This window comes from Caballeronia sp. LZ029, assembly GCF_031451275.1.
Taxonomy (GTDB): domain Bacteria; phylum Pseudomonadota; class Gammaproteobacteria; order Burkholderiales; family Burkholderiaceae; genus Caballeronia; species Caballeronia jiangsuensis.
Genome location: NZ_JARUXO010000003.1, coordinates 673,451 through 731,121 on the forward strand (window position 1 = coordinate 673,451; position 57,671 = coordinate 731,121).

Below are 57,671 nucleotides of genomic sequence, written 5' to 3' on the forward strand. Positions count from 1 at the left end.
AGAGACTCACGCCCGCGCTGTCGGTCAGCGCATCGGTGATCTGCGTTCCCGCGATGCTGATCAGCACCACCGTGAGCCAGTAGAGCCACGGCACCATGCGGCGCGTGCGCATCTGCATGAATAGGACCGTGGCGAGCAGCGCGGCCGTGATCGCATCGGTCACGATGACGCCGAGTCCCGCGTTCACCGCGAGATAGTCGGCACCCGTTTCGCCGACGGTCGTCGACATGATCTTGATGATCCAGAATGCGAGCGTGACTTCGGGTACCTTGTTGAGCATCGCGGGCATGTGTCGCCTCCTCGTGTCGGTGCGAGCGCGCGAACACCGCGCGTCGTCATCGCGAACTGTGTGCGCCGATACTTAGTGCGCGCTTAGGTAACCGCGAAGCAACCGCCGCCCGAAAACCGTCCTAAACTTCATGCGGGCTCACGAGGGGAATCGCCGAGCATGTCCGCCGACGCACCGCATCTTCGTCTCGCCGACGAAATCAAGGTCTGGCCGCTCCTGCGCGCGACCATCGCGCTGTTGCCGTTCGTCGTGCTCGCGCTCGCAACCGGCAACGACTTGTGGATGAAGGCCTCGCTGCTCGCGATCGGCACCGTGATCGGCGAGGACAGGCTCGCGCTGAGGCCGCTCGGTGTCCTCGCGCATGGGCTCGCGATCATCGCCGGAACGTATCTTCTGCTGCTTGCCGAACGGGTTCCGGTGTTCTTCGTCGTCGCGTGCATGTTGCTCGCGGCGGGCGTGATCCTGCTCGTGTCGCGCGGCAAGGAATTGCGCGCGCTCGGCAACTGGACCTTCGTTCCCGTGCTCATCCTCGCGAACGAACTTCAGGGCGGCCGCACCATCGATGCGCTGTTGCGCGAAGTGCCCGCCTCATTGCCTTATCTGCTCGTCGCGCTCGTTCCTGCGCTCGTGTCGGCGCATATCCGCTCGCGCGGCAAGCCCGCCGCGCGCTGGTCCAATCTCGACGATTTCGGCGAGCGCGCGCCTTTCGGCGAAGATCTCGCGGCGATGCTCGCGAGCGTGGGCATTGCGGCGGTGATGGTCGTGCTCTGGCACATGGACCGTGCGCAATGGGTGATCTGGGGCGCGGCCAGCATCGTGACGGGTTCGGTCGATACGGCGCGCACGAAGCTCGCGAACCGCGCGTTCGGCGTGATCGTGGGCGTGCCGATCGGCATCGTGCTCGGGCGGTTCGTCGTACCGCATTCGGACATCGCCGTCACGCTCGCGACGCTCGCGGCCTTCCTCACGCTCGTCGCGTTTCAGCGCTACGTCGTCGGATATTTCTTTCGATGCGTGTTCGTGGCGCTCGCGATCATGCTGGCGAACCAGTCCGCCGCCGATGCGTTCGAGCGGCTCACGCACGTGCTCGCGGGCGGCGTGATCGGCATTGTGTGCGTGTTCGGCGCGCATGCCGTGGCGCGGCGCTTGTCGCGTCGATAGTCCCTTGTCGCGAACGACGGCAGCATCGTCGCGATCCACATGCCGACGAACGCCGCCGCCGTGCGCAGCCACGTGCGCCCGCACATCGGCGTGAACGCAGGCAGGAGCATCGAGCCGCCGGGCATCGGCAGCCCGCTCATCGATGATATCGGCGTGTGCATCGCGCAAGTCACGATCACGACCGCCAGCAAGACCAGCGCGGCCATGAGGACAAACCGGCGGCGCGAAACGCACATGCTCTCTCGTTCGATGATCGCGGTCAGCACGTTCATGATGTCATCCCCTTGCGTTCGTCCGGTGCGCGTCGAGTACGGTGTTAGATTAGTCGCGGGCATGCACGGCAAAGGAGTGACAAGTGTGTCGGGATTCGCATGGATTCACTGATCACGGCGGCGGCGCGCGCGCTCGCGGCGGGTGATCCGCTCGGCGCGCTGAACCGGATCGCGCTGCGCGAGGACGCGAGTGCGCTCGCGTTGCGCGGCATCGCGATGGCGCAGCTCGGCGACTTCGTGCGCGCGCGTGCGCTCGTGAAAAGCGCGGCGCGAGCGTTCGGTACGAAAGAGGCGCTGGCGCGTTCGCGATGCATCGTCGCGGAAGCGGAAATCGCGTTGGCATCGCGCGATCTCACGTGGCCCGCGAAGGCGCTCGATCACGCCCGCGCGATTCTAGAAGCGCATGGCGATCACGTGAACGCAGCACATGCGCGCTATCTGGAAGTGCGCCGCGCGCTGCTCATCGGACGGACCGACGATGCGGAGCGCATGCTCGCCGAACTGAATCCCGCATCGTTTCCGGCCGCGTCGCGGGCCGCGCATGAGCTCATCGCGGCAGGCATCGCGATGCGGCGTCTGCACACGCAAGCGGCGCACGCCGCGCTCGAACGCGCGACAAAAGCCACGCGGCAGGCGGGCATTCCGGCGCTCGCCGCCGAAGTCGAGAGCGCCTGGCGCATCCTCAGCACGCCCGTCGCGCGTCTCGTCGCACACGGCAACGAGCGGCTGCTCCGGCTCGAAGAAGTCGAGGCGCTGTTTGCATCGAATACGTTCGTCGTCGATGCATGCCGTCTGTGTGTGCGCGAGAACGGCACGTCGATATCGCTCGCGACGCGGCCCGTGCTCTTCACGCTCGCGCGGATGCTCGCGCAGGCATGGCCCCACGACGCGCCGCGCGATGCGCTGATTCTGCGCGCGTTTCGCATCAGGGAAGCGGACGAGACGCATCGAGCGCGGCTGCGCGTCGAGATGGGCCGGCTGCGGACGATGCTGCGCGCGCACGCGGGCATCGATGCGACTTCGCGCGGCTTCGTGCTGAAGCCGCGTCATGCGCGCGAGGTGGCCGTGCTCGCGCTGCCCGTCGAGGACGAGTACGCGCCGCTGCTCGCGTTTCTCGCCGATGGCGAATCGTGGTCGAGCTCGGCGCTCGCGATCGCGCTCGGCGCGAGTCAGCGCACGGTGCAGCGCTCGCTCGATGCGCTCGCCGCGAGCGGCAAGGTGCAATCGTTCGGGCGCGGTCGCGCGCGCCGCTGGACCACGCCGCCGATGCCCGGATTCACGACGACCTTGTTACTCCCCGTCGGGCTCGCGAGTGATTAGCATGAACGCACGATCAATCATCAGGAGGACGTCGAAATGAAGCGCGCAAAGGCTGAAATCATCCGCGAATACGGGCCTTTTCCGGATGTCGAAGGTGTGCACGGCGTCACCTGGGACGGCGAGCGTGTGTGGTTCGCGGCGGGCGACACGCTCAACGCGTTCGATCCCGACAGCGGCGAGAAAGAGCGCTCGCTGAACATCGCGGCGCATGCGGGCACGGCCTTCGATGGCGAGCATCTGTTTCAGATCGCCGAGGACCGCATCCAGAAGATCGATCCGAAGACAGGGCGCGTACTCTCGACGATTCCCGCTCCGGGCGGCGGCGCGGACTCCGGCCTCGCGTGGGCCGAGGGCACGCTCTGGGTCGGGCAATACAACGAACGCAAGATCCATCAGATCGATCCGGACAACGGCGCGATCCTGCGCACCATCGAGTCGAATCGCTTCGTCACGGGCGTCACGTGGATCGACGGCGAACTCTGGCACGCCACCTGGGAAGGCGACGAGAGCGAGCTGCGCCATATCGACCCGCAATCGGGCGAGGTCATCGAGCGGCTGGAGATGCCCGAAGGAATGGGCGTGTCCGGGCTGGAATCGGACGGACATGAGCGCTTTTTCTGCGGCGGCGGGCGCACCGGCAAGGTGCGGGCCGTGCGCAAACCGAAGCGCGGCTGAGCCCCGCTTTCGTCCGATGTTGCGACACGGCGCGGCGATCTCCGCCGCCGCGTTCCTTACTAAAGACTTCCTCCCTCACGCCGATAAACACCGATCAAAGCCATCATCAGAACAGGGCCAGAAGGTGCAGAGAGGCGCCAACGATTTCCTCGGGACCATCGGCGAGAACGTCGCCAGGAACCTGCCGTACATCGAACATGCACGTCGTTTCGATGGGCTCGGTCTCGCTCCGCTCGGCGTGCTCATCGCGGCATGCGGCACCTTCTTCGTGCCGCTGCCGTGGAACGTGCTGCTCGCCGCGCTCGTCTTCGGCGCGACGATCGTCGTGCATCGGATGCAGGTGACGAATCGTCAGATCTTCGTCGCGCGGCAAGTCGCGCATGGGCTGCTTTCCATCGCCGAGGACTGTCTCAAGCTGCTCTCGCTCGAAGGCCGCATCATGTGCATTTCCGATGTCGGCAGGCGTCTCATCGAAGCGGACTGCGCCGAAGATCTCGTCGGCATCGACTGGCTCGCGCTCTGGGACGGTCCCGATGCGCGGCAGGCCTTCGAGCGCGCGAAAGCGGGTGAATCGACGTCGTTTTCCGGCACCTGCCGCACGATGACCGGCAAGCTGAAATGGTGGACATCGACGTTTGCGCCGGTCTACGGCGAGCATGGCAAGGTCACGGCCGTGCTGTGCAAATCGCGCGACATCACCGCGGAAGTGGATCTTATCGACGAACTGCGCGGCAACGCGCGCGTGCAGAAGGACATGGAAGATCACGTCGATGCCGTCTTCTGGACCGCGACGCGCGATTTCCGCGAACTGCTGCACGTGAGTTCCGCGTTCGAACGCATGTGGGAAATGCCGATGTCCGCGCTCGAAGCCGATCAGACCGCCTGGTCGCAGCGCGTGCATCCCGACGATCTGCCCGCGCTGCGCGAGGAAATGCGCACGGCGCTGAACACGGGCGCCGCGACGCAGAGCTATTTCCGTCTGTGTCTGCCGCACGATCGCACGCGCTGGGTTCGCGCGGATATCTATCCGGTGACCGAGGACGGCGTGGTGTCGCGCGTCGTGAGCGTGTGCGTCGATGCCACCGACGAGCGCCAGCGTCTGCAGGAACTGCATCGGCTCGCGAACACCGACAGCCTCACCGGCCTCGCCAACCGCAACGCGATGATGGACGCGCTCCTGAAACGCTGCGAAGCGGGCGCGGCGTTCGCGTACCTCTTCATCGATATCGATCGCTTCAAGTCCATCAACGACACGGCGGGCCATATCGCCGGCGATGCCGTGTTGCGCACGATCGCGCGACGCATTCAGGAGACGCTGCCCGAAGGCGCCGTGGCCGCGCGTCCGGGCGGCGACGAGTTCACGGTGATCCTGCCGGGCGTCTTCGAACAGGAAAGCATCGCGCGCGCGTGCCGCAAGCTCTCGCTCGCCTGCCATCGTCCGATCAAGATCGAATGCAAGAGTCTGACGATGACCTGCTCGATCGGCGTCGCGCTCTATCCGGAGCACGGGCGTACACCCGAAGCGCTCTTCATCAGCGCCGACATGGCGATGTACGCCGCGAAGCGCGCAGGCCGCAACACCTTCCGCGTGTTCGGCGATCGCGAGAAGGACGATCTCGCACGCGCGCATCTCGAAGCCGAACTGCACGGCGCGATCCGCGAGAATCAGTTCGTGCTGCATTATCAGCCGCAATATCGCGTGGAATCGGGCGAGCTCGTCGGCGTCGAGGCGCTCTTGCGCTGGGATCATCCGCAGCTCGGGCTGCTCGCGCCTGGCGCGTTCGTGCCGGTGCTGGAAGAGAGCGCGCTCATCGTCGAGGCCGGGCACTGGGTCATCCGCGAGGCCGTGCAGGCCGCGTCGCAACTCGCGCTCGCGCTGCCGCAGGCGTGTTCGGTGGCGCTCAACGTGTCGCCGAAACAGTTCCGCGATCCGCGCCTCGTGTCCGTGCTCAGGCACGCGATCCGGCGCGGCTGCATCGATTCGAACCGCATCACGCTGGAGATCACCGAATCCGCGCTGATCGACAACGTGGACGACGCGCAGGAAGTGCTCTCGAACGTGCGCGCGATGGGCGTGCGCATCGCCATCGACGATTTCGGCACGGGCTATTCGAGCCTCAGCTACTTCGCGCGCTTCCGGCCGGACGTGCTGAAGCTCGACAAATCCTTCGTCGATAACATCGCGACGGACGCGATGGTGCGCACGGTCGTCGAAGGCGTGATCGATCTCGCGCACAAGCTCGGCGTGACGGTGGTCGCGGAAGGCGTCGAGACGCAGGAGCAACTCGATACGCTGCGCGAAATGAACTGCGACAAGGTGCAGGGCTTCCTGCTCAGCCGTCCCGTGCCGCTCGCGAACCTGATGGCGCAGGCAGGCGCGGAAGAAGCCGCGGCGCTGCGCTGACACCGGCGTTATCATCGCGACACTCGCGCATGCGAGCCGGAGACAACCGATGAACACTTCATCCTTACGCGTTTCGCTGGCCGTGCTCGGCTTTTCGATCAGCACGCTCGCGCTCGCCGATGCCGCGCCGCCGTGTCCCGGCGCGAACGACGCGAACGCAGGCAAGCTGGTTCAGGTTCGCGATTTCACGCCGGTCAGCAAGGAAGGCGGCTCGTCGCGTTTTCTCGGCTCGCGGCTGCGTTCCGCGCGCAACACGATGAAGGTGGATCAGAACGCATCGGCGCTGGCCGAAGGCATCGTCAGCAGGCTCGGCGCGAAGGGCATCGGCGCGTGTCATATGACAGCGGATTCGCCGCCGCCGACTTCGGGCTGGCTCGTGACCGGCGAATTCGACGAGACGCTGACATCGGGATTCGGCTCCGCGTTGCCGTCGATGGGTTCGTCGGACAAGAAACCCAACACGCACGTCACCGTGCAGCTCGCCAATCTCGCCGCGAGCCCGGACGCGCCGCTTACGCAGATCGATACGAGCAGCGAGCTGAAGGGGCAGAAATCGGCGGCGGCGCCCAAGCCCTACGGCGCGGCGGCGCGCTTCGTGATCAACACGGCCGAATCCATCTCCTCGCTCGACGATCTCGCGGCAAAGATCGCGGATCAGATCGCGACGGAGAAGGCGAAGCTCGACGCCACGCCGCAGTAACGCGAATCACAGCGCAAGAACTGGAGTGCCGGCGCGCGCCGCATCCGTGACGATGAGCTATCTCATCCCGTCACGGAGCCACGTCGATGCGCTTCCCCGCTTCCTTCCAACGCCTCGCCTGGTCGAACCTGCTCGCGCAATCGGCGGAGCAGATCGGCCTTGCCGCCGCGCCGCTCGCCGCCGTGTTCGCGCTCGGCGCGTCGGCGGTCGATATCGGCTTATTGCAGAGCGCGCAGACGCTGCCGTTCCTGCTTCTCTCCATTCCACTCGGCGTGATCGCGGACCGCCGCTCGCGCCGCACGTTGATGGCCACCGCCGAATGCGCCCGCGCAATCGCGATGGCCTGCGTGCTGCTGCTCGTGTTCGCGCACGCATTGACGCTGCCGCTGCTTGCGCTGCTGGGCTTTCTCGGCGCGACGGGCACGGTCGCCTACAACGTCGCCGCGCCCGCGCTCGTGCCGGCGCTGGTCGAGCGCGCCGCGCTGCCCGCCGCGAACGGGCGCATCGAGCTCGCGCGCAGCGTCGCGTATTCGGCGGGGCCGGCGCTGGGCGGGCTGATCGTCGGATGGATCGGCGCGGGCTGGGCCTATGGCTGCGCGGCGGGCTTGTCGGCGGCGGCGGCGATGCTGCTCGCGGGATTGCGCGAACCGCCGCGCAAGAACGCCGCCGCGCGTCATTTCCTGATCGAATTGCGCGAGGGCGCGCGTTTCGTCGGCCACGATGCGCTGCTGCGCCCGATGCTCGCCACCGCCGTGTTCTTCAACATCGGCTTCTTCATCTTGCAGTCGGTCTATGTGCCGTATGCGGTGCAGCGGCTCGGCCTGAGCGCGTCGGCGGTCGGCGTGACGCTCGGCGCGTACGGCGTCGGCATGGTGTGCGGCGCGCTCGCGGCGCCGGCCGTGGCGCGGCGCATCGCGTTCGGGCGCATGCTGCTCGTCGGGCCGTTTTGCGGGCTGGCCGCATCGCTCGTGATGGTCGGAACGCTCGCCGTGCCTTCGTTCTGGCTCGCGGCGTCGAGCTTCTTCCTGCTGGGCGCGGGGCCGATTTTATGGACCGTCGGCTCGACGACGCTGCGCCAGGCCATCACGCCCGCGAACATGATGGGCCGCGTCTCGGCGCTCAACAGCACGGCGACTTACGGCGCGCGGCCGCTCGGCGCGCTGCTCGGCGCGGCGATCAGCGCGCGCTTCGGCATGGGGCCGTGCCTCGTCGCGGCGGCGGCGGGCTTCGTCGTGCAGGCGTGGATCATCGCGGTTTCTCCGGCGGCGCGTCTTTCCGGCGTGCCCGAGGGCGCGCTCGTTTGACGCTCGCCGTGGGCGGATGAGCGAACATCGGCATCCGCCTGAGAATCCAGTCGAGCAATTCCTGCGGCCCCGCCGCGAGCGGACGCCCGGTCTTCACGAGCAGCTTCGCCTGCGCGCTTTCGAAGAGCGGATGCGCGATCGGAATCGTCGTCAGTTCGCCGCTCGCCAGTTCCCGATACGCGGCGAACTCGCCAATCAGCGTCATGAAATTCTCCGCGGCGACGAAGCGCTTCAGCGCGCCGAGCGAGTTCGTCGTGAGCGTCGGGCGGATCGCGAGGTTGTCGGTCGTCTCCAGCATCTTCACGACATGGCCGATGCCGAAACTGGGCGGCATCAGCGCGAGCGGATAGTCGAGCAGATCGCGAATGCGCGCGACGCCGCCGCGCAGCGCCAGCGGATGATCGCGCCGCGCGAGCAGCACGACCGGCTGCGGCGAGCTCGCGCGACTCTCGATGCGCTCGTGCGGCGGCGGATTGTACGCCAGGCCGATATGCGCGCGGCTTTGCGCGACTTCCTCCAGCAGATCATCGACGGCGAGCATCTGCATGTCGATTTCGAGGCGCGGATAACGCGCGCAGAACGGCGCGAGCACGTCGTCGACGAGCGTATCGACATAGCCCTCGCTCACCGCGAGCCGGATCTGGCCTTGCTGCAATCCCTTCAACGCGTGCAACTGGTCTTCGAGCTTCTCCTGCTGCGAACGATAGCCGCGCCAGAATTCGAGCAGATGAAACGCCGCCTCGGTCGGCCGCACGCCGCGCGGCTCGCGCTCGAAGAGCCTCGTGTCGAGTTCGTCTTCGAGCAATTTGATCTGCCGCGCGATCACCGACGGCGACGTATTCAGATGATCCGCCGCACCGCGAATCGTGCCGTGCGACAGCACTTCTTGAAAGTAACGCAGGCGCTGCTGATTGATCTCGCGCATCGTTATCGGCTCCGTGTTGCTCACAGAGCAACGATACGTGAACTTAGTTGCTCTTGCCAGCACAGTCGCACGCGCTCAACATCGCCTTACCCGATGGGGGAGACAAACCAGGAGACGCGGATGTCGACGATACAGACCCTGCGAGGCGGCGATGCCGTTTCGGCGCTCTACAGCAGAATCAACTGGCGGCTCCTGCCGCTGCTCATCGCGTGCTATATGTTCGCGTATCTGGACCGCGTGAACGTGGGCTTCGCGAAACTTCAGATGCAAAGCGATCTCGGCTTCTCCGATGCAGCGTATGGCGTCGGCGCCGGGATCTTCTTCATCGGCTATGTGCTGTTCGAAATTCCGAGCAACCTGATGCTGCCGAAGATCGGCGCGCGCCTCACGTTCAGCCGCATTCTCGTGCTGTGGGGCATCACGTCGGCGTGCATGCTCTTCGTGCGCAACGTGCCCGCGTTTTACGCGATGCGCTTCCTGCTCGGCGTCTTCGAAGCGGGCTTCGCGCCGGGCATGATCTATTACCTCTCGTGCTGGTACGGGCCGAAGCGCATGGCGCGCGCGATCGCGCTCGTGTTCGTCGCGGGGCCGCTTGGCGGGCTCGTCGGCGGGCCGCTCTCGGCGTGGCTGATCTCGTCGCTGGCGGGCGTCGGCGGACTGGCCGGCTGGCAGTGGATGTTTCTCGTCGAAGGTCTGCCGTGCATTGCGCTGGGTGCGCTCGTGTGGCGCGTGCTCGCCAATCGTCCCGCCGATGCGCGCTGGCTCACGCAAGACGAGCGGCGTCTCGTCGAGGCGGAAGTCGGCGGTCATGGCGGCGCGTCGCATCGTATCGATTCGTTCAGGGAAATCGCGAAGAATCCGCGCATCTATCTGCTGGCGATCGCGTACTTCTGCATCATCTTTCCGATCTACGCGATCAGCTTCTGGCTGCCGACGCTCATCAAGGAGCAAGGCGTGAGCGACACGATGCATCTCGGCTGGTACGCCGCGATTCCCTATGTCGCCGCCGCGATCGCGATGTACGCGGCCGCACGACGCTCCGACAAGGTCGGCGAGCGCCGCTATCACAGCGCGCTGCCCGCGCTCGCCGCCGCCGCGCTGCTGGTGATGACGCCGTATGCATCGGGCAATCTCGTCGCCACGCTCACGCTGCTCACGCTTGCCACGGCCTCGATGTGGATGGCCTACACGGTCTTCTGGGCGATTCCGTCCGAAACGATTTCCGGCCCGGCCGCGGCGGGCGGCATCGCGCTCATCAACACGATCGGCCTGTCGGGCGGCTTCTGGGGCCCGGCGGTGATCGGCTGGGTGAAGTCCGCGACCGGCAGCACGAACGGCGGCCTCGTCGTGATGGCGTGCATGGCGGCGCTCTCATGCGTGCTGATTCTTTCGAACAGGCGCACGGTCGCGGCGGCCGAGGCGCGCACTGCCTGAACATCAACCGACACTATCGAGGACAACGATCATGAAGATTTTGATCGCAGGATTCCAGCACGAAACGAACACCTTTGCGCCGACGAAGGCGAGCTATCAGAGCTTCATCCAGGGCGAGGGATTTCCGCCGATGGCCCGCGGCGACGATGTATTGAAGCTGCGCGACGTGAACGTGCCGATCGGCGGTTTCATTCAGTGGGCCGAGGCGAACGGGCACGAACTGATGCCGGTGATCTGGGCGGGCGCGAGCGCATCGGCGCATGTGACGGAAGACGCGTACGAGCGCATCGCGGGCGCGATCGTCGAGCGTATTCGGGCGGGCGGCTTCGACGCGATCTATCTCGATCTGCACGGCGCGATGGTCACCGAGCATCTCGACGACGGCGAAGGCGAGTTGCTGGCGCGCGTGCGCGGCATCGTCGGCGATGACATGCCGCTCGTCGTGTCGCTCGATCTGCATGCGAACGTCACCGCGCGCATGGTCGAACTCGCCGATGCGCTCGTCGCGTATCGCACGTATCCGCACGTCGATATGGCGGCAACCGGTCTGCGCGCGGCGCATCTTCTGGCAAAGCGAATCGAACATGCGAGGCCGTTCAGGCGCGCGATGCGCCGCGTCCCGTTCCTGATTCCGGTGAACGGCATGTGCACGCTCGTCGAGCCGGCGCGCGGCATGTACGGCACGCTCGAATCGCTCGAAAAGGACGATGTCGTGTCGCTCTCGTTCGCGCCGGGTTTCCCCGCGTCGGACTTCGACGAATGCGGCCCGGTGTTCTGGGGCTACGCGCTCGATCAGCAAGCCGCGGACGCCGCCGTCGATACGCTCTACACGACGCTCGTGAACGACGAAGCGCGCTGGGACGTGCCGTTTCTTTCGCCCGACGAAGCCGCGCGCGAAGCGATCGATGCGAGCCGCGACGCGACGAAGCCCGTGATCATCGCGGATACGCAGGACAACCCCGGCGTCGGCGGCGACTCGAACACGATGGGTATGGTCCGCGCGCTGTTGCGCAACGACGCCCGCGACGCGGCCGTGGGCGTGATCTGGGACGAGCACGCGGCGCGGGCTGCGCATCGCGCGGGCGTCGGCGCGCGTATCGCGCTCGCGCTCGGCGGCGGCTCGAACGTGCCGGGCGACGCGCCGCTTGAAGGCGAGTTCGAAGTCGAGTATCTGTCGGATGGGCGCTTTCGCTTCGATGGCCCGATGCTCAACGGCATGTCGGGCGAACTCGGGCCGACCGCGTGCCTGCGCATCGGCGGCGTGCGCATCGCGGTGAGCAGCATCAAGATGCAGGTGTTCGACCGCAATCTCTTTCGCGTCGCGGGCATCGAACCGGAACGCATGAAGATTCTGGTGAACAAGAGCTCGGTGCATTTCCGCGCCGATTTCGAACCGATCGCGGCGCGCATACTCGTCGCGAAGTCGCCCGGTCCGATGGCCGCCGATCCCGCCGATCTGCCGTGGCGCAATCTCGATGCGCGCATGCGCGTGCGCCCGCTCGGACCGACGCTTGCCGCGTTGCGCGCATCGGCCGCATGATCGATCGCGCTCATTTCCGCTCATTGAATACGTCGAAGAAAGGAGAATTCCACTATGCCGGATGATCAGATCAACACATGGCGCCGCCGTTTTCTCGGCACGACGATCGCGAGCGTCGGCGTCATGCAGCTCGGGCTGAGCGACCTCGTTCGGGCCCAGAGCGCCGCGCCCGCGAAGCCGTCTGCCGGCTTCGCCCCGATACGCCAGATCGATGCGGGCGCGCTCAACGTCGGTTATGCGGAAGCGGGCCCGGCGAACGGTCCCGCGGTGATCCTCGTGCACGGGTGGCCGTACGACATCTACAGCTTCGCCGACGTCACGCAGTTGCTCGCCGCGCAGGGTTATCGCGTGATCGTGCCGTATCTGCGCGGCTACGGATCGACGCGCTTTCTCTCCGCCGACACACCGCGCAACGGCCAGCAAGCGGTGATCGCGGTGGACATCATCGCGCTGATGGACGCGCTCAAGATTCAGCAAGCGACATTCGGCGCGTTCGACTGGGGCGCGCGCACCGCGAATATCATCGCGGCGCTGTGGCCCGAGCGCGTCAAGGCGATGGTCTCCGTGAGCGGCTATCTGATCGGCAGCCAGCAGGCGAATCGCGCGCCGCTGCCGCCGAAGGCCGAGTTCGCGTGGTGGTATCAGTTCTACTTCGCCACCGATCGCGGCCAGGCGGGTTACGAGGCGAACCGTCACGATTTCAACAAGCTCATCTGGCAACTCGCATCGCCGAAATGGAAATTCGATGACGCCACGTATGACCGCTCGGCGCAGTCGTTCGAGAATCCGGATCACGTCGCGGTGGTGATTCACAACTATCGCTGGCGGCTCGGGCTCGTGCAGGGCGAGGCGCAATACGACGCGCTGGAGCAACGTCTCGCGACCGCGCCGACCATCGGCGTGCCGACGATCACGATGGAAGGCGACGCCAACGGCGCACCGCATCCCGATCCGTCGGCGTATGCGAAGAAGTTCACAGGCAAGTACAAGCATCGGAATGTCGCGGGCGGCATCGGCCACAATCTGCCGCAGGAAGCGCCCAAGGCTTTCGCGGATGCGGTGATCGAAGCCGACCGGATGTGAACGCGGCGCCGCGTTTGTGACTGTGCGAGCGGGCGCGGCGCGCCCGCCGCGACCTCGAATCGAGCCATCCCACGCTTTCAGGCAATAAACCAAACAATTACATCAGCCTGTCAAACGCATTTCACATTCATTTCCTAAAGTAGCGCGTCAACCGGCGCATCGGGCCGCAATGGTCTGAAGCAGGGACGTTCATCGCCGGTACACAACCCACAATCAAGGACTTGAAACCACACATGGCGCAGCGACTCGACCTTTCCCGCCGCAAAGCTCTCAAGATTCTCGCCGGCGCGCCGATGCTGCCGCTCGGCGGCGCGGCCACCGCTTCGCTGCTCGCCACCGCGTGCGGCGGCAGCGACAGCAACGCAGCCGCGCCCGCGACCGCACCCGTGCAGACGGCCGCCTTCACCACGGCGACCTTCACCGGCATGGCCGCGCCGACGCTCGCCGATCCGAACGCGATGGCAAAGACCACGGTCGCCTCGACGATGACCGTGAACTTCAGCGACGGCAGCAACCGCGCCTACAAGCTCGCGTATCAGCCGTTCTTCATGACGGGCGATGTCGTGCCGAACACGACCGGCGGGACCATCGTCGCGGGCGGCTACTTCGATATCGCGAATCAGCCGATCATCGACCGCTCCACGCCGGGCAAGGAACGCCAGTTCTTCTCGGATTGCCCGGACGGCACGTCGCTCATCAAAATCGACAATCCGACGGTGAAGGGCGTGAAGGGCAACGCCGTGTTCGCGGTCGTGCAGTTCGAATACACGACGCGCGATCAGAGCGCGGCCAGCATGTACGGCCGCCTGCCGTCGCCGATCGCCGTGCTCACGCTCGATCAGGACCCGGCAACCGGCAAGCTCTCGCTCGTGAGCTACGCGAACGTCGATACGTCGAAGGCGAACGGCCTGTGGATCACGTGCGGCGCGAGCCTGTCGCCGTGGAACACGCATCTGTCGAGCGAAGAGTACGAGCCGGACGCGGCGATTGCATCGAAGGACGCGCAGCTCAAGGCCTACAGCAAGAACCTCTACGGCGACGAAACGAAGGCGCGTCCGTACCACTACGGCCATGTGCCGGAAGTGACCGTGCATCCCGACGGCACCGGCACGATCAAGAAGCACTATTGCCTCGGCCGCATCTCGCACGAGCTGATTCAGGTGCTCCCGGACAAGCGCACCGTGATGATGGGCGACGACGCCACCAACGGCGGCGTCTTCATGTTCGTCGCCGACAAGGAGGCCGATCTCTCCGCCGGCACACTGTACGTCGCGAAGTGCGCGCAGACGTCGTCGGCGGGCGCGGGCTCGGCCACGCTCACGTGGCTCAACCTCGGTCACGCAACCAGCGATGAAATCGAGAACCTCGCCAACACGCTGACCATCACCGACATCATGGACGTCGTCAACGACGAAAAAGTCGGCCCGACGCTGGATGCGAGCTACACGCGCATCCACTTCGGCGGCAAGTTCAACTGGATTCGCATCAAGCCCGGCATGGAAAAGGCGGCCGCGTTTCTGGAAACGCACCGCTACGCCGCGCTGCGCGGCGCGAGCATGTGCTTCACGAAGCTCGAAGGCACGACGGTCAACGCGAAGGACAAGATCGTCTATTCGGCGATGTCGCAGATCGTCAAGTCGATGGTGAAGGGCGACGCGCATTCGACGGACATCGCCGTCGATCGCGCCATCACCGCCGGCGCCGTCTACGCGTTCAACCTGAAGGGCGGACAGCGCGATCTCGGCGGCGCGGCCATCGACAGCGAATGGGTGCCGGTCGATATGGCCGCGCCCGCTGCGCTCGTCGGCGAGGATATTTCGTCCGATGCGCTCGGCAATCTCGCGAACCCGGAGCGCGTCGCGAATCCGGACAACGTCAAGTTCTCGGAGAAGCTGCGCACGCTATTCATCGGCGAGGACAGCGGCGCGCACGTCAACAATTTCCTGTGGGCGTACAACGTCGATACGAAAACGCTGTCGCGGATTCTGTCCGCGCCTTCGGGAGCGGAATCGACGGGCTTGCACGCGGTCGACGAGATCAACGGCTGGACCTACATCATGAGCAACTTCCAGCACGCGGGCGACTGGGAAGCGGCGCTGCACGGCAAGGTGCAGGCAACGCTCGATCCGCTCATCCGCGCGAACTACAAGGATCGTTTCGGCGCGGCGGTCGGGTATCTGACCGCCGATCCGGCGTCGATCAAGCTGAGCTGATGAAAAGCAAACGCCGCGACCAGTGGTCGCGGCGTTGTCGTTCTGGCCGAGCGAAAGCGCGCGGGCGCGCGCTTCGCGTGAAATCAGCAGCGCTGATCGCAGTCGATATATTCGAAGCCCGCCGCGATCGCGAAGCGGATCGCTTCTTCCACGTTGGGAAACTCGCCCGGCAGGCGCACGGAACGCTCCATTCCGTTCAAATCCTGGATACGCGCCGTCGCGGCAAACACATTGCCCTGCCGAACCGCTGCCGGCGTGACCATCATGTCCCTGTAGCTGAAGACCATTTCTCTCTCTGCCCGATGTTGTCGGCCCGCGCGGTGCGGCTGCGGGACACTCGTCTTGGATGTCGAAAGGCCCGAACGATCGATTGTCCGGCGCCTTCTGATTCAGGTTATCGGCACGAGTGAACGTTTCTTTACGCGGAGCGCTTAAAACCCGCTGGAGGAAGGCCTCGAACCGCTGACCTATTGGCCGGGGAACGGCACGAACGCCTTGCCGCAATCGACCGGCGCGGCGCTCGCCGGGCCGGCGGCGGCGCGCGTGACGCTCACGCCGCTGCCCGCCGCGAAGGGCAGCGACGTGCCGCCATCGCCGATGCTGACGAGCGCATCCGCGACCGTGAAGCTCGACGGCGCGACATCGGCGATGACGTTATTCAGCGAGATCGTCAACGGATTGACGACGGGCGGATTCGGCCCGCCGGCCGCACCCTGCAAAACCGGGCTCGCGGAATTGAAGCCCTGGAACGTAAAACTCGACGCATTGACGATGCGCACGCCATCGAGCGCGATATTCTGGAAGCTCGGATAGAGCGCGCCGTTCTTCGTCGCGCTGTAGTACGGCGAGAAGATCAGCGCTTGCGGCGCACCGTCCGACGACGACTGCGGCATGCGGATGCACACGTTCGAATAACGGATGTTCGACACCAGCCCGCCGCGGCTCCAGTCCGACTTGATGCGCAGGCCGTTGTCGGCGCCATCGATCACGAGATCGTAGACGTTGACATTGCTCAGGCTCGGCAGGATGCCGTTCACCGGCGCGACGTCCGGATTCGCCGCGCCGTTGTCCGTGCCCGCCGTCTCGCTGCCAATCGACATGCCGTGCCCGGAATAGAAGCGGCTATGCGCGACGGTGATGCCGTACGTGCGGCCGTTTGTCGTGCCGGTGCCGCCCTTGATCGCCATGTTGTCGTCGCCGGTGCGGATCGACGTGTACGCGATCAGCATGTTGCTCGCATCGCCCGTCAGCTTGCCCGGATTGCCGGGATTGCTCGTGATCGGGCCGGAGCTGCCGGGATCGATGCCGTCGGTGTTCTTCGCCGTATCCGGGCTGTAGGGCATGCCGAGATAGTTTGTCATCGCTTCATAGGCGGCGCTCGGCGTGTAGATCTTGACGCCCCACGCCGTGAAACCTTCGACGCCGCTCGGCACGACGTGAAACTTGGGTGCGTTCTGCAGCGTCACGCGATACAGCGTGAAGTTGCGGCCATTGCTGATCTGGATGAGGCGCGGATTGTTCTGCGCCTGGTTCAGCACCTTGTTCGCCATCCAGCCGATATCCCACCAGCTCATCGTGCCGTTGCCGTCGGGGCGCTTCATCAGATTCGGATCGTTCGCGACGCTGCTGATCAGCGGACTGCCGCCGCGTCCATCGATGACGCCATCGCCGACCACCGCGCCGTTCGCGATCTTGCTCGCGTTGATGAGCGCGAGACAGCCGTTGTCGCTCGGCGTGATGATGCCGCAACTCGCCGTGCCCTTGACCTTGTCGTACTGGCGCGGATCGCGCGAGGCGAACAGCGTGACGCCCGTGTCGATCCAGAGCGTCACGCCGCCCGGCAGATTCAGCGCCCCGGCGATGAACGCGTTCGCGCCGTTCGGGCCTGTCACGAGCCGCACGGCCTTGTTGGTCGCGAGACCGGTGCTCGATGGGTTCTTGCACGCGTCGAGCGCCGTCTGGATGCGCGCGGTGTCCGGGGCGGTATCGGCGGCGTCGGCGCTATCGGGCAGAAGGCCGTTCGCTTGCGCCGTCAGCGTGGCGGGCAAGGTCGCGCAGATCTGCGGCGCGAGTGGCAGCGCGGGTTCGGGCGGCAACGCGGGATCGTAGGTCGTCGTACCGACCGGAAATCCCGAGGGCGCATCGGACTTCTGTACCGACGCGGGTGACGCATCGGCGCCGTCGCCGCAAGCGTTGAGCGTCAATGCGATCGAAGCGGCGGTGAGCCAGGCGATGCCGGTTCGGGCCAGCGCGGAAAGAGCGGGGTTCTTGTTCAATTAGTCAGCCTCTTGAAAGCGATCGAATCGTCGATGTCGTATGACATCGTTCGAATATTAGGCATCCGAATGAAAATGCCGATACTTGGTGTTCGCCCTTAAGCCATTTCGACAACCGATGCGGCACCGATTTGTGCCGACTTCATCGGATGGTGCTAAGGTGCAGCCAATCGTTTTCTCTCAACCGGGCAGGGCCAACATGGAGTTCAGTCGGCCATGAAAGTTCGTCTCTGGAAAGCGGCAGGCCTTCTTCTCGTCACTTCGGGCGCATGGGCGCAAACGACCGTCACGATGTACGGGCGTATCGATGGCGGCATCGAATATCTGAATCACATCGCGGACGGCAAGGGCGGCAGCGCCTCGCGATGGAGCGCCGAAGGCGGCGACTGGGGCACCAGCATGTGGGGCCTCAAGGGCAACGAAAATCTCGGCGCGGGCCTGAGCGCGGTCTTCGACCTCGAAACAGCCATTCAGATCATGAACGGCACCACCGGCGGCGGACGCCTGTGGTCGCGCCGCGCCTATGTCGGACTGAACTCGAAGACGTGGGGCCAGTTGCAGGCGGGCCGCAATCTCTTCATCGACAGCGACGGCGTGTGGGAATTCGATCCCTTCGTGCAGCAGGCGGTATCGTCGGCGTCGCTGGTGCGCGGGCGCAACTGGCAGCAGACGAGCAATAACGTCGAGTACCACAGCCCCGTGTTTCATGGCTTCGACGTGCAAGGTCAATATGCGTTCGGCAATCAGCCGGGCGCGTTCAATTCGGGCGCGCAGGGCGAGTTCGGCCGCTCCGAAGGCATCATGCTGACGTATCACTCTCCGGTGCTCGACGTGCGCGGCATCTACGACGAACTGCGCAGCCAGGACGGCAAGCTCGACAATATTTTTCAGGCGTCGCGCGAGTACTTCGTCGGCGCGAACCTGAAGGTGGACAAGTGGAAGGTGCAGGCCGCCTACACGCACTACGCCGCGCCGGATTCTCCCGCGGGCGTGGCCGATAGCGCCGATCACTACTGGCTCGGCGCGACGTATCAGGCCACGCCCGCGTGGGCCGTCACCGCGGCGGGCTTCTATATTCACGTGGGCCAGGGCGCGGGCGATGCAGCGCACGATCCCGCGAGCCACGCGATGCTCTACGCGCTCGGCACGACCTACAACTTCACCAAGCGCACCTTCCTGTACGGCACGGTCGCATACGTGCGCAACAGCGCGAACGGCACGTTCTCGGTCTTCGCGACACCGCGCGACGCCGAACCCAGCACGAGTCCGATGGCGGGCGAGTCGCAGACCGGCGCGTACATCGGGATGATGCACGTGTTTTGAAACGCGTTGCGCCGATTACGCTCGCGCCTGCTTCAGCCAGTCCGCGAGCGCGATGCTTCCACGGCGCGCAACGCCGGTCGGCACGAGCGAGTCCTCGACGATCGTGCCGCCGAAGTACGTCGCTTTCGGATCGACGACGATCTCGCGCGCATCGCCCTGAGCCTTCAGATACTGACCCACGATCCGGTGCAGCGGCGCACGCTCCGGCCCAGCGATATCGACAATGCCGTTCGACGGCGCCGCGAGCGCGACATCGGCGACGATGGCCGCGACGTCATCCGCCGCGATCGGCTGGAACTGTCCTGTCGAGAGATGCACGCGGCCATCCTGCGTGCCCGCATCGGCGATGCCGCCGAGGAACTCCATGAACTGCGTCGCGCGAATGATGGAATACGGCACGCCCGATTCCGCGATCGACTGCTCCTGTGCGACCTTCGCGCGGAAATAGCCGTTGTCCGGCATGCGGTCCGTGCCGACGACCGACAGCGCGACATGATGCTGCACGCCCGCCGCGGCTTCGGCCTTCACGAGATTCGTGGTGGACGTGCGGAAGAACGCCATCACGTCGTCGGGCGCCCATGAAGGCGCGTTCGATACATCGATCACGACTTGCGCGCCGCGAAGCGCTTCATTCAATCCTGCGCCGGTCACCGAATCCACGCCGTTGCGCGGCGACGCGGCGATCGCCTCGTGACCCTTCGCACGCAGAATCGCGACGGTTTTCGCGCCGATCAAACCCGAACCGCCAATGACGACGATCTTCATGATGCACCTCTCGGTCAAGTGAAAGTGAAGTCATTGTGTGAGAATGATGGCTTAGCAGAAAGGGACAAGAATCATCGATTGGACTAGGCCATGCCGCAAACCAGAAATGCACTGACGATCGAAATCGACCGGCACGAAGCATCGCCGATTTATCTGCAGATTTGCGAGCGCTTCAAGGCCGCGATCGCGGCGGGTCATCTGAAGCCGGGAGATCGGGTGCCCGCGTTGCGCGGCCTCGCGACGCAACTGAATACGGCGCGCGGCACCGTCGAGATGGCCTATAACATCCTTGTCGATGAAGGTTACTTGCAGATGCGCGGCGCGGCGGGCACGTTCGTGTCGTCGTCACTGCCGGGCGCGGTAACGCGATCCGCCACGCGCAAGAGCCGCGAGCGCGCGGACGCGCCGCGTATTAGACGCGTCGAGCCCGCCGCCGATATCGGCAACGATGCGAAGCCCTTGCGTCCCGGCCTGCCCGCGCTCGATGCGTTTCCGCGCAAGGTATGGAGCAGGCTCGTCGCGTACCGGGCGCGCAGCGGGGATCTCGCCGCACTCACGTATCCCGATCCTTCCGGTTATCGGCCGTTGCGCGAGCGCATCGCGACATATCTCGGCCTCTCGCGCGGTGTGGAGTGCGTGCCGGAGCAGGTGTTCGTGACGAACGGCTATCGCTCGACGCTCGAACTCATCCTGCGCAGTCTCGCGAAGCCCGAAGACCGCGCGTGGTTCGAAGAGCCGGGCTATCTGGCCGCGCGTAACTTTCTCGTCGAAGCAGGCGTGCGGCTCGTGCCGGTGCCGATCGATCACGAAGGGCTCGACGTCGATGCAGGTATCGCGCTCGATGCCGATGCACGCTTCGCGTTCGTCACGCCGTCGCATCACAGTCCGCTCGGGGTCGCGCTGACGCTTTCGCGACGCATGAAGCTGCTCGACTGGGCGAGCCGTGCGGGGAGCTGGATCGTCGAGGACGATTACGACAGCGAGTTTCGCTATGTCGGCCGTCCGCTGCCCGCGCTGAAAAGCCTCGACCGCGACGATCGCGTGATCTATTGCGGCACGTTCAGCAAGGTGCTGTTTCCAGGCTTGCGCCTATCTTATGTGGTGGCGCCCGAGCGGGCCGTCGCGCGCTTCGGGCAGCTCACGAAGAGCATGAATGCGGGATCGCCCTATTTGTTGCAGGCGGCGGTGGCTGACTTCATCGCGCAAGGGCATTTCGCGCGGCATCTGAAGCGTATGCGCGCGCTGTACGCCGAGCGGCGCGCGCTGCTCGCGAACGCGATTCTGAAGGCGTTCGGCGATGACGTGACCATCGACCTGCCGACCGGCGGCATGCATCTCGTCGCGCTCTTCCGCAAGGGACGCGCTGGTCCCATCGACGACTTGGCGATGGCCGCACGCGCGCGCGAAGCCGGGCTCGCGGTGCTGGCGCTGTCGGCGTGGTATCTGAACGGGCGCACGAAGCATACGTTGCGCGGGATCGTCGTCGGCTTCGCGAATGTCGCCGATGCCGCCGAAGCAACGCGGCTCGCGCGCATGCTTCGACGTGCCTACGACGGTTAGAGCGTGATGGCGTCGTCCGAAGCGAAGAACGCGTGCCGCGCGATCTCATCGCGCGCGCTTTGCAGCGCTTCGGCCACGGCTTCATCGCCGCGCACGAGTCCTTGCAGCAGGAGAAAGTGCAGGCTTCGCAAGCCGATCGAACCGAGCGCGTAACGTAGATACGGCGTGAGGAAATCCGGCTGACGCGCGTGCTCGCCGCTATGAATGCCGCCCGATCCGACGATCACGAACGCGGGCCGGTCGCGCATCAGGCCGACCTTGCCTTCGGGCGTGGCCGCGAATGTGCGATGAATGCGCAGCACGTAGTCGATCCACAGCTTCAGCGCGGCGGGCACGGTGAAGTTGTGCATCGGCGTGTTGATGATGAGCGCATCCGTGGTTTCGATCTCGCGGACCAGTTGCTCGGATATGTCGAACGCGCTCGTGTCCGGATGACGCGAGGTGACCGCGCGCGCATAGTCCCGCGTGACGGGCGGCAACGGCTTCGCGGCGAGATCGCGGCCGACGATTTCCACGCGCGCGGTCTTCTGCAACATCTCGATCATCTCCAGCGCGAGCCGATAACCGTTGCTCGCGTCGCCGTGCGGGCTCGCGTTGATGAAGAGCACTTTCATCGCGCGGCCTACTTGCCGTTGCCGGCGAGCGTCTCGACGAAGTGCATGCCCTTGGCGAGCAGGCCGTTGCGAAAGTAGAAGCGCTGCGCGAGCGCCCTTTGCAGGCCGGTATCGAGCACGAAATGCGCGCAGCCCGAATGAAGCGCGATCTCGCGGACCTTGCCGAGCAATAGCGCGCCGATGCCGCTGCGTTGCAGCCGCGCCGTGACCACGAGATCGTCGAGATAGACGAAACGCCCGTACAGCGTGTTCGTTTGCGTTCGATAGCCGGCGAGACCGAGGATCGCGCCGTCTTCGTCGCATGCGGCGAGCAGGCGATAACTTTCCTCGCGTTGACGGCGCATTTGCGCGGCGAACGCGTGCGCGTCGGTGAGATGCGGGCGCAGTTCCTTCATGACGTCGAAGGCGCGCGTCCAGTCATCGGGCGTGTCGAGATGCCGAAAGGCGATCGAGGTGTCCATGCATGTTCTCCATGTGTGTGACACCTACGATATCCGCGTGATGACCCAGGCTGAAGGGCCAAGAATCGAGCTTTCGACTAGGCCATCCATTCACGCCAGCAGCCGCGCGATCAGGTCTTGCGTCGCTCGCGCGCCGTATTTGCGCAGCAGGCTCGCGCGATGTATGTCGACCGTGCGCGGACTGATGTTCAGCTCCTTGCCGATCTCCTTGCTTGTCATGCCGTGAACGAGCAGAGCGGCGACGTCGCGCTCACGTTCGGTCAACATGCTCGCGTTATCGGATTGCTTCGTGCCCTGCGACAGGTCCGTGAAGGTCCAGATCGCAAGCTCGAAAGGCCGCTCCGGGTTATATCCGAAGCCGCAGACGGTGACCCAGAAATGCGTCCCGTCGATGCGCCGCATGATGCGGTCGTCGCTGAAGAACTCATGCTTGGCGAGCAGCGGCGCGAGACGGCGGCCGGTGGTGGAAAAGTCCTTGCGCTGCGGATAGAGCTTCGAGAACGACTGATCGATGATGTCGTCGCGCGTCGCCCTGAAGAGTTCCAGCGCTCTCGAATTGCAGTCCACCATGACCCGCTCTCTCGCAACGATGACGGCAACGGGCAAATGCCGGAACAAATCCTCGTAGTCGAGTTTGGGCGTCGGGTCGGTCATATCGGGAAGCTTGCCGCGTCTGGCGAAAAGTTATCGTAACACTGGAGGTCAGATAACTTTTCGCACAGAATTGATGCCGACGCGAATCACACGTTCCACACTTCGCCGAATACACGCAGCCAGTTTTCGCCCATTACTTTCTTTATGCGCGATTCGCTCCAGCCCGCCTTCTCCATCGCAGCGGTGAGATTCGGGAATTCGCCGATCGTGCGAATGCCTTCCGGATTCACGACCTTGCCGAAGTCCGTCAGACGGCGATAGCGGCCCTTGTCGTGCGTGATCCAGTCGAAGAATTCGGTGCTGTAGCCTTGCGTGAAGTCGGTGCCGATGCCGACCTTGTCTTCGCCGATCAGATCGATCGTGTATTCGATCGCTTCGAGATAATCGTCTACGGTCGCGTCCGCGCCTCTTCTCAGGAACGGCATGAACATCGTCACGCCGACGAAGCCGTTCGCATCGGCAATCTCTCTCAACTGCTCGTCCGTCTTGTTGCGCGGATGCTCTTTCAAACCTGAAGGACAGCAGTGCGAGTAAGTGACAGGCTTTTTCGAGCAGGCGATCGCATCCGAAGAAGTCTTCGCGCCGACATGCGAAAGATCCACCATGATGCCGACACGATTCATCTCCTGAATCACTTCGCGGCCATACCCCGACAAGCCGCCATCGGGTTCATAAGAGCCAGTGCCGACGAGATTCTGCGTGTTATAGCAAAGCTGAACCACGTTGACGCCGAGTTCCTTGAATACCTCGATATAACCCAGGTTATCCTCGAACGCATACGAGTTCTGAAAGCCGAAGATGATGCCGGTCTTGTTCTCTTTCTTTGCGCGCAGGATATCGTCGGTGGTGCGCACGAGCGTGAGAATCTCGCTGTACTCGCGGATCTGCTGCTTCATTTCCGCGATGTTGTCGATGGTCTTCTGGAAGTCGTCCCACACCGACACGGTGCAGTTCACCGCCGTGACACCGCCTTTCCTCATGTCCTCGAATACGGAGCGCTCGAACTTCGAGATGTTCAGTCCGTCGATGATGATGCTCGAATCGTGAAGGCTACTCATTGCGTCGATCCTTTCGGTATCGTGGTTGAGCGTGCCGCAGTGCTTGCGCCTGCGCTTGCATGGCCTGCTTCCTCGAGCGCGGTTTTCGATGTCTCGCGCAACGAGAGCCCGCCGATCATCGCGAAGATCGACACGGCGATCAGGTAATACGCCGGCGAGAGGTTCGTTCCCGTCGCGGAGATCAGCCACGTCGCGACGAGCGGCGCGGTGCCGCCGAAGATCGTGTACGCGAGGTTGTAGGTGATGGCCGATGCGGTGTATCGGGTCTTGGTGGCGAATACTTCCGACAGCAGCGGAGCCGTCACCACGCCCGACAGCACGGCGCCCACGGCGAGCAGCGCAACGCCGAGCAATGACCGCGACAGTTCGCCCGATCCGCCGAGCGTGAAGGCGGGATAGACCGAGACGATGATGAAGATGCAGGTGCTCGCGATGGTCGCGCGGCGGCCGACGCGGTCGGAGAAAAGGCCGGCCAGCGGGCACAGCGCCGCGGCGAAGAAGAGTGCGAGCACGGTCACGAGCAGCGAGGTTCCGCGGGACAAGTGCCCGGCGACCTGCATATAGGTCGCGAAATACGTGGTGAATGTATAGAAGGACAGCGCCGTGACCGAGACGAACGCGCCGAGTCGCAGGATGTTCCCGGACTGCGAATGCAGCGTTTCCATCAAGGGCGCGTGAGCGACGTCCTTGTTGCCTTCGAGCGCCTTGAATGCGGGCGTTTCATGCAGATTCACGCGCAGATAGACGCCGATGAGACCGACCGGAGCCGCGATCAGAAACGGGATGCGCCAGCCCCAGTCGACCATCGCCGCGGGCGACAGCGAGGACTCCAGCGCATAAGCGACGACCGCCGCGCACGCGAACGACGAGAACGTCGAAACCGGGACGAAGCTGCCGAAGAACGCGCGACGGCGGCGCGGCGCATGTTCCATCACATAGGCGCAGGCGCCCGCATATTCGCCGCCGGCGGAGAAACCTTGCACGCAGCGGATGATCGTGAGCAGCAGCGGCGCCCAGTAGCCGATGCTCGCGTAAGTCGGCAGCAGCCCGATCAGCGTCGTGGCGCCCGCCATCATCAGGATGGTGAAAGCGAGGGTCCGCTTGCGGCCGATCCGGTCGCCGACGACGCCGAAGAAGAGGCCGCCCAGCGGCCGGAACGCGAAGGCCACCGCAAAGACCGCGAAGGTCTTCAGAAGCCCGACCGTCGGGTCGCCGCTCGGAAAGAACTCGCGAGTCAGGATGGTCGCGAGAAATCCATACGCGGCGAAATCGAACCATTCGACGAAGTTGCCGATGGAAGCCGCGGCTATGACGCGTCTGAGCGTTTTGGTATCGACCTCTTGGGCTGCTTGATTCGGCATGGCGCTTGACCCCTTTCTCTTGTCGGAATCTTTCCGAGTTGAAAAAGAGCGTAAGCGCTCAAATTACTTAGGTCCATACGTGTCAATTACCTAGGTAATCGGTTGACCGCGCCACCGTCGGCGCGGCCGGACGCTTATTGCTGGAGCCATGCCTGCACTTTCTCCGGATGCGCATCGACGAACTTCTTCGCCGCCACGTTCCAGTCGTTCGTGGCATTGCCGTCGAGTTCGATCGCTTCGACATCCGCGAGCGTCAGCTTGAAGTGCCGGACGAAGACATTGGCGCGAGGAAATTTCTGCGCGAACTGCTTCGATCCGAAGCCGTGAATCTGCTCGTCGCCGCCCAATACGCCTTTGGGGTCCTTCAGATAGCGCATCTTGTACTTCTGCCACAGCCAGTGCGGGCTCCAGACCGTCGCGACGATCCAGTTCTTCGCCGGATAAGCACGCGAGACCGCCGTCAGCATGCCGGCCTCGCTCGCACGGACAAGGTTATAACCGGCGAGGTCGTACTCCTTGAGCGCTTTCTCCGAGGCGACCATCTCGCCCGCACCCGGCTCGATGCCCTGAATCGTGCTGTTCAGCTTCGCCTTGACATCGGGCTTGTTGAGATCGGCGATCGAGGCCACCTCGCTCTCGGGCACGTAGTCCGGAACCGCCCATCCGATCTTCGCCCCCGAGTAGATGGTGCCCAGATCCTCGATGTCGTTCTTGTAGCGGGCGAAGTAAGCCGCGTGCGTGACCGGAAGCCAGGCGCCCAGCATCAGATCCACATCGCCCCGGGCGAGGCCCTGAAACTGAATGCCGATATCCGCGTTGACCAGCGTGACGGGCTGTTGCAGCTTGGTTTCCAGAACGTACTTCGCGGTGTAGACGACCGCCTGGGTATCGGCCCAGTTGGTCAGCGTGATCTTGAGCGGCTCCGCGGAATGCGCGGACATGGCGAACGTGACTGCGGACACGGCGGCGGCAGCCTTCATGACGAAGCGTACGGACAAGGCATTCTTCATTCTACGTTCCTTGTATCGGGTTGGTTTGATGAAGACCGGTGCGCTAAAGTCTCCTGACGAATACGCATCGCTGCAAGCGACGCCCTCCAGTCGGCAGTATTCGGGCGCATTAACCCGCCGTCAATGTTCTTCGATTCGCCGGGCGCATCGAATCATTTGCACGGCATGGTGTGCGAGAGGGTTTACATGTAGAAGAGCGGGTCGATGTTTTGCTAAGCAGCGAGCGTCTATGTCAGCGCGCATCCACCCTGTGCTGCTTGCAAAAGATGATTGCGCAAACGATCAGACACATCGTCGTATTGCCGACGTTGAGCCAGAACATCGCTTCAGGTACCCCGTCGTTTCGTTCGAGCAGCATCAGCGCGAATGTCCCGTTGCTCAGCACCCAGCATAGCCAGGTCAGGAGGCTATGACTTCGCGCGTCGGTCCGCGTGCAGACGAGTCTGACGATCGTGGGAACGTAGGTCAGCACGCGAGCGCCGTTCCAGAAGAGGAACATGCCCGTCAGGATATCGGTGTAAAGATCGTGACCCATCGCGCTCACCCGGAACGACAGACTCATCCGGAAGAACGAATCAGCACGCGCGGATTGAACGGGAATGCCACCGCGCAACTTCCGCATGAATGCGTCGCGCGCAATCGCGTGCCGACCTTTCCCGCGCCTTCCCGCAAGATTTCAGCAGTGTTCCAGATCCCTCGTAAAGCCGGCCATTTGCAAGGCTGTCGGCCACGCTCGCGCGGGTCGCGGCAAAGCCACGAATAGTCGCCTCTTTGGCGCTCTTCTCGGGCTTTTGTCCGCGCCGGCCATCGATACACTTTCCGACGTAATTTCGAACTCAAAGCAAAAACAAGGAACGGCGATGGCCGACGCTGTGGATCATTACTTCGTGGGCCTCACGCAGCAGGCTTCGGCCGGCGGGCTCGCGCGTCTGCGCGGTCATGGCGCGACGACGATTCCGGCATCGCGCGTGTATCCGGTCGGCGCGCGCTTCAAGGCGTTCGTGCATCCGCTCGTCACGTTGCTGAGCGACGACGAGCGCGTGCGGGACATCGTGCTGCGCCCCGTGCTCGGGCGTTATGGATCGAGCCAGGAACTCTCGGTCGGTCTCGAAGTGAAGGCGGCAATCGGCTTCGATGCGGCCGCGCTCGCCGCCGCCGTGTTCTCGCTCGCCGATGCCGCCGCGCAGACCGATGCCTTCGTCGGACGCGTGCTGCCGCCCGGCGAATGGACCGACAACGCGCGGCCCGGTCTCACCGTGATGTTCCGCGAGCCACGGCGCATCGCGGATACGGTCGAGCTGGTGCGCCAGATCGTCGAGTTTCCCGGTGAAGGCTGGGCCATCGACGGCTTCACGATGATTCCCTCGGTGCACAGCCGGATCGGCATCGTGCAGGGGCTGCGCTATATCTTTCTTCCGGAGATCAGCATTCGCTGGGACGTCGATTTGCGTGAGCGCCTCGGCTCGGACGAGCACGAGATCGACGTGATCCTGCTCGATCAGGCGACGCGCATCGGACGGCTGTGCAAGGAGTTGCAGCAGGACCCGACGATCGCCTCCGCGTGGCTGAGCTGGTTCGACATCATGGTCGCGGGCATCGAGGATTATCGCGAGGTCATCGGCGTATTGAAGGCGGAGCAGGGCGCGCGCATCGTCGATCCGAAATCGATGACCCGCATGGTCTTCTCCGAAATCCTTCAGTTGACGAGTTCCGGCGTGCTGCAAAAGCGCCTCGAACAGCTCGGCTACGCCGGCACGCGCGAAGCACGCGCGGGCAGCGTCGCGGCCTGAACGGGAGATTCGACGTGACCACAATCCGCATCAACGTTAAACGAAAGAGCGTATGTCCGATCTGACGGCGGCCCTGTTCGCCCGCTACAACCGTGTGATGCGCATCGCGTTCGTGGGCGTGCTCATCGTCGCGTGCGCGCTGGTTTATCTGCAATACACGATGACGCTCGCGGCGCAGACATCGAGCGTCAGTCAGCGCATGCAGGAACAGGCGATCGCGCTCGATGCGCTCGTGCGAAGCAGCACCGACGCCGTCAACTCGATGCGCATTCAGGGCGAGACATGGTTGCGCCTGCATCCGCGAGGCGCAGCCGATTCGCCGTTGCTCGCCGCGCTGCGGCCGGGCAAGGAGACGGACAGCATCCAGCTCGACGCGTTGCCTGCACCGTGGACCGCCGCCGATGCCGGCAATCTCACGGGCCTCGTCGGTGCGCGCACGCCCGCGCTCGATCGCGAGCTCGAGATGGCGCTGAGCCTGAACGGCACGTTCAAGACGATCATGGCCAACCTGCCGGGCGCGACGTGGGTCTACTACACGTCCGCGCGACGCTTCATCAATATCTATCCGTGGGTCGCGTCGAAAGACTTCTTCTACGCGGACTCGCTCAAGCAAAAGGAATTTTTCACGGAAGTGCAAACGGCCGCCGATCCCGATCACGCCGTCGTGTGGACGCCCGTTTATGTCGATGAAGCCGGCAAGGGCGTGATGGTCACCGCATCGGCGGGCGTGTTCGATGCGGGCCAGTTTCGCGGTTCGGTCTCGCTCGATCTGACGCTCGGCTGGCTCAACCAGTTCGTGCGCACCTGGCCGCCGGGACTGGGCCGCATGTTCATCGTCAACGATCGCGGGCAGTTGCTCGCGGACCCGGAACTGGTGCGCGACGGCGCACAGCAGGTGCGATCGGCCGAGGAAGCCTTTCCGCCGTCATTGCGTAGCGACCTGCAAAGCGTGCTGAACGATGCAGACGGGCGTCTTTCGATCCGCGACGGCTATTACATCGAAGCGGTCGGCATCCGGCATGCGCCGTTTCGCCTCGTGCTGCTGCTGCCGCGCTGGAACCTTCAGCGCGTGGCGCTGGAAACCGGCGTGCCGAGCGTGCTGGTGCTCGTGCTGAGCCTGACGCTGATGCTCATGATCGCGAGCCGGATGACGTACCGGGATGCGATCGTGCCCGCGCAGAAGCTGGTGCGCTATATCCAGGACGAAGACCGCGGCTCCGTCAAGTCGATTCCGGATATTCCGCAGGCATGGCGTCCGTGGTTCCTCACGATCCAGAACGTGTTCAACGCGCATACGAAGCTCGTGTCGATCCAGCAGGAACTCGACGTCGCGCGGCGCATGCAGCAATCGATCGTGCCGACGCGCTTTCCATCGCGGCCCGACTTGCAGATGTTCGCGCGCATGATTCCGGCGCGGGAGGTCGGCGGCGACTTCTACGATTACTTCTGGCTGTCCGATCAGAAGATCGGCATGGTGATCGCCGATGTGTCGGGCAAGGGCGTGCCCGCCGCATTGTTCATGGCGGTGGCGCGCACGCTGCTGCGCGCGATCGCGCCGAGCGCCGCGAGCCCGGGCGCGTGTCTCGCGCTCGCCAACGATCTGCTCGCGCAGGACAATGAAGCGACGATGTTCGTGACGCTCTTCTACGGCATCCTCGATACGGCGACGGGCGAACTCGAATACGCGAACGGCGGGCATAATCCGCCTTATCTGATCGGTCCGGACGGCGAGGTGTCGCAATTGCCGGGCACGGGCGGCATGGCGCTGGGCGTCATCGAAGGCACGCCGTTCAAGGAAGGGCGCGCGCATCTCGAAGCCGGTTCGACGCTGCTGCTCTATACCGACGGCGTCACCGAGGCGTTCAATCCCGCCGACGAGGAATACGGCGAACTGCGTCTCGCGCGGCATCTCGCGGGCTCCAATGGCGCGGATGTCGAAGTGCTGCTCAAGCGACTCTTCGACAGCGTCAGTCAGTTCGCCGACGGCGCGCCGCAATCCGACGACATCACCTGCCTTGCGGTTCACTACGGGGCTTCCGGGTCGAAGACAGCATGAACGCGACCGACACGCTCGACACGCAACTGGATCCGAAAGCGCCCGACATCGATGCGCTGGTGAATCGCTTGCAGACGCTCTTCGATGCGCGTGGCCTGCCGCCCGCGCTGTTCCAGAGCTTCGCGATGGCCTTCGACGAAGTCATCTCGAACATCGCGGCATACGGTTCGGCGCACGGCGCGATCCGCGTTCACGTGACGATCGGCGCGGACGAAGTGCATGCCGAAGTCATCGACGACGGCGTGGCCTTCGATCCGCTGAAGCTGCCCGATCCCGATGTGACGAGCGAACTCGACGATCGCGCGATCGGCGGGCTCGGCGTCTATCTCGTGCGCAAGATGATGGATCGCGTGGCTTATGAGCGTCGTGAAGAATTGAACTGCCTGAGCTTTCGCAAGCGCATCGCCGCGAAGCCGGACGCTTGAAGATCTACCGAGGAAACCGATGAATATCAACGAAACGCATGAAGGCGAAGTACTCATCATCGCCGTGGATGGACGCATCGACAGCACGACCTCCCGGCAACTCGAAGACGTGTTGCCCGAGCGTGTGCAGGCGACGCCGCGCGTGCTGCTCGATATGAGCGACGTGCAATACGTCAGTTCGGCCGGACTGCGCGTCTTGCTGAAGGCCGCGAAGAGCGCGCGCAGCACGGGGCATGAACTGGTGCTGACGGGACTCTTGCCGCAGGTTCATGAAGTGTTTCAGGTGATCGGCTTCGACTCGCTGTTCCGCATTGTTCCGGATCGCGCCGCCGCAATGGCCGCGCTGACGGCGTGACGATTCGGTGTTGCATTGCGATAAGCCATCCGAAGCAATCGGCGATCTCTGTCTGCTATGCCACACAGCCTCGCCGGTTCTGGTTTCGTATCGTGTGAGCGCCGCCTATTCTGAAGCGTTCCGATGCCGCGGGAGATGCACATGCCGACGATTGCATACGATGCAAGACGTGTTGCCCTGTACTCGCCGCAAAACGATGACACGATCTTCGATGATCGTGCCGAGTACAAGGTTTCGGCGCTCGCTGCGGAATTCGCACGACTCGCCTATGTCCATTCCGAAGACTCCCCACTTGAACTCGACCGGCTACGGCAGGCACTCTCGAAGGTGCGATTCGGCGAACCCAAGCCGTTCAATGAACGGGATACCGGTACTCAGGGTTTCGGCGCGCTCCGCGAAGCAGACGGCCTCGCGATCGTGTCGTTTCGCGGAACGGAACCTGCGGAACTCACGGACATCGCGGTCGATCTCGAAGCGAGCCTGACGCCCTGGAACGAAACCGCCGGGCGGGTTCACGATGGCTTCGCTGCCGCCACGAGAAGTATTCTTCCCACCGTGCTGCAATGGCTGGATGAGACGAAGAACGCGAGAAAGCGGCTCGTGCTCACGGGCCATAGTCTTGGCGCCGCGATTGCGACGCTGGCCGCGAGCGTATGCCGCGCCGATGAGCTCATCACGTTCGGATCGCCGCGAGTCGGGAATGCGGACTTCGCCGCGACGCTGGCCGACGTCGCCATCACGCGATTCGTCGATTGCTGCGACCTCGTCACCGAATTGCCTCCCGAACTGGGCGGATACATTCATGCGGGACCGATGACGTTCATCGACGCCGACGGCACGCTGCACACTGCGCCCGAGCCGTCGTTCGTGCAGGCCGACCGCGAGGCGGCGCGCATCGCTTATCTTCGCGAGTATGCGTGGAGGAAGGGCAACGTCATGATCCGGGATCTCGCCGACCATGCGCCGATAAACTATATCCGCAGCCTCATTCCTTGATAAGCCGACGAGCGCCGCAACGCGTCAGGACTTCGGCGCGAGCCAGGAGTCTTCGGCTTCGATGCCGTCCGGCTCATACGTCCACGTGATCTTCTCGTACGTGAACGACACGTCTTCCATGTGGCCCATCTGCTTGTTGTCCGGCGACAAGCAGTTCGGCGTCCACGACTTCATGTTGGTCAGAATCGCATTCGACAGCTTCACGGTGTAGTACTTCTCTTCCGTGCCCTTCGGCGAAATGCGATAGAACTCCAGCGACACGTCCTTCATCTGCTCGCCGGACGTCAGCGCCTGATACAGCTTCGGCGAGGACTTGTCGATTTCCTTCGTGAGCGTCATCGCCTGGTGCACGCGCTTGCCGGTCGGCAGGCCCGTTTGCGGGCTCTTCGGAATTTCGATGGTGTGATCGACAGCCTGAACGAGGATCTTTCCTTCGTGACCCTGAACCTTGGTCGAGCCTTCGATCTTGCCTTGATTCTGGCCTTCGAGTGAGAGGTAGCACGGCATCGGCATGATTTTTTTCTCCGGTTGTTTGGCGCAGTTCGTTCTGCGCATGGGATGAATTCTCGGCGCGCGCCGTTACGGCCGCGTTTCAGAAAAACGGGCTCAGGTTACAAACGAAACATGAGGCTCACGCCACCTCGTTGAAGCGCCCGAGCGCGGACGCGCGGGTGTCGGTGACGTTGAGAATGTTGAGAAATCCGCTGACTTCGAATACTTCGCGGATCTGGTCGTGCATACCGCACAGGACGAGCCGTCCCGCGGATTGTTTGAGGCGCTTCGCGGCGATGAGCACGACGCGCAATCCCGCGCTGGAGATATAGCCGAGCGCGCTCAGATCGAACAAGACCTGGTTGGTGCCCTGATCGAGACGGCGCTGGATTTCGGCCTCGACCTGCGCCGAGTTCGTGCTGTTCAGCGCGCCTTCGAGGCTCACGATGAGCACGTCGCCCTGGACTTCATACTGGTTTGCCACAATGGTCTCTCACGCAATGGCGATGCCGCTGTCCGCCTGGCTTCGGAAGTTCTCGAAGCATTAACGGCAGAAATCAAAAGAACCTTATGGATAGGTGAAGCGCATTGCCGCATTCCGGCCGCCCTAAAAACAGCTTCAAGAATCCGAAAGCGCGGTCGTTAATGCCCTGAGCGACAGGAAGTTCAGCGTAGCACGCAGGCCATGCGCCCAATGCGCGAAAAGAGCCCGGAATCCGGTTCTCTTTGCGGCAATGACCCGCTATACGCCGTGAGATCGTTCCGTGTCGCCAGCAGCATGCAATGAATGAGCGGCGACGGCATTCGCGCACGATCGTGCTGACGCTGTTCAAAGCGGCTCGAATATTTCATCAACACTTTTGGTATTGGGTTAGGGGGTAGGCATGGCATCTGACGGTTCAGTCGCTCCTAAGGAGCGGGTCAATATTGTGTATCGTCCGGCCACCGGAGATGCCAAGGCGGAAGTCGAATTGCCGCTGAAATTGCTCGTGCTCGGCGACTTCACTTTGCGCGACGACGATACGCCGATCGAAGACATGAAGCCGGTCAACGTCGACAAGGACAACTTCAACGAAGTGCTCAAGGGGCAGAAGCTCTCGCTCGATCTCGCGGTGCCGAACCGCCTCGACGCGAACGCCGATCCGGAAGCGCAGATCGCGATGAACCTGAAGTTCGAGTCCGTCGACGATTTCTCGCCGGATGCGATCGTCGAGAAAGTGCCCGAGTTGCGCCAGATGATCGCCTTGCGCGACGCGCTCAAGGCGCTGAAGGGCCCGCTCGGCAACATTCCGGATTTCCGCAAGCGCGTTCAGGAACTGATCGAAGACGAAGGCGTGCGCGCGCGTCTGATGAGCGAACTCGGCATCGAGGAAAAGTGACATGAGCGACATGGAAAAGCAACAGACAGCGACAGCCGCACCCGAGTCCGACGCAAGTCTCTCGCTGCTCGATTCCCTGATCGAGTCGGCGCGCATCAAGCCGGGCGACGAAGCCTATTCGATCACGCGTCAGGGCATCCAGGCGTTCATCTCGCAACTGCTGGAGCCGCAGAACGCAGTCGAGCGCATCACGCAGGCGACGGTCGACAGCATGATCGCCGACCTCGACCAGAAGCTGTGCGCGCAGGTCGATGCGATCCTGCATCACGCCGACTTCCAGAAGATGGAGTCGGCATGGCGCTCGCTCAAGTTCCTCGTGGACCGCACGAATTTCCGCGAGAACGTCAAGATTCAGTTGCTGAGCGTAAGCAAGGGCAAGCTGCTCGAAGACTTCGAGGACGCGGCGGACATCACCAAGTCGGGTCTCTACAAGAATCTCTATACGGCTGAATACGGCCAGTTCGGCGGCCAGCCGTTCGGCGCGATCGTCGCGAACTACGAGTTCGGTCCGGGCACGCAGGACGTGAAGCTGCTGCAGAACGTGGCGAGCGTATCGGCGATGAGCCATGCGCCGTTCATCGCCGCGGCGGGTCCGCATTTCTTCGGCGTCGATACCTATGATCAGTTGCCGAACCTGAAGGATCTCTCGTCGATTTTCGAAGGCCCGCAGTTCGTCAAGTGGAATGCGTTCCGCGAATCCGAAGACGCGCGCTACGTCGGTCTCACGCTACCGCACTTCCTGCTGCGCGTGCCGTACGGCGCGGATACGGTGCCGGCCAAGAAGTTCAACTACAAGGAAGATGTCTCGGGCGGCAACAGCCAGTTCCTGTGGGGCAACGCGGCGTTCGCATTCGCGTCGCGCCTGACGTCGAGCTTCGCCGATTACCGCTGGTGCGCCAACGTGATCGGACCGCAGGGCGGCGGCACGGTGGGCGACCTGCCGGTGTACACGTACGAGTCGATGGGCGAGCTGCAGAACAAGATCCCGACCGAGGTACTCATCTCCGAGCGCCGCGAGTTCGAGCTTGCGGAGCAGGGCTTCATCGCGCTGACGATGCGCAAGAACAGCGACAACGCCGCGTTCTTCTCGGCGAACTCGGCGCAAAAGCCGAAGTTCTTCGGCAACACCAAGGAAGGCAAGGAAGCCGAGCTGAACTACAAGCTCAGCACGCAACTGCCGTACATGTTCGTCGTGAGCCGTCTCGCGCATTACATCAAGGTGATCCAGCGCGAGAACATCGGCACGTGGAAAGAGCGCGTCGATCTGGAAAGCGAACTCAACACGTGGATTCGCCAGTACGTCGCGGACATGGACAACCCCGCCGAAGGCGTGCGCAGCCGTCGTCCGCTGCGTCAGGCGGAAATCGTCGTGGCCGATGTTGAAGGCGATCCGGGCTGGTATCGCGTGGATCTGAAGGTGCGTCCGCACTTCAAGTACATGGGCGCGTCGTTCACGTTGTCCCTGGTCGGCAAGCTGGACAAGAAGTAAGCGGCACATCGCTGGAAAGCGCGCCGTGTTTCATCTGTAACGCAACGCGGGAGAACTGAAACCGACCGGTAACGGGCCTCCTGCAACATGTGAAACATGCGCAGCACACAAGAGCTGAGCGAAACGCCGGGGCCGCGAGGTCCCGGCGAAACAACCGAAACCCAAACACAGTTTGCTACCCAACAGGGGAATTATCATGCCGATGCCGTGCTACCTCACTCTCGAAGGCCAGAACCAGGGCAAGATCGAAGGCTCGACCAAGGTTCAGGGTCATGAAGGAAAGATTCTCGTCCAGGCCGTCGATCACACCATCGAAATTCCGAAGAGCCCGCAAACGGGTCTGCCGACCGGCAAGCGCGTCCATCTGCCGATGACGCTCACGAAGGAAATCGACAAGTCGTCGCCGAAGCTGTTCCAGGCGCTGACCTCGGGCGAGCAGATGAAGAACGTCACGCTCGAGTTCTACCGCATCTCGCCGAAGGGCACGGAAGAGAAGTACTACACCGTGAAGCTGTCGAACGCGATTCTGACGAACATGAAGTCGTGGACGCCGAACTGCCTCTCGCCGGAAAACAAGCAGATGGGTCACATGGAAGATATCTCGTTCACGTACGAGAAGATCACGTGGACCTTCGATCCGGACGGCATCGAAGCCGAAGATTCGTGGCTCGCGCCGAAGTCCTGATTCGCATCTGAGCGGGAGCAATCGTGAGAGAGCGCCGGCTGCTGGAACGGATCGCGAGCTGGAGCGCGGGTGAAGCGCGCACCAACGAGACCCAGGTGGATGTGCTCGTCGATTCCGTGATGGGCCATCTGAGCCGGCTGCTCAACACGCGGCAAGGCAGCGTGCAGATCGATCCGCAATTCGGCGTGCCCGATTTCACGAACCTTGCCGGCACCACCGCGATGGGCTCCACGCGCGAGATCGAAGAGGAGATTCGCCGCATGGTCCTGCGCTACGAGCCGCGCATCAAGTCGCCGCGCGTCACGCTCAATCGCGAGGAAACCGATGTGCTGTCGATCCGCTTCGCGCTCGAAGGTTCGCTCGAAGTGGACGACCGTGAGATTCCGCTGCGCATCTCGACGACCGTGGGCGCGAATGGGCGCGTCAGCATCGACTGATTTCACGCCGTCACTCTCTTTTTTATCCGGATTCAGCCGAGTCGGTCACGCATGTTCAATCGATACTATCAGGATGAGCTGAACAAGCTGAAAGGCCTGGCCGCCGAATTCGCCCGCGCGAATCCGGCGATCGCGCCGATGCTCTCCGGCACGTCCGCCGATCCGGATGTCGAGCGCCTGCTCGAAGGCGTCGCGTTTCTCACGGGCCTCACGCGCCAGAAGCTCGACGACCAGTTTCCCGAGTTCGTTCAGGAACTCACGAATCTGCTGTTTCCGCATTATCTGCGGCCCGTTCCGGCCTCGACGCTGATCGGCTTTGCCGCCAAAGGTCCGCGCACGCAGGCGTCGCGCGTGGCCGCGGGCACCGAGCTCGCGTCCGTGCCGGTGGATGGCACGTCGTGCCGCTTTCGCACCGCCTGGGATCTCGATGTCGAGCCGTTGCGCATCGCCGAAGTCAATCTGCTGAGCCACGCGGGCGCGGCGCCCGTGCTGATGATCGACTTTGAAATGGACGGTGGCGCGAGCATCGCGCAATGGAACGGCGATTCGATTCGTCTCTTCCTGAACGGCGGCCATGTCGATGCATCGAAGCTGCTCTTGCTGTTGATGAACCACGTCACCGACGTGCGTATCGCAAGCGGCGGCGAGCGCCTTTCGCTCGGCGCGAAAAGCCTGCGCACGAGCGGCTTCGACGCCGGCCTGCTGACTTATCCGGGCCACGCGTCGAGCGGCTATCGCACGATCCAGGAATTCTTCGCGCAGCCGGAAAAGTTTCTCTTCATCGACATCACGGGCATCAGGCGCTGGACCGCGAACGCGAACGGCACGAGCTTCAGCATCGTGATGACGCTCGATGCGCTGCACGACTGGATGCCCGAGATCGACGCCGAAAGTTTCATGCTCAACGTGGTCCCGGCGATCAACGTGTTCGCGCATGTCGCGGACCCGATCACGCACGATCACCGGGCGACGGAATATCGCGTGATTCCCGAAGGCCGCGATCGCCGTCACTATCAGGTGTATTCGGTCGATCAGGTGCTGGGCTATCAGCAGGGCCGCGCGCAGGAGCGCGTCTATCAGCCGTTCAGCATGTTTCGTCACGACGGGCGCGGCGCGCAACTGAGCTACCGCACGACGCTCAAAAGCGCGAACGTCGAGCGCGGCAGCGACGTGTATCTGTCGCTCAACTATCCGCCGTCGGAGACGCCGCTGCCGGAGACGCTGTCGATCCGCGTCACCTGTACGAACCGCGCGTTGCCGGAAGGCCTGAAACCGGGCGATATCAACGTGCCGACCAGCTCGTCGCCCGATCAGATGAGCTTCACCAATATCCGCGCGATCACGCCCGCGCAGGACCCGCCCGCGGGCGAGGAACTGCTGTGGTGCCTGTTGTCGCACGTGTCGCTGAATCTGCTGTCGCTCGCCAGCGCCGACAACCTGCGCAAGCTGCTCGGCCTTTACGTGTTCGCCGGGCGGCAGGGCCAGGAGCTGTCGAACCGGCGTCGCATCGAAGGCATCGTCGATGTGACGGTCACGCGCGAAACGCGGCTCGTCGGCCGTGGCGGCATGCAGCGCGGCCAGTTGATCCGTATCCGTTGCCGTGAGGACCATTACGCCGGGATCGGCGATCTGTATCTGTTCGGTTGCATGCTCGAGCGATTTCTCGGCGATTACGCCGGCATCAATTCCTATACGCGCGTCGAGCTCGAAGACACGCTCTCAGGGAAAGTTTTCAAATGGCCGCCGAGACTCGGACAACAACCGATGCTGTGAAGGCGCTGCTTCTCACCAACGGCGAGAAGTATTCCTACTTCCAGGCGATCCGGCTGCTGCGGCTTTACGACCGTCACACGGGTCTGAATCAGGAGAACCTGCGGGTGCGGCCGCGGCTCGGGCTCGGCTTTCCCGAGAACGACATCGACCGCATCGAGGCGATGCCCGAAGGCGGCTATCGCATCACGGCGAACTTCTTCGGCCTGTACGGCGTGGCGTCGCCGCTGCCGACGTATTACACCGAAGACCTCTTCGAGGAAGAGCGCGAAGGGCATCACGTCACGCGCGATTTTCTCGATATCGTGCATCACGCGCTGTATCCGCTGCTCTTCGACGGATGGGCGAAGTATCGCGTCGAGCAGCGCATCGTCGAGGATCGGCATGAGGCGTCGCTCAATCAGTTGTATGCGTTCGTCGGTCTGCACGATCCGGATTTGCGCGTCGATCTGTTGCCGGGCAGCGCCGAACTGCTCCGTTACGCGGGGCTGTTCAACCAGCGGCCGCGCTCGGCGCTGGGCCTTAAAACCCTGCTCGCCGATGCCTTCGCCCCCGCCGATGTGAACGTGGTGTGCGGCGTGCTGCGCGTGGTGCCGATTCCCGCCGATCAGCGCTGGCAACTCGGACGGCAGCAAAGCTGTCTGGGCGAGGACGCATGGCTTGGCTCGGAGATCGACGATTACGAAAGCGCGATCCGCATCGAATTCGCGAACGTGCCGCAAGCGCTCTTTCATCAGATGCTGCCGGGCGGGACCGCCCATGCGCGCCTGCGCTTTTTCACGCGTTTCTATCTGACCGATCCGCTCGACGTGGAAGTCGGGCTGCAACTGCGCCATGACGAAGCAGGCGCGGCGCGCACGGGTCGCGGCGCGTGGTCGCGGCTCGGTTTCGATACATGGCTCAACCCCGGCGAGGCGAAGCTGCCGACGCGGGTTCACTACGCTCTTTAAACCACTGCTGGCCGTTGCTGGAAAGACTAAGAGGAAAACTAACATGCTGCTGGTCGAACTGAAGCCCCTGGTGGGCCGCCTCAACGGCTTTTGCAAACAGGCGCTCGAAGATGGCGTCGGGTTGTGCGTGTCGCGCGGTCATTACGAAATCACGGTCGAGCATCTGCTTGTCAAGCTGTTCGACGATCAACAGGCCGATATCGCGCTCCTGCTGCGCCAGCACGACGTCGAGGCGGCGCTGGTGCAACGCTCGATCAACCTGTCGCTCGAACAGATGAGGACGGGCAACGCCGGCCGTCCCGCGTTCTCGCCGCTGCTGCTCGAATTGCTGCAGGACGCGTGGCTGATCGCATCGGTGGACTTGCAGGAGCCGCGCATCCGCTCGGGCGCGGTGCTGCTCGCGTTCCTCGCGCGCCCGACCTATTACGCGACCGGCGACTACGCCGCGCCGCTGCGCGCGCTGAATCGCGAAACGCTGATCCGTTCGTTCGATGCGGTGTGCGGCGGTTCCGTCGAAGCGGGCACGCGCGAGGCGCTCGGTGACAGCGCGGGCGATGCGTCCGCGCCCGCCGGCGGCGACGGCAGCGCGATCGCGCGCTTCTGCGAAAACTTCACCGAGAAGGCGCGCGCGGGCAAGCTCGATCCGGTGTTCGGCCGCGATGCCGAGATTCGCCAGATGGTCGATATCCTCGCGCGACGCCGCAAGAACAATCCGATTTGCGTCGGCGATCCGGGCGTCGGCAAGACGGCGGTCGTCGAAGGGCTGGCGCTGCGCGTGGTCGAAGGCGACGTGCCCGATTCGCTCAAGGACGTGACGATCCTCGGTCTCGACATGGGTCTGCTGCAAGCCGGCGCGAGCGTGAAGGGCGAGTTCGAGAATCGCCTGAAGGGTGTCATCACCGAGGTGAAGGCGTCGGCGAAACCGATCATCCTGTTCATCGACGAAGCGCACACGCTGATCGGCGCGGGCGGTCAGGCGGGCACTTCGGACGCGGCCAATTTGCTGAAACCGGCGCTCGCACGCGGCGAGCTGCGCACGATCGCCGCGACGACGTGGGCCGAATACAAGAAGTACTTCGAAAAGGACGCGGCGCTCGCGCGGCGCTTCCAGTTGGTCAAGCTCGACGAACCCGATCTCGATACCGCCGTGCTGATCCTGCGCGGTCTGAAGGAGAAGTACGAGGACGTGCACAAGGTCGTGCTGCGCGACGACGCGATCGTCGCGGCGGCCGAATTGTCGAGCCGCTACATCATGGGCCGTCAACTGCCGGACAAGGCCGTCGATCTGCTCGATACGGCCTGCGCGCGCGTGAAGGTGCTGCAAAGCGCGAAGCCCGACGTGCTGGAGAACACGGAGCGCCGCATCCAGGCATTGCAGCGCGAGAAGAACGGACTGGAGCGCGACGCGGACAACCAGCAGCCCGTCGACCTCGCGCGTCTTCGCGAGATCGACGAGGAATTGCCGAAGCTCGGCGCGCAAGCCGAAGAACTCCGCGCCTTCTGGCAACGCCAGCGCGACGCCGCCCGCGCGCTGCTCGATGCGCGCACGGCGCGTCACGAGGCGAAGGCGGCTGGTGCGCCCGCCGACACGCTGGAGGCGCTGTCACGCGACATCGCTTCCGCTGCCGACGCGTTCAAGGCGGCGCAGGGCGATCAGCCGCTGGTTCATATCGATGTCGATCCGGACGTGGTCGCGCGCGTGATCTCGGACTGGACCGGCATTCCGGCGGGCAAGATGCTGCGCGATCAGGCGCAGAGCGTGATGCGCATGGCCGACACGCTGAAGGCGCGCATCCGTGGCCAGGACCATGCGATGGAGCAGATCGCCGAAGTGCTGAAGACCGCCAAGTCGGGCCTGAAGGACCCGGATCAGCCGATGGGCGTGTTCCTGCTCGCGGGTCCGTCGGGCGTCGGCAAGACGGAGACGGCGCTGTCGGTGGCGGACATCATGTTCGGCGACGAAAAATCGACCACCGTCATCAACATGAGCGAGTTCCAGGAGAAGCACAACGTGAGCCGCCTGATCGGCTCGCCGCCGGGATACGTCGGTTATGGCGAGGGCGGCGTGCTGACCGAAGCGGTGCGCCAGCGTCCGTATTCGGTCGTGCTGCTCGACGAAGTGGAAAAGGCGCATCTCGACGTGATGAACCTGTTCTATCAGGTGTTCGACAAGGGCATGCTGTCGGACGGCGAGGGCAAGGAGATCGACTTCTCGAACACGGTGATCTTCCTCACGTCGAATCTCGCGACCGATGTCATCACCGAAATGACCGCGGGCGATGACAAGCCCGATGCGGCGACGCTGCTTTCCGCGGTGCGGCCGATCCTGTCGAATCACTTCAAGCCCGCGCTGCTCGCGCGCATGACCGTGATTCCGTACTTCGCGCTCGCCACCGACGCACTCGCGGGCATCGTGCGCCTCAAGCTCGACAAGATCGTGAAACGCGTCGCGCACAACAACAAGATGCGTTTCACCTATACCGATGCGGTGGTCGCGCAGATCGCGGCGCGCTGCACGGAAGTCGAAACGGGCGCGCGCAACATCGATTTCATTCTGCGCGGCACGGTGCTGCCGATGATGTCGCAGGAAATTCTCACGCGCATGGGCGAGGGCGTCGCGCTGCCGGAAGTGGCGCTCGACGTGAACGAGAGCGGCGATTTCGCCGTGACGTTCCCCAGCGCGCCGGCCTGACGTTTCAAACGTAACGCGGCTGAAATCATGCGGTGACCGAGCGCCGCAAGAATAACGAGCATCACCTGTACGGAGATTCAAACATGAACGCACTGTCCGACCGGATTCTCGCCAACAAGCGCTTCGATTTCACGTCCGAAGCGTTCGGCGCGGACAAGTTCGCGGTCGTCGAAATGGAAGGCTTCGAGGCGATCTCGCAGCCGTTCCGCTTTGTCCTCACGCTGGTGTCGGACGATGCGTCGATCGATTTCGACACGATGCTGAGCCATCGCGCGTCGTTCGTGATCTACGGCCCGGAGGGCGGCATCCGCGCGCCGTATCACGGCATCCTCGCGGAGTTCGAGCAACTGCATCGCGCGGACGGTTACGTGTTCTATCGCGCCGTGCTGGTGCCGCGCCTGTGGCGGCTGTCGCTCTTTCGCATCTCCGAGGTGTATCTCGACGAGCGGCCGATCACCGACACCGTGCGCGCCGTGCTCGAAACCGGCCGTCTGAATTCCGCCGACTACGAATTCCGGCTCACCGGCGACTACCGGCCGCGCACCTTCGTCTGCCAGTATCAGGAGACGTATCTCGACTTCGTGTCGCGCTGGCTGGAGAAGGAGGGCGTCTATTACTACTTCGACCATTCCGGCGGCGCGGACAAGCTCGTCGTGATCGACGACAAGATCATGCACGCGGCGGACGCGCTCCCCGTCGCGTACCGTCCGGACGATTCCCTCGACACCGGCCTCGCCGCCGATTCGGTGCGCGACTTCGTGTGCCGCCAAAAGCCGCTGCCGCATGAAGTGGTCTTGCAGGACTACAACTATCGCAAGGCGACGGTGCAGTTGAAGGCTCGCGCGACCGTGTCGGATGCGGGCATCGGCGAAGTCATGCTGTACGGCGAGAATTTCCGCGACCAGCAGGAAGGCGACCGCTACGCGAAGCTCCGCGCCCAGGAACTCGTCTGCGGCGGCAAGGTGTATTCGGGCGAAGGCACCGCGCTCGGCTTGCGCAGCGGCTTCTTCTTCACGCTCGGGTTTCACTATCGCGACGACTTCAACGGCCGTTATCTCGTCACCGAAGTGCATCATCAGGGCTCGCAGGCGGGCGCGCTGCTCAACGGCGTGACGAGCCCGTACAGCGAGGGCGCGCGCGGCGGCGAGATCGTCTACCGCAACAGCTTCCGTGCGATCCCCGCCGCGACGCAGTTCCGCCCCGAGCGCACGACGGCCAAGCCTCGCGTCGCCGGCACGATGAACGCGACCATCGACAGCGAAGGCAGCGGCGAGTACGCCGAGCTCGACGAGTACGGCCAGTACAAGGTGCAACTGCCGTTCGACAAGACCGACAAGAACGCCAACAAGAGTTCCGCGCGGCTGCGCATGGCGTCGCCGTACGCGGGCACGGACCACGGCATGCATTTCCCGCTGCACAAGGATGCGGAAGTGCTGCTGTCCTTCATCGACGGCGATCCGGATCAGCCGGTGATCGTCGGCAGCCTGGCGAATTCGGAGAACAGCAACGTCGTCACGCAGCAGAACGCGCAGGCGAACCGCATCGCGACGGCGGGCGGCAATCAGCTGCACATGACCGACAGCAAGGGCAAGGAAGCCGTGTGGCTGCATTCGCCGTTTCACAACAGCACGATCGGCATCGGCTCGACCGACGTGAACGGCGGCGGCAGCCTGTGGACCAGCACGGCGGGCAGCTCGGAAAGCGTGACGGTCGGCGTCAGCAACTCGCTGTTCGCGGGGACCAAGAATTCGCTCACGCTGTCGTACGAAGGCTCGCTGTCGGCGTCGATGACCACGAAGGCGTCGTTCGGCGCGAACGTGTCGTTCGGTCTCAGCACCAACGTGAGCTGGAACAAGGGCAAGAGCATCACTGTGGACGATTCCGACACGGTCTCGCTCAAGACCTCCGGCAAGCTGCAGGGCGCGGAAACGGTGCTGATCTCGGGCGGCCAGGACCCGATCATCAAGACGACGGTCGATGGCGTGAAGGACTCGATCAAGGGCGCCGTCGCGATGAGTCTCGCGGTGAACGCGGTGATCGCGGCGGACGCGGGCATCGCGATCAGCGCGGCCGACGACGCCGGCGGCGGCTCGGGCAAGGTCGCGCCGTGGACGCCGGGCAGCTACGGCGTCACGGCGGCGCAGACCGCATTGGGCGGCGCGCTCACGTCGATCCTCGCGCACAAGGTGCTGTTCGACGGCGCGAAAGCGATCGCCGCCGCGAGCGAGGCCAAGCCGCTCTACGCCAGCAACATCGAGCTCGGCATTTCGGGCATCAAGGCGACTGTATTGCCGTTGCCCGGCATCGGCTCGACGCTGAACATGTCGCAGTTCGGCAGCGAGTTGTCCGTGGCGAGCGGGCCGGGGGTGTCGTCGAGCGTGGAGGTCGACAGCCTGCAAGTGGTGCTCAAGGCGGGCGGCGCCAATACGACGTGGGTCGATGGCGACGGCGCCGGCACGCGCGCCGCGACCATCAAGATGACGGCGGTGTCGAACCTGACGGCCACTGCCGGCGCGGACCTCGGCCTGAAGGCGACCGGCGCGCTCTCGGCGGAGGCGGCGGGCAACGTGTCGGTGAAGGGCTCGAAGGTGACCATCGACGCACTGGACAAGGTCGCGACCATCGCCACGAATGTGAACGTGGAAGCCGCCAACGCCTTCAGCGTGACGGCCTCGCAGGTGAAGTTCAACGGCTCGACGGTGAAGTTCAACAGCGCGCTGATCCAGTTGGGATGACGGCATGAAAATCCTCAAGCCCGATAATCTCGCGCTCGTCTATCGCGGTCTGCGGCTCGCGCGGCGCGACGTGCTCTCGATCGGCATGATCGCCGGCTTTCGCTTCGACGACGCCGGCCTCGATGGACTGATGCCCGAACCGGACGTGTGGGCCGCTGTCGCCGGCGCGCTCGGCAAGAACGCGATCCTCGACGAAGGCTATCCGAAGCTCGTCGGCGAATATCTCATCCACGGCGCGGCGCATGCGCCGGCGGGCACGCAGGTCGCGCAGCAGCGGCTCAGCGCGCGGATCGGCACGCTCGGCAAGTCGCTCGTGGTCAGCGGCGAGCGCCGGTTCAATGCGCTCGGCCTGATCTCGGCGGCCACGCCTTACGCGCGTATGCCGATCGAACCCGCGACCGCGTTCGGCGGCGCGGGCTGCGCCGACAATCCGGCCGGCAAGGGTTATGCGGAAATCGACAACGCCGACGGCACGCGCATCTGGCCGCTGCCGAACGTCGAGAGCGAAACGCGGCGCATCGCGAGCCGTGGCGATCGCGCGGCACCGGCGGGCTTCTGGGGTTTCGCCAGCGACGCGCCCTTGCGCCGTCAGCACCTCGGCGCGTGCGACGAGCGCTGGCTCAAGAGCGAGTGGCCGCATCTGCCGTCGGACACCCGGCCCGAGTTCTTTCTGAGCGCGCCGTCCGATCAGCGTCTGCCCGGCTATTTCACCGGCGACGAGCGTTTCGAGATCGTCAACATGCATCCGCGTGCGAGCGTGCTGCAAGGCGCGCTGCCGCGTTTGCGGGCGCGCTGCTTCGTCAACGCGAACGATACGCTGACCGAAGTGGCCGCCCATGCGGAGACGCTCTGGCTCTTCCCCGAGCTGGAATGCGGCGTGGTGCTGTACCGCGCGCTCGCCAATATCGCCGATACCGAAGCGAGCCAGGTGACGCACGTGATGGCCGAATGGGAGCCTCTGAGCGATGCGCCGCTGCCGTTCGAGCATTACCGCGATGTGTTCCGCGAGCGCATCGCCGTGGCGGTTCCCGCGCGCGCGGCGGCTGCCGTCGAACCGGCGGAGGCTGCCGCGCCTGTCGCGATGCCGGTAGCTGCGGCCGCACCGCAGGCAGCGGCGGTTTCGTTCGACGCCTCCGCGCTGTCGGCCGTACAGACGCAGACCGCGGCATTGAACAGCGAGAGCCGCGCGCTGATGGCGAAGTTCGGCAAGACCGACGCCGATATCGCGCCGTACCTGAAGGACGCCGCGCCCGAGCGCGTGCCGACGCTGGCCGAAGTCAAGGCGAGCGTCGCCGAATTGAACGCGGAAACCCGCGCGCTGATGCAGAAATACGGCGTGAAGGATGCCGACGCGGCGCGCTATCTGAACCAGCCGGAAGCCGACGCCAGCGCCGCCGATCTGCCCGGTCTGCTCGCGCGGCTTCAGGCGGAAACGCAGCAGCGCCTGCGCGATGCCGGGTTGTCGGAAGCGGATGTGCGTCGTCGACTGGCGAGCCGTCCCGAACTGGCCGAAACGCTGCCGCATCTCGCGCCGCCGGGCGTCGTGTCCGCAGCCGACTTCGCCGGGCTCGCCGCGCTGGCCGCGAAACCGCCCGCGCCCGCCATCGACATGCCCGCCATCGACATGCCCGAGGCCGAAGCGCCCGCCGTCGTCCAATTGACGCGCGAAGACGTGATCGCGCGGCACGCTGCGCGCGCGAGCCTCGCGAATTACGACCTGAGCGGCGTCGATCTCTCGAAGCTCGATCTGTGCGGCGCGGATTTCTCCGGCGCGGTGCTCGACAAGACCTCGTTCACGGGCAGCCGTCTCGCCGACGCCGATTTCACGCAAGCGCTGCTGCACGGCGCCGACCTGAGCGAAACCGATCTGCAACGCGCGCGATTCACGCAAGCGAGCGCGGCGGCGAGCACGTTCGCCAAAGCGGACCTGCGCGGCGCGCAACTCGCCGACGCCGATTTCACGGGCGCGGATGGCTCCGCGTCGAAGCTGAACGAGGCCGATCTGCGCGGCGCGATCTTCGATCAGTCGAAGCTCGCCGGCGCCGATCTGTCGGCGTGCCGCGCGCAGCATGCGAGCTTCACCGATGCCGACCTGAGCGGCGCGAAGTTCATCGGCGCCGATCTCGTCGCGGCGAGCTTCAGCGGCAGCCGTCTTGCAGGCAGCGATTTCTCGGCAGCGGCGTGCCGTCAGGCGGAGTTCTACGGCGCGCACGCGCAGCAAGCCGTCTTCACCGATGCCGACCTGAGCCAGTCTCGCGCCGACGCCAAGACCTGTTTCGACGACGCACGCTTCACGCGCACGCGCCTCGTCCGCGCCGCATGGGACGGCGTGCAGCTTCGCCGCGCGAGCTTCGAGCGCGCCGTCATCGATCACGCCGATCTCGCCAATGCGCAGGCGCAGGCGGCACGCTTCGGCGCGTCGTCGGCCAAGGGCGCGCGCTTCGACAAGGCCGACCTGAGCGGCGCCGATCTCGATGCCGTCAACCTGTTCGGCGGCTCGCTGCGCAAATCGAACCTCAAGGGCACGCTGCTGCGCCACGCGAATTTTTACGGCGTGGACTTCGACGGCGCGCAGCCGACTATCGCGAGCCTCGAAGGCTCGAACATCGATTGCACCATCCTTCAATTCAGGCCGCCCGTCATATGAGCACGACGACTCCCGCCACCCGCATGCGCATGAGCGCCGACGAAGCCCGCGCGATGCTCGCCGCGCAGCGTCTGCTCGCCGACGCCGATCTGTCCGGCGCCGATCTTTCGGGCATCGATCTGTCCGGATGCCGGCTGCAAAACGTCGCGTTCGCAGAAGCCGATCTGACGAACGCCGCGTTCGCCGATGCCGATTTCCAGGACGTGTCGTTCGCGCGCGCAAAACTCGATGGCCTGCGCGCGCAGCAGACGCGCTTCGAGAACGCCGACTTCGGCGGCGCGAGCGTGCGCAGCGCGGATTGCGCGTTCGCCGCGTTCGACCGCTGCGACTTCGGCGGCGCATCGTTCGCGGGCGCGAGCTTCGTGCGCGCCGATGCGCACGGCTGCCGCTACGCACAGACCGACTTCACCGGCGCGAACCTGCATCGCTTCACCGCGATGGACGCGGACCTCACGAGCGCGCGTCTGACCGGCGCATCGCTCGCGCAAGCGTATCTGCGCGGCGCCGACCTGAGCGGCCAGGATTTGCGCGGCTGCGATCTGACGATGACGATCCTCGACGGCGCATCGCTGCGAAAGGCCGACCTGTCCGGCGTCGCGCTCGATCGCACGAGCTTCGTCGGCGCGCAGTTGCAGGACGCGACGCTGCGCGGCGTGCGCGCGCACTTCGCAGCGCTGCTGAACGCCGTTTTCGAACGCGCCGATCTCACCGACGCGGTCTGCGAGATGGTCAACGCGAGCGAAGCGAACTTCGCCGCCGCGCGCGCCGATGCCTCGCGCTGGAATCAGTCGGTGCTGAGCGCGAGCGTCTGGCAGCGGGCATCGCTGAAGGCGGCGCGCTTTGCGTACTGCGATCTCTCGCACGCGAATCTGTCCGGCGCGGATTGCACGCGCGCGGACTTCGGCAACGCCAATCTGCATGCGCTCATCGATCAGGGCGCGCAACTGAGCGGCGCGTCGTTCGACGGCGCGCGCCGCACCGATCCCGCGCTCGCGCGCGCCGAGCAATGGCAGCCGCGCGTCTGACATGAACCTCATCCAAGGAAACACGGCCATGAACCGTACGCTCGTCACGATCGCCCGGCCCGGCGACGATCCCGCCGTCCAGCTCACCTACGCGACCGTGACCGGCCGCGCCGACCGCTGGTTTCTGTTCGACGCCGCCGGCCGCGCGCCGCTGCGCGCGTTGCGCGCGGAAAGCTGTCTCGTCGAGCCGGAGTGCGGCGACACCGTGCTCGTCGCCGCGAGCGGCGCGAACGCGATTTCCTACGTGCTCGCGGTGCTCGCGCGGGCGCAGCCATCGTGCGCGGCGCTCGTGCTGCCCGGCGACGTCGCGCTGCACACGGATCACGGCGCGCTGCGCGTGGAAGCCGATAGCGTCGACATGAAAGCCGCGCGCAGCCTGACGATGCAGGCGCCCGAGATCGCGATGACGGGCGTGCGCGGCGAGATCACGTTCCATCGCATGGAGGCGGCGATCCAGCAGTTGCAGGGCCGCTTCGGCGCGGTAAGCACGGTCGCGCAGCAGATCACGAGCACGGTCGGACGCCTGATCCAGCGCGCGCGCGACAGCGTTCGCCGGATCGACAACGCCGACGAGACGCACGCCGGCCGCGTGCGTATGCATGTCGAGGAGCGCATGCACGTTTCCGCCCGCCACGCGACGATTCTGGCCGAAGGCCAGGTGAAGATCGACGCCGACAAGATCGATCTCGGATAGGAGCCGACATGTTCGCAGTCACCAAAGCGGGCGGCCAGTGCATGGCGATGCCCGACGTATGCAAGACGCCCGCGCCGCCCGCGCCGCCGATTCCGATTCCGTATCCGAACATCGGCATGCCGCCGATGGGCAATCCGGCGACCGTCAAGGTGCTCGTCGGCGGCATGCCGGCGCTCACCAAGTCGTCGGAAATTCCGCTGAGCTCGGGCGACGAGGCGGGCGTCGCGGGCGGCGTCGTGTCGGGACAGATGATGGGCAAGGAGCAGTTCATGATGGGCAGCGTCACGGAGAAATTCGACGGCTCGCCCGCCGTGCGGCTCAGCGATCCGACCCAGCACAACGAAGGCAACATGGTCGGCGCGGTGCTCGCGCCGAGCCAGTCCGTCGTGATGGTCATGAGTTGAACGAGAGGAAAAAACCATCATGAAAACCGTCTGGATCACCGCGTTCGACAAGGAAAAGGACGCCGCGCGCGTCGCTGCCGTGTCGCAGTTGCTCAAACGTTACGGCCTCGCGACGCAAGGCCACTTCTGGGTCGATGAACCCGCGAAGCTCGCATGGCGCGCCGGCCTCGACGCGCTGAACGCCGCACGCGCCGATCTCTGGCTGATCCTCGCCGACGATGCGGCGCTCGCGAAGTCGTCGATCCGCTATGGCCTGTCGGTGTTCGCCGCGAGCCTGCGCGAGGCGCGCGGACCCGGCTTTCCGATGGTGCTGTCTGGCGCGGCGGGCATCGAGAGCATGCCGGCGCTGCTCGGCGGCGCGACCGTGCTGGTCGAGAACCATCCGACATGGCCGGCGAAGATCGTCGCGCGCGCGAATCTCGCGAAGCCGGGCGAGCCGAAGGATCATCGCTTCGAGGTGGTCGGCGAGGAGCAGCTCGGCCAGTGGTTCGCCATCGGGCCGCGCGAGGGCGAATGGCAGGGCGTCGTGTTCGGCGTTCATGGCGGCGGCGCGACGATCGATTTTCAGGCGGTCGGCCCGCGCGGCAAGCTGCCGGAGAAAACCGTGCTGGAGTTCGCGCAGGAAGGGCTGACGCTACAGGTCGGCGAGCGCGAATTCACGGCGTGGGCGGTGCGCAACCGCCTCGGCGCGGGCGATGTCTATTACGCCCGCGTCAAAGGCACACCCGAATCGATCCTCTTCATGCCGTACACCGAAGACAGCGAAGCCAGCGCGACGATCCTGCCGCTCGTCTGACGCCGTTTTCCCGGCAGGCTTCGAATAAGGCCGGAAAACCGCCTTTTTTCGCCGCATGAGAGCGACGCAATATCCGGAGAATGGGTGGCAGTGGGTAATGCTCGACGGCACATGAAAGAGGCACCGGCAATGGCTGTGGCTGTTATGAAAAACGATGCCGCGACGCGCGGCAAAAATCGCGGGCGCGCAATGCGGCGGATGGCGTCGCTGGCATGCGCGGCGGCCGTGCTCGCGCTGACGGGATGCGGCAGCGCGCCGCCGAAAGACCCGCTCGCCGACGTCACCTGGAGCTACGCGACCGACGCGGTGATGTTCGAGATCACCGCCGATCCGGGCCTCAACCAGTACGACGGCCAGTCGCATACGCTTCTGCTGGGCGTCTACGAGACCGGCGATGCGCAGGCGTTCCGCAATCTCTCCGCCGATCCGAACGCGCTCGCCGAAACGATGGCGACGGGCAAGGTGCCGCAGACGTTCTCGCAGTTCTCGCGCTATGTGGTCGCGCCGGGCCAGCATTCGTATCTGATTCTCGACCGCGCGCAGAGCACGCGCTCGATCGGGCTCGTTGCGGGCTACGCGCAGTTCGGCGTGGCCAACGCGGCGCGCCAGTTCGACGTTCCCGTCGTCACGAAGACCTCGGGCTTCATCTTCCGCACGCATACCAAGCTGCCGGGGCCGCTCGTCGTGCGCCTCAACCTCGGCGCGCAAGGCATTCTCAACGCCGAAGTGCAGCCCGGCGGCCCGGATGCCGCGACGCTGCAGCGCGCGCAGCAGCTCGAAGGCGGCGGCAAGGAAATCCGTTTGAGCGACAAACCGGCGGGTTCGGACGGCTCCGGCGCCACGACCGGGGTCGTGGGCGCGGCCAGTTCGCAGGACACGCCCTTGCGCAAGCTCAGCAACTAGACATCGATCCCATCGCATGGACCATAACAAGGGCATCTACTGGCATCAGGGCATGTTCATGCAGCCCCAGCACTTTCAGCTGGCGTCGCTGCACGAGCAGTTCCGCAACAAGCCGGTCGTCGAGACGGGCCTGCCGCATTTCTGGGGCGCGGGCGCGCTCGATATCGCGACGGGCGCCATCGCGAGTCAGACCATCGAAGTGCGGGCGGCCAGGCTGATCTTTCCGGATCGCACGTATGTCGAGTTTCCCGGCAACGCGGTGCTCGCGCCGCGTTCGTTCGACGCCAGCACGATCGGCGAGGGACGCGCGCTGACGGTCTATCTCGGCGTGCGCAAGTTCGCCGCCGAAGGCAACAACGTGACGATGTGCGCATCGCCCGATGACGCCGCCGCCGCGTCGACCCGCTACGCGAGCCTCGAACGCCCCGCCGACGTGCCCGACCTGCATTCGGACGGACCGGCCGCGCCGGTGCATACGCTGCTGCACGTGCTGAAGGTGTTCTTCGAGGGCGAGACCGCCAATCTCGGCCAGTACGACCTGATTCCGATTGCGCAGCTCGCCCGCATCGGCGATACGGTGACGCTGTCGGAGCGTTTCATTCCGCCCGCCTACGCGCTTGCCGGCTCCGACGCGCTGCTGCGCATCGTGCGCGAGATTCGCGACGATGTCGTCGGCCGCGCGCATCATCTTCAGGAATTCAAGAATCCGCGCGAGTTGCAGAAAGCCGAGTTCGATCCCGGCTACATGATGCTGCTGCTCGCGATGCGCACGCTGTCGCGCGCCGCGCCGAACCTCGTGCATCTGACGCAGACGCCGACCGTGCATCCGTGGCATCTGTACGGCGAGTTGCGCAGTCTCGTCGGCGAGCTGAGCGCGTTTTCCGAGCGCTTCGACATGCTCGGCGAGGCGCAGGACGGCACGCCGGGCCTGCCCGCCTACGATCACGCCGATCTCTACAACTGCTTCTCGCGCGCGCAGGCGCTGATCGGTTTCCTGCTCGGCGAGATCGCGATCGGGCCGGAGCATCTCGCCGTGCTCGACTATCGCGACGGCATGTTCGCGGGCGATCTGCCGCGTGCGTTCTTCGACCGGCGCAACCGCTTCTATCTCGTGCTGCGCACGGAGCAGGCGGCCGCGCAGGTCGTCGACGGCGCGCTCTACGACGCGCGTCTCGCCAATGCCGCCGATGTCACGCGGCTCGTCGCGCACGCGCTGCCGGGGCTGGAGCTGATCCATCTGCCGAACGCGCCGCAGGGCATGCCGCGCCGCGCGTCGTCGAACTACTTCCGGATCGAGCAGGTGAGCGAGCTGTGGGACGCCGTCGAGCGCGACGAGAACATCGCGCTGCAATGGCCGGACGCGCCGCAGGATCTGCGCGCCGAAATCGTCGTGCTGCGGAGATAGTATGACGCTCGCCGATACCCTCATCCCCCTTTTCGCGCAGGTCCGCGCGTTCTCGCGCTCGCCGATGGGCGATGCCGCGAGCCTGACCGCGCAACTCGACGGCGCGATCGCGGCCGCGCGGTTGCGCGCGCATGACGCGGGCTTCGCGCAGACCGACATCGACGAGGCGCTGTTCGCCTTCAACGCGTGGGCCGACGAGCTGCTGCTCACGACGCGCTGGGACGGCGCGGCGCAGTGGCAGCGTCATCTGCTGCAACGTCGCTACTCGAATGTGAGCAACGCAGGCGTGGTGTTCTACGAGCGCCTCGCGCAACTCACGCCTTCGCAGTTGGCGGTGCGCGAAGTGTTCTATCTGTGTCTCGCGCTCGGCTTCGGCGGGCGTTATGCGTACGACCGCAACCAGAAGACGCTGACCGATATCCGCCGCACCAATCTCGCGATGCTGCTGCCCGACGCCGAACAGCTCGGCGCATCGGCGCGCGCGTTCCTGTTTCCGGACGGCTATCACGTCGCGGGCGATGACGCCGCGGCGCGCCAGCCGACCGCGCGCGCGCGTTTCGCCACGCGCCTCACGCGCGGCAAGGTGACCGCCATCCTGTTACCGCTCTTCCTGCTGGCGCTGCTGTATGGCGTGTATCACACCGTCGTCGCGCAGTCCGTCGATACGCTTCTCGCGCAGATCCATCTATGAAAACGCTGGGCATCGCATTGCTGTGGCTGTTGACGCTGATCGTCGTGGCGCTGGTCGGCTGGGGCGTCGTCCTCTATTTCGGCTGGCCGCTGTGGGTCGCGCTCGCGATCTTCGTCGGCGTGTTCGCGCTGTACTTCTTCATCGCGTTCGCGCGCCGCATGATCGTGATGATGCGTTCGCGCAGCCGGCTCGCGGCTCAGAGCGCCGCCATCCATGTCGAAGCGCCGGCCGCGTCGCCCGAAGCGCTCTTGCGGCGCAAGTGGAAGACGGCCGTCGCCACGCTGCGCCATTCGAATTTGCGCAGCAAGGGCGATCCGCTCTACGCGCTGCCGTGGTTCATGGTCGTGGGGCAATCGGGCACCGGCAAGACCACCGCGCTCACGCGCGCGCGGCTTTCGTCGCCGATCCAGAAGATCAGCCAGCAGGCGAACATCGGCCAGACGGCCAATTGCGACTGGTGGTATTTCGATCGCGCGGTCGTGATCGATTGCGCGGGCCGTTACGTGCAGGCGGAGGACGTCGAGCAGGATCGGCGCGAATGGGAAGTCGGTCTCGATCTGCTCGGACGCTACCGGCCGCGCGAAGGCCTCGACGGGCTCGTGCTCGCGGTCAGCGCGGACCGGCTGATGATGCCCAACGCGGATACCTTCGCCGATGAAGGACGCATCGTGCGGGCGCGCATCGAGCAGTTGATACGCATGTTCGGCAAGCGCTTTCCGGTGTATGTGCTGGTCACCAAGTGCGACCGTCTCTACGGCTTCGAGGAATGGGCGAAGACGCTGCCCGCCGATGCGCTCGATCAGGCGATGGGCTATCTCGCCGAAGAGAGCGAGGCGGGCGTGGCGGGCGCATCGGGTGAAAGCGCGTTCGTCGCGCGGGCGTTCGATTCGATCGGCGCGCGGCTGCAGGCGCTGCGTCTCGCGCTGGTATCGCGCGAAGCGCAGGCGTCGCCCGAACTGCTGATGTTCCCGAACGAACTGGCGCAGTTGCGAAACGGCCTCACGATGTTCCTCGGCACTTGCCTTGCCGACAGTCCGTATCTCGAACGGCCGCTGTTGCGCGGCATCTTCTTCAGCAGCGGCCAGCAGGAAGGCGGCGCGATGTCCGCGCTGATGGGCTCGCTGTTGCCGGCGTCGCCGTCGCATGCGGGCGACACGGCGGGCGTGTTCCTGCACGACTTCTTCGGCCGCATCCTGCCGCAGGACCGCAACGCCGCGAAGCCGACCTTGCTCGTGCATCACTGGCGGCGCGTCACGCAGAGCGTGGGCGTCGTCGCGTGGGTGCTCCTGCTCGCGATGTTCGGCATCCTGCTGTCGGTGTCCTTCGCCGGCAACAGGCAGACGCTCGCACTTGTGCAGAGCGCGCGTCCCGACAAGGTCTCGCTCAATGGCAACCTGTTCCACGACGCCGCCGCGCTCACCTATTCCAACGACGTGCTGACGCAGGTCGCGCAGAACGACCGGCGGTGGATGTCGGGCCTGCTCGGCAACGGCGCGGGGCTCGCCGCGCTCGAAGCGCGTCTGCATGACGTGTTCGTGCAGCAGTATCGGCAGGCGATCCAGCCCGCGGCCGACCAGAGCCAGCAGACCTCGCTCGCGGCATCGGGAGGACAGGCGGGGCAGCCGGTCGAAGCGGCGCGGCAGGTGCTGAATCTGGCGCGCTCGATCGCGCTGTTGCGCGCGCGGCTCGACGGCGCGGATCGCGCGACGCTCGAAGCGATGCCGCAGCCGGTCGCGTCGCCGCTCTATCCGGCGCAATTGAACGCGCAGCTCAATCCGCTCACGATCTCGTATCTCGTGTGGTCGCCGAAGGACGCGGGCTATCTGCGCGATCGGCTGAAGGATCAACGCGCGCTGCTCGATCAGGCCATCGCCGCCGATCCGCAGATGTCGTGGCTCGTCGGTCTCGTGCCGGACGGCGGCGATGTCGCGTCCGTGCGTGCCGCCGATTTCTGGGGCGGCAGCGCGCAATCCGCGACCACGAGCATGCAAACGGCAAACGGCAGCGTGACGGGTGCCAGTGCGGGTGCCAGCGCGGGTGCCAGCGCCACGAACATGACCGGCGTGACCGTGCCCGCCGTGTACACCGTCGCGGGCCGCAAATCGCTCGACGATCTCGCGAAGCAGATTCGCGCGGCGCTCGTCGATCCCGCGCAATTCGACCGGCAACGCGCGGCGTTCGACGACTGGTATCGCACCCAGCGCGTGATGGCATGGCAGAACTTCGTCGAGGCATTCACGAGCAACGCGACGCCGTATTCGGGCGAAGCGGGCTGGCGCTCCGCGCTCGGCATCGTGAGCGGGCCGGCGAGTCCGTACTTCCGACTCGTCGCGCGGCTCAACGAGGAATTCGACGGCGAGCGCGCCGACGCGCCGCTGCCCGGCTGGATCGTCCTCGCGCGGCAATTCCAGCAGTTGCGCGAGCAGACGACCCGCATGGGCGCGGCGAATCAGGCGGTCAGGATGGCGGGCGCGATCAACGCGGTCGGGGCATCGGCGATCAAGGACGTGCTCGCGGGCGCGCCGCAACGCGGCAGCCAGGCGGTTGCCAACAACCTCGGCGCGGTCGATGCGCTGACGCAGTATCTCGCGGGACTGAACAAGCTCGCGATCGACAGCGGCGCGGGCAGCGGCAAGAGCTATCAGCTCGCGGCGGACTTCGCTCAACTGACGACGAGCGCACAGCCGCAGCCGTCCGAGATGATGAACGCGCTGCAGCCGCTCACGCAGTTGCGCACGCTCATCGGCACCGGCGATGGCTCCGACATGCTGACCTGGCGTCTCATTCGCGGTCCGTTCGATTTTCTCGCGGCGTATATCGAACAGCAGGCGTCGTGCGAATTGCAGCGCGGCTGGGAGTCGGGCGTGGTGTTTCCGTTGCAGGGCGCGACCGACAAGAGCGCCGCCATCGATCAGCTCTTCGGCGCGAAGGGCGCGGTCTGGGCGTTCGCGGACGGCGCGGCCAAGCCGTTTCTGACGCGCAATGCGAGCCGCTACGGCATCGTCGAGACGCAGGGTTTCAGCGTGCCGTTCACGTCGGGCTTCGTGCCGATGCTCAATGGCGCGTTCGGACGTCAGCTCGCGCAACAGCAATCCGCCGCGCGCAGCGCTGCCGACAAGCAGGCGCAGCAGCTTCAGGCGCAGAAGGCGCAACTGGACGCGCAACAGGCGCTCGATCAGCTCGACCGCACGCTCGCGACGGCGAAGCAGCAGGCCGACGCGGCCCGCGCGCTGACGGTGCCGCTCACGCTCACGGCGCAGCCGACCAACGTCAACGCCGATGCGCAGGCGAAGCCCTACGCGACGATTCTCACCGTGCAATGCGCGTCGGGCGTGCAGACGCTGAACAACTACAACTTTCCGGTCAGCACGAGCTTTGCGTGGACGGCGGGACAGTGCGGCGATGCGCGTCTGCAGATCAAGATCGGCAATCTGACCTTGAATCGCAACTATGCGGGGCCGCTGGGCGTCGCGGCGTTCCTGAAGGATTTCGCGGATGGCCAGCGTCAGTTCACGCCCGCCGATTTTCCGGCGAGCGAGTCGGCGCTCAAGGCGCTCAACGTGCAGTCGCTGACGGTGAGCTTCTCGGTGACGGGCGGCGATCAGGTGACCGACGCCGCGCACAGGATCGAGCTTTACGAGACCTTGCAGAAGACGACGGCGCAACAGAAGCAGCAGATCCAGGACGCGCAGACGCAGCGCCAGCAGATGAACATCGTCGATCAGCTCGCGGTGATGAGTCCCGGCATGCCGCCGCTGCCGGCCATCGTGCCGACGGTGGCGAGCACGCCGGTGACGCTGGCCGAACTCGGATTGCCGGCGACGATCGGCGCGTGCTGGCGCGGTCAGACGCCGTCGATGATGATGACGGGGCTTTGAGGGCGGCGCGCGGGACGGATCAAGTAATCAACCGCACCGCGATAGCCACATCCAGCGGTGCGATACGCGCGAGCAGCGCCGCCGTCTCCGCTTCGTTCTGATCGTTGCGGCTCAGGATCGCGAAGGCGGCGCGCAATGCATCGGCGGTGAGTTCCGGGTCCCACGACGCCACGCCGTAGCGATCCACTTCCGCGACGAGCGCGCGCGCGAATGCATCGAGGCGCGCGCCCGGACGATGCTCCAGCAGCAGATCGCACAAAGCCGTGCGCAGACGCAGGCGCGTGCCGACCGCGGCGGTTTTGTCGATGGCGTCCTGCAGACATTGCGCGGCGGCGCCGAGATCGTTGTCCGCGGCGAGCGCACGCGCACGCGAGAGCACCGTAAGCAACGGGTCCGGCGCGGCGGCCGCGCCCGCATCGCCACCCGACGACGCCAGCGAGCCGAGCCATTGCACCGTGTCTGCGTTCGCGAACGGCACGCCGTTGGCAAATTTCAGACGCTCGATACCTTCCATCCGCGAGACGAATTTCGCGGTCTCGCTGCAGACTTCGCGGCGCGCGGCGCTCCACGCATCG

General features: G+C 64.9%; 50 protein-coding genes (2 of these 50 running past the window's edge). 35 read left to right on the top strand and 15 right to left on the bottom strand.

The annotated features are described in order from the left end of the window. Window positions 1-280 carry the 5' portion of a hypothetical protein gene (locus QCE73_RS22480; RefSeq protein ID WP_309884184.1) on the bottom strand. 485 nt of this gene lie to the left of the window's left edge, so 280 of the gene's 765 nt are visible here — the first part of the coding sequence; its start codon is at window positions 278-280; its stop codon lies beyond the left edge, outside the window. Between the two features lie 168 nt (window positions 281-448). Here QCE73_RS22480 and QCE73_RS22485 point away from each other — a divergent pair, with 168 nt between their 5' ends. From QCE73_RS22485 to QCE73_RS22515, 7 genes are all read left to right on the top strand, one after another. Beyond that, window positions 449-1,450, top strand: coding sequence for an FUSC family protein (locus QCE73_RS22485; protein WP_309883638.1), 1,002 nt, complete (start codon window positions 449-451; stop codon window positions 1,448-1,450). Between the two features lie 39 nt (window positions 1,451-1,489). Next, the gene (locus tag QCE73_RS22490; protein WP_309883639.1) at window positions 1,490-1,834 is read left to right on the top strand and encodes a hypothetical protein; all 345 of its coding nucleotides are present in this window, start codon (window positions 1,490-1,492) and stop codon (window positions 1,832-1,834) included. Then, on the top strand, window positions 1,822-3,042 hold the full coding sequence (locus tag QCE73_RS22495; RefSeq protein ID WP_309883640.1) for a helix-turn-helix domain-containing protein: 1,221 nt from the start codon (window positions 1,822-1,824) through the stop codon (window positions 3,040-3,042). Before QCE73_RS22490 ends, QCE73_RS22495 begins: the two co-directional genes overlap by 13 nt. Before the next feature lie 36 nt (window positions 3,043-3,078). Beyond that, window positions 3,079-3,717 (top strand): DUF5074 domain-containing protein, encoded by a 639-nt coding sequence (locus QCE73_RS22500; RefSeq protein ID WP_309883641.1) that lies wholly within the window; start codon window positions 3,079-3,081, stop codon window positions 3,715-3,717. A 124-nt stretch (window positions 3,718-3,841) separates the two neighbouring features. Continuing rightward, window positions 3,842-6,121 (top strand): EAL domain-containing protein, encoded by a 2,280-nt coding sequence (locus tag QCE73_RS22505; protein WP_309883642.1) that lies wholly within the window; start codon window positions 3,842-3,844, stop codon window positions 6,119-6,121. A 49-nt stretch (window positions 6,122-6,170) separates the two neighbouring features. Beyond that, window positions 6,171-6,821: a hypothetical protein gene (locus QCE73_RS22510; protein ID WP_309883643.1), complete on the top strand. Its 651-nt coding sequence runs from the start codon at window positions 6,171-6,173 to the stop codon at window positions 6,819-6,821. An 86-nt stretch (window positions 6,822-6,907) separates the two neighbouring features. After that, the gene (locus tag QCE73_RS22515) at window positions 6,908-8,125 is read left to right on the top strand and encodes an MFS transporter (protein ID WP_309883644.1); all 1,218 of its coding nucleotides are present in this window, start codon (window positions 6,908-6,910) and stop codon (window positions 8,123-8,125) included. Here the strand turns inward: QCE73_RS22515 and QCE73_RS22520 are convergent. Beyond that, entirely contained in the window at window positions 8,067-9,050 is a 984-nt protein-coding gene (locus QCE73_RS22520) for a LysR family transcriptional regulator (protein WP_309883645.1), read from the bottom strand. The two genes, QCE73_RS22515 and QCE73_RS22520, sit on opposite strands and share 59 nt — an antisense overlap. 120 nt (window positions 9,051-9,170) lie before the next feature. On the opposite strand from QCE73_RS22520, the gene QCE73_RS22525 reads away from it, so the two are divergent. From QCE73_RS22525 to QCE73_RS22540, 4 genes are all read left to right on the top strand, one after another. After that, window positions 9,171-10,484: an MFS transporter gene (locus QCE73_RS22525; protein WP_309883646.1), complete on the top strand. Its 1,314-nt coding sequence runs from the start codon at window positions 9,171-9,173 to the stop codon at window positions 10,482-10,484. A 31-nt stretch (window positions 10,485-10,515) separates the two neighbouring features. Further along, a complete protein-coding gene (locus QCE73_RS22530) occupies window positions 10,516-12,024 on the top strand; it encodes a M81 family metallopeptidase (protein WP_309883647.1) in 1,509 nt (502 codons plus the stop codon). Between the two features lie 54 nt (window positions 12,025-12,078). Continuing rightward, on the top strand, window positions 12,079-13,107 hold the full coding sequence (locus QCE73_RS22535) for an alpha/beta hydrolase (protein ID WP_309883648.1): 1,029 nt from the start codon (window positions 12,079-12,081) through the stop codon (window positions 13,105-13,107). A 233-nt stretch (window positions 13,108-13,340) separates the two neighbouring features. Beyond that, window positions 13,341-15,320 carry an alkaline phosphatase PhoX gene (locus QCE73_RS22540; protein ID WP_309883649.1) on the top strand — a complete coding sequence of 660 codons (1,980 nt, stop codon included), beginning with the start codon at window positions 13,341-13,343 and terminating at the stop codon, window positions 15,318-15,320. A gap of 83 nt (window positions 15,321-15,403) precedes the next feature. Here the strand turns inward: QCE73_RS22540 and QCE73_RS22545 are convergent, their stop codons facing one another. After that, on the bottom strand, window positions 15,404-15,607 hold the full coding sequence (locus QCE73_RS22545; protein ID WP_035501235.1) for a hypothetical protein: 204 nt from the start codon (window positions 15,605-15,607) through the stop codon (window positions 15,404-15,406). A 180-nt stretch (window positions 15,608-15,787) separates the two neighbouring features. Continuing rightward, entirely contained in the window at window positions 15,788-17,596 is a 1,809-nt protein-coding gene (locus QCE73_RS22550) for a glycosyl hydrolase family 28 protein (RefSeq protein ID WP_309883650.1), read from the bottom strand. Window positions 17,597-17,812: 216 nt separating this feature from the next. Here QCE73_RS22550 and QCE73_RS22555 point away from each other — a divergent pair, with 216 nt between their 5' ends. Beyond that, a complete protein-coding gene (locus QCE73_RS22555; protein ID WP_309883651.1) occupies window positions 17,813-18,919 on the top strand; it encodes a porin in 1,107 nt (368 codons plus the stop codon). Between the two features lie 15 nt (window positions 18,920-18,934). Here the strand turns inward: QCE73_RS22555 and QCE73_RS22560 are convergent, their stop codons facing one another. Further along, complete coding sequence (locus QCE73_RS22560; RefSeq protein ID WP_309883652.1) at window positions 18,935-19,684, bottom strand: SDR family oxidoreductase; 750 nt, start codon at window positions 19,682-19,684, stop codon at window positions 18,935-18,937. A 90-nt stretch (window positions 19,685-19,774) separates the two neighbouring features. On the opposite strand from QCE73_RS22560, the gene QCE73_RS22565 reads away from it, so the two are divergent. Then, window positions 19,775-21,244, top strand: a complete 1,470-nt coding sequence (locus QCE73_RS22565; RefSeq protein WP_309883653.1) for a PLP-dependent aminotransferase family protein — start codon at window positions 19,775-19,777, stop codon at window positions 21,242-21,244. Here QCE73_RS22565 and QCE73_RS22570 read toward each other — a convergent pair. The 7 genes from QCE73_RS22570 to QCE73_RS22600 form a co-directional block, all read right to left on the bottom strand. After that, on the bottom strand, window positions 21,241-21,858 hold the full coding sequence (locus tag QCE73_RS22570; protein WP_309883654.1) for an NAD(P)H-dependent oxidoreductase: 618 nt from the start codon (window positions 21,856-21,858) through the stop codon (window positions 21,241-21,243). The two genes, QCE73_RS22565 and QCE73_RS22570, sit on opposite strands and share 4 nt — an antisense overlap. 8 nt (window positions 21,859-21,866) lie before the next feature. Continuing rightward, window positions 21,867-22,319, bottom strand: a complete 453-nt coding sequence (locus tag QCE73_RS22575; protein WP_309883655.1) for a GNAT family N-acetyltransferase — start codon at window positions 22,317-22,319, stop codon at window positions 21,867-21,869. 90 nt (window positions 22,320-22,409) lie between these two features. Then, window positions 22,410-22,973, bottom strand: a complete 564-nt coding sequence (locus QCE73_RS22580) for a PAS and helix-turn-helix domain-containing protein (protein ID WP_309883656.1) — start codon at window positions 22,971-22,973, stop codon at window positions 22,410-22,412. An 86-nt stretch (window positions 22,974-23,059) separates the two neighbouring features. Beyond that, on the bottom strand, window positions 23,060-24,031 hold the full coding sequence (locus QCE73_RS22585) for a dipeptidase (protein WP_309883657.1): 972 nt from the start codon (window positions 24,029-24,031) through the stop codon (window positions 23,060-23,062). Further along, window positions 24,028-25,392: an MFS transporter gene (locus QCE73_RS22590; protein WP_309883658.1), complete on the bottom strand. Its 1,365-nt coding sequence runs from the start codon at window positions 25,390-25,392 to the stop codon at window positions 24,028-24,030. The genes QCE73_RS22585 and QCE73_RS22590 overlap by 4 nt, the downstream gene beginning before the upstream one ends. A 134-nt stretch (window positions 25,393-25,526) precedes the next feature. Continuing rightward, window positions 25,527-26,402 carry a glycine betaine ABC transporter substrate-binding protein gene (locus tag QCE73_RS22595; RefSeq protein ID WP_309883659.1) on the bottom strand — a complete coding sequence of 292 codons (876 nt, stop codon included), beginning with the start codon at window positions 26,400-26,402 and terminating at the stop codon, window positions 25,527-25,529. A 232-nt stretch (window positions 26,403-26,634) separates the two neighbouring features. Continuing rightward, window positions 26,635-26,937, bottom strand: coding sequence for a hypothetical protein (locus QCE73_RS22600; protein ID WP_309883660.1), 303 nt, complete (start codon window positions 26,935-26,937; stop codon window positions 26,635-26,637). A 325-nt stretch (window positions 26,938-27,262) separates the two neighbouring features. Between QCE73_RS22600 and QCE73_RS22605 the strand changes: the two genes are divergently transcribed. From QCE73_RS22605 to QCE73_RS22625, 5 genes are all read left to right on the top strand, one after another. Continuing rightward, a complete protein-coding gene (locus tag QCE73_RS22605) occupies window positions 27,263-28,192 on the top strand; it encodes a hypothetical protein (protein ID WP_309883661.1) in 930 nt (309 codons plus the stop codon). 52 nt (window positions 28,193-28,244) lie between these two features. Beyond that, on the top strand, window positions 28,245-30,248 hold the full coding sequence (locus QCE73_RS22610; protein WP_309883662.1) for a SpoIIE family protein phosphatase: 2,004 nt from the start codon (window positions 28,245-28,247) through the stop codon (window positions 30,246-30,248). Then, on the top strand, window positions 30,245-30,673 hold the full coding sequence (locus QCE73_RS22615) for an ATP-binding protein (RefSeq protein WP_035501257.1): 429 nt from the start codon (window positions 30,245-30,247) through the stop codon (window positions 30,671-30,673). The genes QCE73_RS22610 and QCE73_RS22615 overlap by 4 nt, the downstream gene beginning before the upstream one ends. A 19-nt stretch (window positions 30,674-30,692) precedes the next feature. After that, window positions 30,693-31,028: an STAS domain-containing protein gene (locus QCE73_RS22620; RefSeq protein ID WP_309883663.1), complete on the top strand. Its 336-nt coding sequence runs from the start codon at window positions 30,693-30,695 to the stop codon at window positions 31,026-31,028. A gap of 141 nt (window positions 31,029-31,169) precedes the next feature. Continuing rightward, the gene (locus tag QCE73_RS22625; RefSeq protein WP_309883664.1) at window positions 31,170-32,024 is read left to right on the top strand and encodes a lipase family protein; all 855 of its coding nucleotides are present in this window, start codon (window positions 31,170-31,172) and stop codon (window positions 32,022-32,024) included. A 24-nt stretch (window positions 32,025-32,048) separates the two neighbouring features. Here the strand turns inward: QCE73_RS22625 and QCE73_RS22630 are convergent, their stop codons facing one another. Both QCE73_RS22630 and QCE73_RS22635 read right to left on the bottom strand, forming a co-directional pair. After that, entirely contained in the window at window positions 32,049-32,537 is a 489-nt protein-coding gene (locus QCE73_RS22630; protein WP_035501372.1) for an Hcp family type VI secretion system effector, read from the bottom strand. Between the two features lie 118 nt (window positions 32,538-32,655). Continuing rightward, a complete protein-coding gene (locus QCE73_RS22635) occupies window positions 32,656-33,000 on the bottom strand; it encodes an STAS domain-containing protein (protein WP_035501261.1) in 345 nt (114 codons plus the stop codon). 400 nt (window positions 33,001-33,400) lie between these two features. Here QCE73_RS22635 and tssB point away from each other — a divergent pair, with 400 nt between their 5' ends. The 17 genes from tssB to QCE73_RS22720 all read left to right on the top strand — a co-directional run bounded on the left by tssB (window position 33,401) and on the right by QCE73_RS22720 (window position 57,096). Further along, on the top strand, window positions 33,401-33,895 hold the full coding sequence (gene tssB, locus QCE73_RS22640) for a type VI secretion system contractile sheath small subunit (protein WP_035501262.1): 495 nt from the start codon (window positions 33,401-33,403) through the stop codon (window positions 33,893-33,895). 1 nt (window position 33,896) lies between these two features. Then, window positions 33,897-35,384, top strand: coding sequence for a type VI secretion system contractile sheath large subunit (gene tssC / locus QCE73_RS22645; protein ID WP_035501264.1), 1,488 nt, complete (start codon window positions 33,897-33,899; stop codon window positions 35,382-35,384). A gap of 196 nt (window positions 35,385-35,580) precedes the next feature. Further along, window positions 35,581-36,069, top strand: a complete 489-nt coding sequence (locus QCE73_RS22650) for an Hcp family type VI secretion system effector (RefSeq protein WP_014192977.1) — start codon at window positions 35,581-35,583, stop codon at window positions 36,067-36,069. 23 nt (window positions 36,070-36,092) lie between these two features. After that, complete coding sequence (gene tssE, locus QCE73_RS22655; RefSeq protein ID WP_309883665.1) at window positions 36,093-36,506, top strand: type VI secretion system baseplate subunit TssE; 414 nt, start codon at window positions 36,093-36,095, stop codon at window positions 36,504-36,506. Window positions 36,507-36,557: 51 nt separating this feature from the next. Then, window positions 36,558-38,279 carry a type VI secretion system baseplate subunit TssF gene (tssF, locus tag QCE73_RS22660; RefSeq protein ID WP_035501267.1) on the top strand — a complete coding sequence of 574 codons (1,722 nt, stop codon included), beginning with the start codon at window positions 36,558-36,560 and terminating at the stop codon, window positions 38,277-38,279. After that, window positions 38,243-39,226 carry a type VI secretion system baseplate subunit TssG gene (gene tssG / locus QCE73_RS22665; RefSeq protein ID WP_035501268.1) on the top strand — a complete coding sequence of 328 codons (984 nt, stop codon included), beginning with the start codon at window positions 38,243-38,245 and terminating at the stop codon, window positions 39,224-39,226. The genes tssF and tssG overlap by 37 nt, the downstream gene beginning before the upstream one ends. Before the next feature lie 43 nt (window positions 39,227-39,269). Next, window positions 39,270-41,918, top strand: coding sequence for a type VI secretion system ATPase TssH (gene tssH / locus QCE73_RS22670; protein ID WP_309883666.1), 2,649 nt, complete (start codon window positions 39,270-39,272; stop codon window positions 41,916-41,918). An 83-nt stretch (window positions 41,919-42,001) separates the two neighbouring features. After that, window positions 42,002-44,653 carry a type VI secretion system tip protein TssI/VgrG gene (locus QCE73_RS22675; protein ID WP_309883667.1) on the top strand — a complete coding sequence of 884 codons (2,652 nt, stop codon included), beginning with the start codon at window positions 42,002-42,004 and terminating at the stop codon, window positions 44,651-44,653. Window positions 44,654-44,657: 4 nt separating this feature from the next. After that, window positions 44,658-47,300 carry a DUF2169 domain-containing protein gene (locus QCE73_RS22680; protein ID WP_309883668.1) on the top strand — a complete coding sequence of 881 codons (2,643 nt, stop codon included), beginning with the start codon at window positions 44,658-44,660 and terminating at the stop codon, window positions 47,298-47,300. Beyond that, window positions 47,297-48,325 carry a pentapeptide repeat-containing protein gene (locus QCE73_RS22685; protein ID WP_309883669.1) on the top strand — a complete coding sequence of 343 codons (1,029 nt, stop codon included), beginning with the start codon at window positions 47,297-47,299 and terminating at the stop codon, window positions 48,323-48,325. The genes QCE73_RS22680 and QCE73_RS22685 overlap by 4 nt, the downstream gene beginning before the upstream one ends. A gap of 28 nt (window positions 48,326-48,353) precedes the next feature. After that, a complete protein-coding gene (locus QCE73_RS22690; RefSeq protein WP_035501377.1) occupies window positions 48,354-49,019 on the top strand; it encodes a DUF3540 domain-containing protein in 666 nt (221 codons plus the stop codon). 8 nt (window positions 49,020-49,027) lie between these two features. Continuing rightward, entirely contained in the window at window positions 49,028-49,423 is a 396-nt protein-coding gene (locus QCE73_RS22695; protein ID WP_309883671.1) for a DUF4150 domain-containing protein, read from the top strand. A gap of 19 nt (window positions 49,424-49,442) precedes the next feature. Next, the gene (locus QCE73_RS22700; RefSeq protein WP_309883672.1) at window positions 49,443-50,219 is read left to right on the top strand and encodes a hypothetical protein; all 777 of its coding nucleotides are present in this window, start codon (window positions 49,443-49,445) and stop codon (window positions 50,217-50,219) included. Between the two features lie 129 nt (window positions 50,220-50,348). Then, window positions 50,349-51,122 (top strand): type VI secretion system lipoprotein TssJ, encoded by a 774-nt coding sequence (tssJ, locus tag QCE73_RS22705; protein ID WP_309883673.1) that lies wholly within the window; start codon window positions 50,349-50,351, stop codon window positions 51,120-51,122. Between the two features lie 16 nt (window positions 51,123-51,138). Then, window positions 51,139-52,527 carry a type VI secretion system baseplate subunit TssK gene (gene tssK / locus QCE73_RS22710; RefSeq protein WP_309883674.1) on the top strand — a complete coding sequence of 463 codons (1,389 nt, stop codon included), beginning with the start codon at window positions 51,139-51,141 and terminating at the stop codon, window positions 52,525-52,527. A 1-nt stretch (window position 52,528) separates the two neighbouring features. After that, the gene (locus tag QCE73_RS22715; protein ID WP_309883675.1) at window positions 52,529-53,218 is read left to right on the top strand and encodes a DotU family type IV/VI secretion system protein; all 690 of its coding nucleotides are present in this window, start codon (window positions 52,529-52,531) and stop codon (window positions 53,216-53,218) included. Further along, on the top strand, window positions 53,215-57,096 hold the full coding sequence (locus QCE73_RS22720) for a type VI secretion protein IcmF/TssM N-terminal domain-containing protein (RefSeq protein WP_309883676.1): 3,882 nt from the start codon (window positions 53,215-53,217) through the stop codon (window positions 57,094-57,096). Before QCE73_RS22715 ends, QCE73_RS22720 begins: the two co-directional genes overlap by 4 nt. 19 nt (window positions 57,097-57,115) lie before the next feature. Here the strand turns inward: QCE73_RS22720 and tssA are convergent, their stop codons facing one another. Beyond that, on the bottom strand, window positions 57,116-57,671 hold the 3' portion of the coding sequence (gene tssA / locus QCE73_RS22725; protein ID WP_309883677.1) for a type VI secretion system protein TssA. Its footprint extends 1,001 nt past the window's final position; only the last 556 of its 1,557 coding nucleotides appear in the window; the start codon falls outside the window, past its right edge — the gene reads right to left on this strand; its stop codon occupies window positions 57,116-57,118.

Excerpts from the sequence above, each read along its gene's own strand:
- QCE73_RS22485 (WP_309883638.1), top strand. The coding sequence starts at position 449 with ATGTCCGCCGACGCACCGCATCTTCGTCTCGCCGACGAAATCAAGGTC.
- QCE73_RS22490 (WP_309883639.1), top strand. The coding sequence starts at position 1,490 with ATGCCGACGAACGCCGCCGCCGTGCGCAGCCACGTGCGCCCGCACATC.
- QCE73_RS22495 (WP_309883640.1), top strand. The coding sequence starts at position 1,822 with ATGGATTCACTGATCACGGCGGCGGCGCGCGCGCTCGCGGCGGGTGAT.
- QCE73_RS22500 (WP_309883641.1), top strand. The coding sequence starts at position 3,079 with ATGAAGCGCGCAAAGGCTGAAATCATCCGCGAATACGGGCCTTTTCCG.
- QCE73_RS22510 (WP_309883643.1), top strand. The coding sequence starts at position 6,171 with ATGAACACTTCATCCTTACGCGTTTCGCTGGCCGTGCTCGGCTTTTCG.
- QCE73_RS22515 (WP_309883644.1), top strand. The coding sequence starts at position 6,908 with ATGCGCTTCCCCGCTTCCTTCCAACGCCTCGCCTGGTCGAACCTGCTC.
- QCE73_RS22520 (WP_309883645.1), bottom strand. The coding sequence starts at position 9,050 with ATGCGCGAGATCAATCAGCAGCGCCTGCGTTACTTTCAAGAAGTGCTG.
- QCE73_RS22525 (WP_309883646.1), top strand. The coding sequence starts at position 9,171 with ATGTCGACGATACAGACCCTGCGAGGCGGCGATGCCGTTTCGGCGCTC.
- QCE73_RS22530 (WP_309883647.1), top strand. The coding sequence starts at position 10,516 with ATGAAGATTTTGATCGCAGGATTCCAGCACGAAACGAACACCTTTGCG.
- QCE73_RS22535 (WP_309883648.1), top strand. The coding sequence starts at position 12,079 with ATGCCGGATGATCAGATCAACACATGGCGCCGCCGTTTTCTCGGCACG.
- QCE73_RS22540 (WP_309883649.1), top strand. The coding sequence starts at position 13,341 with ATGGCGCAGCGACTCGACCTTTCCCGCCGCAAAGCTCTCAAGATTCTC.
- QCE73_RS22545 (WP_035501235.1), bottom strand. The coding sequence starts at position 15,607 with ATGGTCTTCAGCTACAGGGACATGATGGTCACGCCGGCAGCGGTTCGG.
- QCE73_RS22555 (WP_309883651.1), top strand. The coding sequence starts at position 17,813 with ATGAAAGTTCGTCTCTGGAAAGCGGCAGGCCTTCTTCTCGTCACTTCG.
- QCE73_RS22560 (WP_309883652.1), bottom strand. The coding sequence starts at position 19,684 with ATGAAGATCGTCGTCATTGGCGGTTCGGGTTTGATCGGCGCGAAAACC.
- QCE73_RS22565 (WP_309883653.1), top strand. The coding sequence starts at position 19,775 with ATGCCGCAAACCAGAAATGCACTGACGATCGAAATCGACCGGCACGAA.
- QCE73_RS22570 (WP_309883654.1), bottom strand. The coding sequence starts at position 21,858 with ATGAAAGTGCTCTTCATCAACGCGAGCCCGCACGGCGACGCGAGCAAC.
- QCE73_RS22575 (WP_309883655.1), bottom strand. The coding sequence starts at position 22,319 with ATGGACACCTCGATCGCCTTTCGGCATCTCGACACGCCCGATGACTGG.
- QCE73_RS22580 (WP_309883656.1), bottom strand. The coding sequence starts at position 22,973 with ATGACCGACCCGACGCCCAAACTCGACTACGAGGATTTGTTCCGGCAT.
- QCE73_RS22585 (WP_309883657.1), bottom strand. The coding sequence starts at position 24,031 with ATGAGTAGCCTTCACGATTCGAGCATCATCATCGACGGACTGAACATC.
- QCE73_RS22590 (WP_309883658.1), bottom strand. The coding sequence starts at position 25,392 with ATGCCGAATCAAGCAGCCCAAGAGGTCGATACCAAAACGCTCAGACGC.
- QCE73_RS22595 (WP_309883659.1), bottom strand. The coding sequence starts at position 26,402 with ATGAAGAATGCCTTGTCCGTACGCTTCGTCATGAAGGCTGCCGCCGCC.
- QCE73_RS22600 (WP_309883660.1), bottom strand. The coding sequence starts at position 26,937 with ATGGGTCACGATCTTTACACCGATATCCTGACGGGCATGTTCCTCTTC.
- QCE73_RS22605 (WP_309883661.1), top strand. The coding sequence starts at position 27,263 with ATGGCCGACGCTGTGGATCATTACTTCGTGGGCCTCACGCAGCAGGCT.
- QCE73_RS22610 (WP_309883662.1), top strand. The coding sequence starts at position 28,245 with ATGTCCGATCTGACGGCGGCCCTGTTCGCCCGCTACAACCGTGTGATG.
- QCE73_RS22615 (WP_035501257.1), top strand. The coding sequence starts at position 30,245 with ATGAACGCGACCGACACGCTCGACACGCAACTGGATCCGAAAGCGCCC.
- QCE73_RS22620 (WP_309883663.1), top strand. The coding sequence starts at position 30,693 with ATGAATATCAACGAAACGCATGAAGGCGAAGTACTCATCATCGCCGTG.
- QCE73_RS22625 (WP_309883664.1), top strand. The coding sequence starts at position 31,170 with ATGCCGACGATTGCATACGATGCAAGACGTGTTGCCCTGTACTCGCCG.
- QCE73_RS22630 (WP_035501372.1), bottom strand. The coding sequence starts at position 32,537 with ATGCCGATGCCGTGCTACCTCTCACTCGAAGGCCAGAATCAAGGCAAG.
- tssB (WP_035501262.1), top strand. The coding sequence starts at position 33,401 with ATGGCATCTGACGGTTCAGTCGCTCCTAAGGAGCGGGTCAATATTGTG.
- tssC (WP_035501264.1), top strand. The coding sequence starts at position 33,897 with ATGAGCGACATGGAAAAGCAACAGACAGCGACAGCCGCACCCGAGTCC.
- QCE73_RS22650 (WP_014192977.1), top strand. The coding sequence starts at position 35,581 with ATGCCGATGCCGTGCTACCTCACTCTCGAAGGCCAGAACCAGGGCAAG.
- tssF (WP_035501267.1), top strand. The coding sequence starts at position 36,558 with ATGTTCAATCGATACTATCAGGATGAGCTGAACAAGCTGAAAGGCCTG.
- tssG (WP_035501268.1), top strand. The coding sequence starts at position 38,243 with ATGGCCGCCGAGACTCGGACAACAACCGATGCTGTGAAGGCGCTGCTT.
- tssH (WP_309883666.1), top strand. The coding sequence starts at position 39,270 with ATGCTGCTGGTCGAACTGAAGCCCCTGGTGGGCCGCCTCAACGGCTTT.
- QCE73_RS22675 (WP_309883667.1), top strand. The coding sequence starts at position 42,002 with ATGAACGCACTGTCCGACCGGATTCTCGCCAACAAGCGCTTCGATTTC.
- QCE73_RS22680 (WP_309883668.1), top strand. The coding sequence starts at position 44,658 with ATGAAAATCCTCAAGCCCGATAATCTCGCGCTCGTCTATCGCGGTCTG.
- QCE73_RS22685 (WP_309883669.1), top strand. The coding sequence starts at position 47,297 with ATGAGCACGACGACTCCCGCCACCCGCATGCGCATGAGCGCCGACGAA.
- QCE73_RS22690 (WP_035501377.1), top strand. The coding sequence starts at position 48,354 with ATGAACCGTACGCTCGTCACGATCGCCCGGCCCGGCGACGATCCCGCC.
- QCE73_RS22695 (WP_309883671.1), top strand. The coding sequence starts at position 49,028 with ATGTTCGCAGTCACCAAAGCGGGCGGCCAGTGCATGGCGATGCCCGAC.
- QCE73_RS22700 (WP_309883672.1), top strand. The coding sequence starts at position 49,443 with ATGAAAACCGTCTGGATCACCGCGTTCGACAAGGAAAAGGACGCCGCG.
- tssJ (WP_309883673.1), top strand. The coding sequence starts at position 50,349 with ATGGCTGTGGCTGTTATGAAAAACGATGCCGCGACGCGCGGCAAAAAT.
- tssK (WP_309883674.1), top strand. The coding sequence starts at position 51,139 with ATGGACCATAACAAGGGCATCTACTGGCATCAGGGCATGTTCATGCAG.
- QCE73_RS22715 (WP_309883675.1), top strand. The coding sequence starts at position 52,529 with ATGACGCTCGCCGATACCCTCATCCCCCTTTTCGCGCAGGTCCGCGCG.
- QCE73_RS22720 (WP_309883676.1), top strand. The coding sequence starts at position 53,215 with ATGAAAACGCTGGGCATCGCATTGCTGTGGCTGTTGACGCTGATCGTC.